The sequence below is a fragment of the Alkalilimnicola ehrlichii genome, from assembly GCF_003399765.1.
GTDB lineage: Bacteria > Pseudomonadota > Gammaproteobacteria > Nitrococcales > AK92 > AK92.
Genome location: NZ_NFZV01000025.1, coordinates 1 through 57,671, shown reverse-complemented (window position 1 = coordinate 57,671; position 57,671 = coordinate 1). Strand labels below are relative to the sequence as shown.

Below are 57,671 nucleotides of genomic sequence, written 5' to 3'. Positions count from 1 at the left end.
GTCGTCGAGCGAGAGGTTACGCAGGTTCCAGTAGCGCTGGTAACGAGTCTCGCCGGCCGCTTCCTGCGCGGCCTTCTCCTGCTCCAGCGAGGCTTGCGCCGCGTCGCCGGTAAGGCCCATTTCTTCCCATAGGCGCTCTAGCTCGGCGAGGCGGCGTTCGTCGCGACGCGCTTCGGTGTTGGCGTCGATCAGGTCGCCGTCGTCGACCGTGATCGAAACATCGGCGCGTCCGGCGTCGATCTGCACCACCCGCAGGCTGCCGTTGACCTCGCGCACGTGCACACCTTGCGCGGCGGAGGCGTTGAACAAGCCGTTATCGTTATCCGCCGTGTCAATCCGTACGGCACGGTTGGCCGTGCCGATACGGCCCGTTCGCGCATCGAGGCTAATGGCCTCGCCACGAATCACGGCGTTACCGATGGTGCCGATGTCGCGCTGCGCCGACAGCCGCACATCGCCGTCCTGAGCATCCAATTGCCTCAGGGTCAAATCGCCGTTGAAGGCATCGAGGGCAATATCGCCCGACGTGCTGGTTGCACTGACGCTATCGGCAGCAAGGCGCAGCTCGCGCCGCGTGCCGATACCTTCCTCGGCCTTAAGGTCGATGGTACGGCCGGTAATCGAGGTCGACTCGCCGCGCTGCTCGATGCGGTTACCGATTATGTCGACGTGGCCGCTAACGTTACGGATGTTATCCGTCACCGTCACATCGCCGACGGAGTCGATGTTAATCACACCCTCGTCGAAACCGATGAAGCCGATATCGATCTTGTAATCGGCGCGGATGGTATTGCGAGTGTAGGTACGCTCGCCCCATTGGTAGATATCTTCTTGCCACTGCCGGGTTTCCACGCACCAGATAATGCGGGTTTCGCAGCTGGTCCAGTTACGCCGGCTGGTGAGTTCAGGGTCTTCCGTCTCGATGTTATCGACAACTTCGTGCCCCTGCCCCGGCGCTAACTCGTCGCGCGGCGGGAGGAAAACGATATCGTCGCCGGTAATCGGGTTAGTAAAGACGATCCCGCCTTCCGGCAAGCGGCCGATATAGACATACTCGGCGCCATCGATCGGCGCACTGCTCAGTTGCCATTCCTCGTCGTAATGGACTGTGCCGGAACCGCTGGGTATAAACCCAATCGCAGTATCGCTATAGCGAATGACCTGGCGCCGATGCTCGCTGGTGGTACCGACTACCCAGACGTAGTCCTGCCCCGAGCGCGGGCTGTAGGTCGTCTCCCGCCCTTCGGTGGTGCGCAACAAGAACTCATCAGTCTCCCGAATCCGGCTATACGCGCCTTGATAGACCTTGATCTCGCCGCCGTCCATGACGTAGATCGTGCTACGCAGGGTGTCGTCGTTACTGAAGGCGGAATCGTTAAGCCGGATGCGGCCTTGAATGCCCTCGCCGGCATTCAGGTTTTGGGTCAACAACTCGTAGTTGGTGTTGTTCGCGATGTTAATCTTGCCGTAACCGTCGATGGCCTTGAGCTGGCCGCCGCCGGTGTTCATGATTTGGCCGGTCAACTCCATGTAGCCGCCGTCGACCTCGATCGGGTGGACGATGATCTGGTTATTATCGAAATCGAACGACCAACCGATCTGGCCGGTAACCGGATCGGTGGCAGCCATCCGGTGCACGCCGCGCGGCCGGCCGAGGCCCAACAGCTCGAAAATAGCGATCCTGGAATCGATCAGCTCGTCGCTGACATCCAGATTCCACTCGGCAACACCGGTCTGCATCAAGCCGTTGATGTTCAAATAGCGCGCGCTGGCGACGATATTGCCGCCGGCGACCCGCGGCGCACCGCCCGTGCCGGTCCTAGGATCGTTGCCGATATGCCGGAAGCCGTCCTGATAGGTCAGGATGAAGTCGCGGCCGGCACCAATCTCGGAGTTGTACGCGCGAATATTGCCGTCGACATAGATGCTGCCAGCGGCATTCGATACCACCACGTTGCCGCGCAGATTCCGCACGTCGCCACGCAGGTAGATATCCGGCGCCAGGAATTGACCCGTCTCGCCCCCACTGTCAAAGGCGAAGGTTCGTACGGGGTGCGAATATTAATTTGCGGCAGCGGGCCGCTCTCCGCCGTGATGACCTCACCGAAGTTGGCATTACCCAAACCGCTCCGATTCAGGTGGCGAATGGACTGATTAAGCTCGGCAGTGGTATCGCCCTCCATCACGGTCCGGTTAAAGATTAATTGCCCGCCTTCCGCGGTGGGGATTTTTAGATCGCCGACGGCGAGAAAACCCGGCGTGTCGTTAACGATATCGATCAAGGAATCGCCGGGCGCCTCCAGCGTTCCGGAACCGACCAAGGCGTCGCCGAACACGTGGATATTACCGGACTGAGCGATAATCGGCTCTACGGTAATCATCTTGATCGGAATCTCGTCCGGCACGTTAGGCCGGCCGTCGATATACTCGATTTCCAACCCGGCCTGCTCGGCAAGCTCGACCAACCGCATTTCCAGCAAATTGATCTCGGCCTGGAAGGCTGCCTCTTCCAACTGAGAGCCGGAATAATCGACCAGGTAGGTATAGAGTTCGTCCAGCCGCTCCATGATTTGCTGGGTCAGCGAGGTATCGCTAACCTCGAACTCCACGCCTTCGCTTTGCGAGCTGGCAAAAATGATCAGTTCGCCATCCTCGATGCGGTAATCGAGATGCAGCAACTGCTCGTTGCGAATACTGGTGCGCACATCGCCGTCGACAGTAACGACATGGGTACCGCCAAAGTGGGTGTTGCCGGTCTCGATGGCGAAGGACACCTCGCCGCCGCCGACGAGGCCGGAGATAACGTTACCCAACCCTTCCGCGCCTTCGCGATAGAGATCCTTACCCGTTCCGCGGCCGCTCAGACGACGAATGCCTTCATCCGCCACCAGGTAGACATCGCCAACGCTAGCCACGACCGAGTTGTTGGCCGTGCGGACACGATTGTCCTGCATCAGCTCGATTTCTGCCCGTGGATTGGTTCTGATGGGGGCCGCTGTGTTGTTCCACAGATCGGTGCGCGCATTGAGATCGAAGCGGCTGCGGCTGTCGTGATGATCCCGACCGGCCCGCAGATGCATCTCGCCCAAAGCTTCCAGATCCGCTCCGGTGCCGATCGTTACCCGCTGGCCGACATCCAGATCGATTAGGGTAGTGCCGCGCGCGCCCCGGCGCCGCCGTAAGTCTTCGCGTCCACCGAGTTATTGATATCGGCTTCCGTATAGGCAGCGAGAATCATATCGCCCGGTGCCCGCAGCGTTGCTCCGTTGCCGATGCTGACCGAAGCCTCCAAGCCGTCCGGCGTCTCGAAAATGGATTCCGCCAAGGCCACGGCAACCGCGCCGCCGGCGTCGAGTTTGACCGAGTCTTCGATATCCAACACGTTGCCGGCCCGAATCACTAGGTCGCTGCCGTCGGTCCAGTCGCCGACCACCTGCACATCGGCCCGATTACCGACATTCGCCGCCGTATCGAGACTAACCGCCGTATAGCTGCGCGCCGCGGCCGCATCGAACACGCCGCCGGAACCGGAGCGCACGCTGCGCTCGCCGTCGTTCTGCTTACGTACCGTCGCCCGCGCCTGAATATCCATGTCGCGGGCATGGACGGTGGCGTTATTGCCGATGTCCACCTGCGTCTCGGCATTAACGCGGTTATCGGCCCAGGCGCCGCTCATACCGACCACGGCGGCCTGCGTGCTATCGACCTGCGCGTTGAAACGGCCGAGGTAGGTCGCATCGAGCGTCAGATTGTCCGCAAACAGTAAGCCTTGGTTGGCCAGGATGACCTCGGTCGAGGAGTTGTCGCGGGTGTTGGCCAAGGCCGCCGCACCGGCGACTACGCCCCCGCGCCCGGACACCGAGCCGGCAAAGTTGTTGGTTTCGGTATGGCCGCGCAACACCATGTCGGCACGCCCGTCGAGTTCGGCGCGACCGCGGAACACGGCCGACGTCACCCCGTTCGAACGGGCATTCGCCACATGGCCGCCAAGCGCCAATCCGCCGACTGTTACGCCGTTGGACTCGGCACGCACGGAGGAAGCATTGATTGCTTCCAGTGTCAGCGAGTCGCTGGCCGTCACCACGGCACCGTTGTGCACTCGGGCTCGGACTTCGGCATGGTGCTCGGCGTCGGCCACCGCCGCGTTGATACCCGCGAACTGGCCGCCGACTACGCCCTGGGCCTTGGCGGTGGCGGTAGTCCAGCTCGCACGACCGTCGCGATCGTCCGAACGGGCCTGCAAATGTAGCGCCCGCCCGCTCAGCCTGGCGCCGTTACGTACATCCAGGTTGGTGTTGGACGTCGTGCGCGCAGTCACCACGCTGGCGCCGGCGGACACCCCGCCCGATAAGGCTACACTCAAACTTTCCGCATACAGCTCCGGCAGATTCACCGCCAGCAGAGAAATATCGCGCCCAGCATCGATGCGCGTGTCCTGGCCGACATCGAGCGTCACCTCGGCGTCGTCCGATGCCACCACAACTGCTGCATTACCGGCGCCGACGAAGCCTCCCGAGGCGGCCTGCCCCACGACACGAGTGCTGCCGGCACTCTCCGCGCTCAGTACAACATCGCGCGTCGCGGTCAAATTGCGGTCTTGGAAGAGGTAGGTTCCGACGCTGCTGTTGCGCTCGCCGTAAGCCACCACGGCACCTGCCGCCCCGGCACCGATGTAGGCGCCGAGCGCCTTCACATCGATATCCATGGATTCTTCGGCTTGCGCGTTGATATCGCGAGCGCGGGTAATATCGCCGTTCAAGATAACGTTCACATCTTGATCGAGCGTCGCCACACTCACTGCCGCACCTAACCCTGCTCCCAGACCCGCCGCACCGGCAACCGTCCAGAGCTCAATAGCTGGGTCGCTGCCTAGTTGTTGCGAAACGGCCCGAATATCGACGTTGCCGTTGGCATGGACGCTAGCGCCGTTGTCGAGCCCGGCACTCACATTAGAGTACGAGAAAATCATACCCGCCGAGGCACCGACGCCGGCCGAGCCGCCGATACCGCCCGCACCGTTCGCCTGCAAAGCGCGCAAGGATTCGGTCGCCTTGACGTTAACGTTCCCCGCGCGCACGCTGCCGCCGTCGATCACGGCGATCGTCTCGTGATCCCGCGCGTTAGCACCGAACACGCCGGTGACATCGTAGCTGGCGCTCTCGTTTAAGGAAGCCTGCTCGTCATTGCCGAGAACGCCGCCGTCGAGCGCATCGCGGGTAACGATCTCGCCGGTCACCGGATCTTCGTACTCGATCAAGGTGTAACCGAGCTTATCGTTGCTACCGTAATCTTCGAACTGCGCCAGCGTGCCGTTGCCGTCTTTGTTCAGCTCATCGAGAATGTCTCTGCCGTCATGGCTGGTCGAGCCGTTGCCGAGCAACATGAGCGCGGCGCTGCCGCCGATACCGAAATGCGAACCGGCGGCACCGGCCACCGTGATCTGCTGCGCTTGCAGGCTGCGGTCGGCTTCGACATCGACATTACCCGACGTGCGAACGTCGCTATCGCGCAACGCGGCCTGCACCCGGCCCTGCGCCACCAGCACATTGGCGCTGGCACCCACGGCCAGATCGTTGAGGCTCAAGGCACCACCGCCGGCGAAGTTATCCACCCGGACGCTTTCCGTGGCATTGATGCGCAAGGATTGCGCCGCGCCGTTGCTGCCGTTATGCAAACGGGTGTTGTCAACTTCCGCCAACGTATCGTTGGTAATGATGTTGACCGCCGCCGAGCCGGCGACAGTGCCCGAGGCCCCGGCGCCTAACGCTGCGGTGTTGTTAAAGATCCGGCTATCGGTATCGGCATCGACCGTAACCGCGCCGGCGGTGCGAATCTCCGCCTGCTCCGACGCGCCGCGAATATAGGCAGCGGTAGTGCCGTCGATAAGGCCAACCGATGCCGCACCGGCACCGGCCACACCGCCCACCGCAATCCCGCCCGAATGGAGGTTAATAATGCGTTGGCTGGCCGCATCCACCGTGACCCCACCGGCTTCCACGGTGCTGTCTTCAATGCCGGCGACGGTATCGCCGCTTAGACTGACGGCACCCACCGTACCGGCGGCGGCAACCCCACCGCCGGCGACCGACAACAAAACGGCCGTCCCCTGCTGGGTGCTATTAGCGAGCACCTCGGTCTGGCCCAAGGTCGTTACGTCGGCATTCGACAGGCGGGCTTCGGTGGTACGGTCGATCACCGAGGTGTCGACCGCACCGCCGGCCGCCACCAACGAACCGGCGCCGGCCAGTAGATAATCCACCGTCAAAGCATGGCTGGAGGCGCCGATGCTCAGCGCCTGCGCCGCATCCGCCTCGCTCAGGTCACCGCCGTTAATGGTGGCGCCTTCGACGATGGCGCGGGTTGCACCGGAGACAACATTGACCGTGCCGGCCGCGCCGACAGCGCCAGAGCCCTTCGGATTTACGGAAACTGCCCCGGTGGCCGACACCGTACCCACCTGCTGCACCGACGTCGCTCGCACGGCAACCCCGTTGACCTCTTCCTGCGTCTCGCGCAAATCGGCGTACGGGTTGAACTCAAGCTCGGCGGCGAAGCCGTCGCCGTCCTCGCTCACCATGCCGTCGACGGCGTCGGCATCGTCGCCGGGGCCGGGGTTGGCGTTGCTGCGATTGAGCTCGCCGCTGTTGACCAGCATCGCATCGCCCTGCGCCAAGGCAGTGATTTCGGTGTCGTCGCCGTCGATCAAGGCGTCGGTCGTGCTATTGAGATAATTGACGATCGCACCGCCCGCACCGGCGAAGTACAAACCAAACGACGCGGTACCGCCAAGCGTCCGCACGACGTCGCGGTTCTCGGCGGTGATGCCGACATTATTAAGCGCGAACACGTCGGCATCGCCGCTGCCACCGGTGGCGTCGCGGCCGATATGGGCACGCGTTGCGGTGGTCACGACATTGACCGCCGTCGCTCCGGCAACGCCCGCTTTGCCGCCGACCGCACCGCTAGCCGAAGCGGTGTGAATATCCGCCTCGGACAGCGCATCGACACGGACGTCGTAGGCGTTGAACGTATTGCCGTCGTTACCGACGAGATACGCATTAATCGAATTGCCGACGTTATTGACGGCCGCGGAGGCCCCTATCCCGACACTGCCGCCTCCCTGTGCGGCACCGGCGATGGAGCGAATCGCCGAACTATCCACGGCTTGCACTAAGGTGGTTTGGCTGTCGTGCTCGGAGCTACTGCCGCGAATCCCGGCTTCCACGCTCGATTGGATGACATTGGTCGTCACACTACCGCCGACACCGGCGGTACCGCCCACGCCGCCGGACGCGGCAATGCTGTCGATACTGCCGACAAGCTCCGCCCGCACCGTAATGCTGTCGTCCACACTCAGGCGGCTGTGCTCGATCACCGCCCGTCGGCTGTTTAACAAGGTGTTGACCGTCGTCGCCGCGCCCACCGCTGCGGTGCCGGCGCCCTGCACATTGCCGGCCAGGCTGGCGATTGTGTGTTCGCCGGAATCGGCTTTGACATTGAGGGAATCGGCAATCACCGTGCTGTTCAGCAACAGCGCGGACTCGGTGCCTTCGATAGTGTTGACCGAGGCCGAGCCGCCCACCGCTGCCGTGCCGGCCCCGCCGCCGGAGGCGGCCGCGGTACGAATGGTCTGATTGCCGCCGCTTAAGATATCGACCGTGTCGCCTGCCTCAATATGCGCCCCATCGACGCGGGCAATGCGGTCCATGGACATGGTATTAACCGAGGAAGCCAACCCCAAAGCCGTGGTACCGGCACCCTGCACGTTACCCGCCAGGGTGTTAATCGTGAGGTTATCGCCGCTAACGTCGACGGATACAGAATCCGCCTTCAGCGAACCGCCGTCGATTGCCGCCAAGCTATGACCGGCGATGGTGCCGGTCACCACCGAGGCTCCGGCCGCCACTTTACCGCCACCGCCCCCGGCGACGGCGACACTGGAGATCTCGCCGTTGTAACGCGCCGCGACCGTAGCATCCCCGCTTAGCTCAACCGTGCTGTCGGCCAGTACGGCTTCGCGCTCGCTACTGATAGTGTTAACCGAGAACGCCGCGCCGATTGCCGTACCTTTGCTGAAACTGACATTACCGGCGCCGCCGAAAATTTGCCCTTCGTCCAGATCGGCATCGCCGACCTCGATATTCATGTGGCGGGCTTCGACGGTGCTGTCGCTGACGCGCGCGTAGGTCCGGTCGACCAGGGTCGTCACGTTAAGCGAGCCGCCGATTCCGGCCGCCCCGGTACCGACCACGCCGCCGGCCGCGGCGGACAGCACTTGTGCCTGACGGGCGGCACGCACGTCGAGGTCGCCTTCAAGCTCAAGCGTCGCGCCGTCTATCTCGGCCACTGTTTGCGCCGCCAGGGAAGAGTCCACTTGCTCCTCGTCGCCCAAACCGCCGGTGAGATTGAACGAGACGGCCGCCCCAGCCGCGGTTTTGGTGGAAAACGCAACATTACCGGCGAAAGATAGAATCGAGCCGCTGGTGATGGCCGCAACGTCCAAATCGCGCGCTTGGATAAAGCTGTTATCCCCGTGAATCCGGGCCTCGGTAATCCCCTGCAGGACGTTGGCGCTCACCGAACCCATGCCGGCAAACTTGCCGGAGGTAACGCCGCCGCCTACCGCCAGCCCCAGAATGGCGCTGGTATCGCGCGCCGCCACCTCGACATCGCCCCCTGTCATGACGCTGGAGCCGTCGATCTCGGCGGTGTAACGGTTGGCGATACGATTAAAGACCATCGACAGCCCGACGTTATCGGCCTTCCCGGCCTGAATCGCGCCGGCCACACCGATGATCGCACTACCGCTGCCGGCGATATCGGCAAAATCTTCCGGCAACTCGGGATTGCTGGCAGTGAAATCGACATCGCTATCGCCGATGTCGGAAGTCAAGGCATCGAGCTCGGGCGCCGACTCGGCATCGCTGGCGACGACGGTCACATCGCCGGCGGCCTCGATACGGCTACCGTTACCGGCTTCGTCCGTACCGATCGAGGCTTCCAACGTGTTGCCGATGAGGTTGAACACCAAGCTGCCGGCCAGGCTTGCGCTGTCGTCCTCGGTGCTTATGCCAAGCACGGCACCGCCGCCGATAATACGATTTTGTGCCAATGCTTGTACGCTGAGCGCATCGATGTGGGTAATCTCGCTGCCTTCGATGCGTGCGGAAGTCGTATTACCGATGTTGGAGAGGCTGAGCGCGGCGCCGAAACCGCCTTTGCCGCCGGCGAACAGCGCACCGCCGCCGGTGGCGATACGGGTGCGGTCGTAAGCGGTAACATCGACATCGGTTGCCGCCTCGTCGGCACCGGTAATGGTGCTGCCGGCGACCAAGGCAGTCGTCTGATTCGCCGTCCAGTTCACCGAGCCGGAACCGGCCGCGGTCATGCTTTTATCGCCGGAATTCGAACCGGACGCTTCGACCGCCAGCCCCAACCCCACAGCGACCTGATCGCCCGCGCTCATGGCCTGTACGCGAACGGCGCCGGCATCCTCCAACGTGCTGTCGAGCACGGCGGCTTCGGTGTCGTTCTGCAACACGTTAATCGCCACCGAGCCGGCGAGCGCGGCCTTGAAATCGTCCTGATCGGACGGGTTGCCGGCCTTCACTAGAGAACCGGCGCCGGCGGTGCTGAGCATTAAGGTTTCGTTGAGCGCGCGGACCGTCGTATCGACCGCGACGTCCTCGTCGCGCGAGCGCACCGTCACCCCCTCCAGGGTGCTACGGGTTTCCTGACGAGCGAGATTAATGCCGACACTGCCGGTCGCCGCCAGATCGACATCCGGACCTTTGCTTTGGGCATTGTCACCCGAGGAGGCATCCGGCGTGCCGCCGTTATCCGCTTTCTTACCGCGAATATCGTCCACCGCCAAATCGAGCAGCGGGATGTTCTCGGCCAGATCGGCGGCTTTGTTACGGATGCCTTCGACCTTGCCGTTGAGTTTTTCTTTGCTCCGGTCGACGAAGCCTTTCTTGTTGGGGTCGCTGTTGGTAACCGCCGCACCGGCCACCGCAAAGGTGCCGGCTTGCCCTTCGGTCAGGGCGCCGACCTCGAGCGTATTCACGGCGATCACGCCCGGCTCGGCGCTCGTTACCGGGTTATCCGGATCGTGGAAGGGGCTGTCGGCGCGGTTGTCGCCGATTTGGGCACGGGTCACCGTCACCAGATCGTTGACCGCGATGCTGGCCCCGGCGCCAATGTTCTCGCTCACACCCAAAGCGCCGGCTGTCGTCCACACGGCCAGGGTCTCATGGGCGTTCAATCCCAAACGCTCGGCCTGCAAATCGACCGTGTTGGAAATCGTCGCCGCCGTTTCGGCATTAACGCGCGAAATAGCAAAGGTGCCGTTACCGGCCAAGCCGTCGGCATTACCGGCACTGGGGCTAATGGCGACGAACTGATGGAAGGATTCCGCCTCGACATCGACGGCTTCGGCGCGAATCGTCACACCTTCGCCGATACCGGCCACCGCGCGGCTGTCGTATTGATTCCAAAGGAAAGAGCCGCCGAGCGCGGCGGAGTTGCCATCGCCCGCACCGCCGGTACCGAAGACCTTGAGCCAGTCAAAATTACCGGCAACGTTGATGCTCGCGGCGCGGTTGGTTGCGCTCACCGCCAGGGGCGCACTCCAGGCCCAATCCCGCTCTTCGGCCAGCGCGGTCGTCCAGCCGCTATCGTCCGGCGCCCGTGTCTCGATCACCGCGCCGTCGCCGATCCAGGCTTGGCTATTCTGATCGACATTAAAGAAGTTGACGGAGCCGGCCACCGCCAGGTTCTCGGCATTGCCGGTGCTATTCGCCGTGCTGGTGAATACCTCGTCGGGCAAATCGCCCATCAACTCCTTGGCGTTACCAAGCCAGGAGAAAATATCCTGCACATCCGCCCAGGGCGTGAAGGCGGAGAAGATATCGCCAAGTTCGCCGCCCAACTCCTCGGCCGGGGCGGCGTTCAACGGCAGCAAGGTTTCCGCGCCGACACCGACTCGCTGGGCGTTAATGTTAACGCCGTTGCCGATCGTCGCTACCGCGTTGTGACGGTGGTTAGCGACGTTGATCGCAAGGCTCGTGGTGACATTGGTATTGCCCGCTTCGCCGTCGCCGTCTTTCGTCTTAGCCGCCACCGAACTCAGCGCGGAGTTACGCACGCCGCTGTCTTCGACCCGCGCCACCACGGCGACATCGCCGTCGGCCTCGATCGTGGTACCATCGAGAATCTGCGCCCGGCTGGTTTGCGAACTGTCGGCAATCGCCAACGAACCGGCCAGCTTGAAGTAATCGCCGATGCCCGAACCGTCGCTGCCCTCGCTCCCTTCGCCGCCGTCGTCGCCACCGCCGAGGTTAACGCCCTCGCCGATGCCGGCGATTTTCTCTAACAAGGCTTGGCCTTGCTCGGCGGCAAATTCCTGGATGGCCTCCTGCGCGCCTTCGCTACTCTCGCCGTCGGCGGATTCGTTCGGCTCTTCCTGCTGGGCGATTTTGCTCACGGCTTGGGTGACGTTGGCGTCGGTCAACGTCTCCGCTACGACCGTTACATCATTCACTCCGATCAAGTCGGCGCCTAATAACGCCTCGGTTTCGCTGCCAACCCACGACAATGCAAAGCTCACGCCTGCCACACCGTTGTCGGCATCCACGCCTACCGTCGACTGGGTGGTAAAGCTATTCTCCGTATCGGCACGCACCGCCACATCATGGGCGCTAATCTGCGCCCCCCGGTCGACCAATGCCTGTGTACGCGTATCGACATAGGTCACGCTGATCGCGTTCAGCGCCTCGCCTTCGGCGTTATCCGTCGGCTTGGCTTGGTTGACGACGCTATTGCGGCTACTGGCCTGCACCTCAAAATCGCCGCCGCGTCGACGCCGGCGCCCTCATGCGCCTGCACACGGGTGTCGCCGCCAAGGTAAGCGGCACTGACGGACAAACCAATGCCTTCGAGCTCGTTCCACTGCCCGACCAGGTTGATCTCGCGAGTCGCCTCGGCACTTAGCCGAACATCGCCGCTCGCCTCAAGGCTGGCGCCGTTCAGAATATCGACCTCGGCATCGGCGGTTACGAAGGCGCCGGACTTCCAGATATCGCTGGCATCGCCCAATAACAACTCGGCGGCTTCCTCGCCCAACTCGGCGAGAAAGCTATCGCCCATCCCGAGCAAATCCGCCAACGACGCTTCGTCGACATCGGGCAACTCCATATCGACCCGCGCCCGCGTCTCGGCGCGCACGTCGATATCGCGCCCTTTGAGACTGCCGGCGATGCTCACCCGCGCATTCGCATCGGCAATACCGAACGGCGTTTCCTGCTCGGCACGGGCCACTAACCGAATATCGCCCTGCTCGCCCCGGCTGTTAGCCACCGAATGCAGCTCGGCATTTTCGTCGACGGTAATCGAATGGCGCGCACCGATCACGATGGAACCTTCCTCCACCGCAGCAAAATCGGCGTGCTCCAAGCCCTCGGTATTAACGCTGGCTTCGAATAAGGTGCCCTGGGTTTCGGGCGTGGCGGCGTGCAGTTGACCGGCGATTCGCACATCGACACTGCTCAGGCGAATCGCGCCGAGCGCGTTGATATTGCCGTCCACCCGCACTTCCGCACCTTCGGCAAGCGGGGCCGCGCCCAACAAGAGCTGCTCGAACGGGGCCTCGTCGGTCACTTGGCCGCCCTGGAAGCGGTCCAACATCTGGTCCATGAAGTCGTGACTGGGCGTTGTTAGCATCAAACTGCCGACATTCAGCACGCCCGACTGGCCGACCACAATACCGTGCGGGTTGGCGAATATCACGTCGCCGCCGATCTGGCCGCCTTTCAAGCTGTTGACGACACCGTAAATCTCGGACTGCGAACCATGAACCAGATTAATCAGGCGTAAGGTATGCTCCGGCAGGTGCAAATCGACCGTGTCGCCCGCCGCGACGCGGAACGCCTCGAAGGAGTTAAACCCGCTACTGCCTCTAACGGTACCGGTTTCGACCCGGAAACGGTTGCCGTTTTGATCGACAGAGGTATTGGTGCGGCCGTCCGTAACCAACTCCGTCTGTCCGGGCCCGGCCCAAACGCCGACCGGGGCGGTCGTCGCTGCGATGGCAGAGAGAATGGCGGCTTTGGTTGGATGCAACCGAAACCGTGCTCCCCCCGTGTGGTGAAAACGCCCGTGGATACGCTGTTGACTGCTGCCGATTTGCTTATTGTTCATTGTCCGCCTTGACCGCCGGTTCCTATTACTGAAGTGTCGAACTGTGACCGGCTCGACACCTCCAAGCAGTCAATAAGGTTATGCTGAAAAGCAATCCTATCCAATAGACGGGGGTTCACGTACATGTGAACGCCTGTTCACATGTCTCTTGTATTCTCTACAGCCGCAGACATAAGCATAGCGGCGACACCCGACATGCCGTCAGATATCGCCGCTACACAATGGTTTGCACTCGGCTCAGTCCGCCGCTAACCGATACCCCACCCCATGCACCGTCTGAATCAGCGCAGGCCTGGCGGGGTTCGCTTCGATTTTACGTCGCAAGCGACGCACCAATGTATCGACCGAGCGTTCGTCGACATCGTGTACGTCCCGCTTACTGATAATGCTCAGCAAACGTTCGCGACTCATCGGGCGGCCTTTACTGGCCAATAACGCAGCCAGTAACGCCATCTCGCCGCCGGTCAAGGGAACCGGCTCGCCGCGATTATCGGATAACCGGCGGTGGATGAGATCCAAGGTATAGCCACAAAAGCTATAAACCGGCGTACCCCCACTGCTACGCGCCGTATCTCGACGCCGCAGGACACTCCGGACTCTTGCTAAGATCTCCCGTAACTCAACCGGTTTACAGATATAGTCGTCGGCGCATAACTCCAGAGCCGCAACTCTGTCGAAAGGCGAGGTACGTTGTGTGACAAACATGATCGACGTACCGTAGTTCTCGCTAGCTTCCAACGCCAGACTCAGACCGTCGGCGTCAGGCAAGTCCACTTCGAGAATCGCCAAAGACGGTACGGCTTGCTCTAAATGTTTTTGAAAATCGGCCCCCGACTTCACCTCCTGAACGTGATAACCCTCTCGATACAAATACCCCGCTACGGACAAACGAAACTCGTCCGCAGGGTCGACAAGAACAATGTCGACCTCATTTTCACATCGATTTCCCCCTGGTACTTCCGGTGCGTCCGTACAGTGAGGGCGCCCCAACCCGACGCCACATCACGTCACTACTATATGCCAGGGTTGAGGAAGATGTGAATCGACTTGTCTCCGATCAACGACAGAAGAGCAGGTATTGCTGTAGGGGAAAGGCTGCGGCAGCAGGCCGAAAAACCGCTTCCGAAATCGCTGCGCGAGACGTTTTTCACTTTTAAAATCAGGCCGATAAACGTTCCAAGACAGAATTCGAGTCGCCCGCCACGCCCCACTCGCCTAAGCGCGTTTCTCCCGGCCGGTGAATACGGCGGTCAAGCCGTACCCGGGTGGGCCGTTCGGCGCCACCTTCCGTTTGCAGAATAACCGCAAGCAAGCGCTCGCCGTCGGCCGGTCGCTTAACGATAACGACGCCTCGACCAATCACAACCTGCACGTCGTTAGTATTTCTTCGGGCCATACCAGCCTCCATCGCCTTCGTACTTCGCTGCTGTGTGCAGTCTTTTTCTTTTGGTTATATATCCCTGCCCCTGCGATCAAGCAGGATTAAGAATCTTCTTATAAAGATTATCGGTAAGGCACCGAAAAACCTGACAGCCTGTCACGAACACCCCCTTGCGAGGCTCCGCCAATCGCCGCACATCGACTACAAGCCCTCACTGCGCAGATCAGGATATCGCCATGAAATCGAAACCGATTCTGAAGCCGCTACATGAACAAACCGTGGTCATTACCGGCGCTAGCAGCGGCATCGGTTTAGTGACGGCACGGCGACTCGCCCAGCACGGCGCTAAAGTCGTTCTCGCCGCACGGAACGAGACGGCGCTAAAAGACTTAACCGAGGAGTTGCAGCACAAAGGTTGCCAAGCCATTTACGTCGTGACCGACGTCGGCAACGAGAAGGACGTACAACAGTTAGCCAAAACCGCCATCAAACACTTCGGCGGCTTCGATACCTGGATCAACAACGCGGCGGTATCGATCTACGGCAAAGTCGAGCAGGTTTCCATTGAAGACCAACGTCGTTTGTGGGACACCAATTACTGGGGAGTTGTCTACGGCTCGCGAATAGCCTGCGAACACTTGCGCGTCCATGGCGGCAAATTAATCAATATTGGCAGCGCCTTATCCGAACGCGCCATTCCGATCCAAGGCATCTACAGCGCATCCAAAGCCGCCGTCATGGGCATTACCGACGCCCTTCGTATGGAATTGGAGCAGGAACGTGCCCCGATCTCCGTAACCCTGATAAAACCCGGAGCGATCGACACCCCTTACAAAGAACACGCCGCCAACTACCTCGATACCGAAGGGCAAAATCCGCCGCCGGTGTACGCACCCGATACGGTCGCCGACGCGATCCTACACGCCTGCACCACCGACGTACGCGATGTGGTAGTCGGTGCCGGCGGCAAAGCGCTCACAACCTTAGGCAACGTCGCGCCTCGACTCATGGACCTTACCATGTCGCGTTTAATGCCTTACCTACAGCGCACGAATAAACCCTCGCTCGGCGTCAGCAAAGGCAGCCTTTACGAGCCCCAGCAGGACGGCCAGGAGCGCAGCGACTACCCGTTTGTGTTGGAACGCAGCCTCTATACCGACCTCGTTCACCATAAAGCCGCCACTGCGGCCATGACGGTACTCACCACGGCAGCCTTGATCTATGGCACCGGCAAAGCGCTGGAAAACCGAACCCGCCGTCTCTCTAAGCGTTTGCCCCTACCGACGCGCAGTCGCCAACCCTAAGCGATTCGCTAGCTAAATCGGCTATAATGCGCGCCAGCGGCAACCACTAGAAATCGCCGCCCAAGTATCGTTATGTTATAACGATTTCCAACAACATACAGATGACATAGCTCCGTTACGAGGTTGATCAAAATCAAAGCACGGGGCAAGCGCACATCCCACACTAAGCGTATTGACGGCAGTCTGCCGTTCGCTATACATCGAGAGAAACGTGCATTGGGTAGATAGAAAACGGCGAAGATTCAGCCTCTGGCTCCTGCCGGCCGCCATCGCCATGCTGTTTCTACCGCTCTTGCACGCGGCGCACGCAACACACCCGCCACCCCAGACCGACCCAAGCTGCTCTCATTCGGCAGCGCATACGGGCCATGCGGCCACTGTAAGCGCAACCATCGACCACCATGACAGCGGCTTACACGAGTACTTAAGCTGCGAATGCTTAGTCTGCAAGCTGCTGCAACTTCCCGTCGTCGCGACTGAGTTACCTCGCCCTGCCGATCTAAGCTCAGCCACGACTCAACACATTGCCAACCTCGCAGGCACTGGCTACCGAACCCGAGCTTTCCTTCACCCTCCTGGCCGTGCCCCGCCCAGCGCATAACCCACCACGTCTTTAACCAAAATGCGTTCGTCGCCTCCGCGGCCTGCCACCAACGTGACCGGCAAGGCCCAAGTGTGGCTAACAAGAATGATCTGTTGGCGCAAAAGCATCGCGCTGCGCCATCGCAGGCGCCCCTGCGCGCCTGAAATAGAAAAAGAGGACGATGCTCATGATGAGCCCTTATCGTTTCGTAGTACCCCCCGTAGTGGGCCTATTGACGACAGGCGCCTTCACAAGCGCCTTGGCTGAGGAGCACGCTCGGCTAGCACCGGTCGTTATTACCGCCCCCGGCATGATCGATGCCGGCCGCATAGAGACCGACCCCAAACAACCGCGCCTACCCTTACCGGCTCACGACGGCGGCTCTTACCTAAAATCCATTCCCGGTTTCACGACTAGCCGCAAAGGCGGCACCAGCGGCGATCCGGAGCTGCGAGGCTTGGGCGGCTCCAGGCTGCGGCTGCAACTCGATGGAAGCGAAATTCTTGGCGGCTGCGCCGGCCGAATGGACCCGCCCACCGCGTACGTCTATCCGGAATCTTACGACCGCATCGAGATCATCAAAGGCCCGCAAAGCGTACGCTATGGGAGCAGCGCCGCCGGTGTGGTGAGATTCGAGCGAGACACGCCTCGCTTCGACGAGCCCGATGTGCGCGGGCAGATCAGCACTACCGTCGGCAGTTTCGACCGTAACGATCTGATGGCCGACATAAGCGCCGGCGACCAAACCGGCTACACGCGCCTGATCGGCACTGTCTCCCGGCAAGACAACTACGAAGACGGCGACGGCCAAACGGTCCATTCCGAATACCAACGCTGGAGCACGACCGCCATCCTCGGCTGGACGCCTTCCGAACGCACCAGCATCGAATTCAGCTACGATCGCAGCGACGGCCAAGCCGCTTATGCCGACCGGGGCATGGACGGCACCCTATTCGACCGCACCGGCTATCAACTGGTCGCTCGCCATTACGATCTAACGCCTTGGCTGGCAGAGGTCGAAGCACGTGCTTACTACAACCACATCGACCACGTAATGGATGAGTTCCGGCTACGCGAGGGTATGCGGCGGGCCATGAACCCGGACCGCCGCCTGCGTGGCGGCCGCTTAAATGTCGCCTTAATCCCGACCGAGAACACTTGGCTTACGGTCGGTGCCGATTATCTCGACGATAGGCACCGCACCCGTATGGCGATGCAGGAGCAAGCCTCTAGTTTTGCCGGCATCCCGCGCCAAGACACGGCGGAATTCGAACAGTACGGCGTTTTTGCCGAGCTAGAGCATACGCTCACGTCGCAGGATCGTTTCACCTACGGGCTGCGAGCCGACCGTAACGAAGTCACCGAACTCCGGACGCCGGCCCAGGCAAGCGACAGCAACACGCTATGGAGCGGCTTTGCCCGTTATCAACGCGATCTGCGGCTAATGCCGTTATCGACGTATATCGGAATCGGCCGAGCCGAGCGCGCCCCCGATTTCTGGGAACGCAATAGACGTTTCGATATCGACAGCGAAGTATTGAACCAAGTGGATGTCGGCGCCGGTTTTCGCAGCGGTAGCTTTCAAGCCAATGCGAGCTTGTTCTACGGTGTCTTCGACGATTACATCCTGATCGACTACCGTGACGGCGGCGAAGGCGCTATCAATATCGACGCCACCCAATACGGGGCGGAATTCGACGCCACTCTCCAACTCACCGCCACGTTGAGTACGACGGCAACCCTCAGCTGGGTTCGTGCCACCAACGACACCCACAACCGGCCATTGGCACAAACTCCGCCGCTTGAGGGCTCGCTAAGCCTCGACTACAACGGCAGTCGCTACTTTGCCGGTGCGGTAGCTCGGGGCGTCACCCGGCAAGATCGTATCCATCCGGGATTCGGCACCATCTACAGCGTAGACGGCGACGAAACCCCAGGCTTCGGCACGATGTCGTTCTACGGCGGCTATCGCCTCACGCCACAGATAACCGCCACCGCAGGCGTCGACAATCTATATGACCGCGCCTATGCCGAACACATCCAACGCAGCGGCGGCGGCTACCTAACCCCGGCAGACACCCCGATTAACGAACCGGGTCGCACCCTGTGGGCAAGGATATCGGCAACGTTCTAGCAGCAGGCTGCTATGGCAATCCGGGGTTTGTTTAAACCCGCATTAACCCGCAACCAGCGCCGGCGGCTTTTCCCGCCGCCGGCACTGCCCTGACAGCCGCCACGGGTGGTGAAACAGCTGCCTAACCCCCAGCTTTAGTTATCGATTATCAACATCTGTGAACTATAAGCGAGGGCGGTCCGGCATGTCGGGAGCGGTGGGTGTGCAAGCGCGCCAAGTCTTCCCCGTAGGTGCCCATAATGGCCGAATCCGAGCCATCGACTGGGCACGCGGAGCGGCCGTCAGCCTGATGATCGTCAGTCACGGCGTTAACGGCCTGCTTTCTTTCGACCAGATACCGATCTGGCACATGGTGCCGGTGCACCTGGTCACCAAAATATCGTCATCCCTCTTCATTCTGGTATTCGGGGTCGCATTAGCAGTGGCTTTTTGCCTCACGTCGGCACCGCAGACTGGCCGCGCCGACGGCTCAAGCTACTGCTGACCGGCGTGATCATACTATTCTGGTACAAACTGCTCACCGTGGTCGAAATGTCGCACCTGTTCGAGCCGGAAGACATCGTCAATGCCCTGCTCTACCAGAGTTTCCCCTCCTATGTGGAGATCCTCGGTTTCTACGCCATCGCCTTGTTGTGGGTGCCGTTTTTCCTACCGCTATGGAAGCGCATGGCTTTACCATTGCGCATCGCCAGCCCCGTCGTCATGGTAGGGCTATGGTATTACCTCTATCACCACTTCCATTTCTGGAATAACGAACCGCTGCAAGCCCTACTCGTCGAACACGAGGATCACTACACCTGGGGGCAGCTCGCCCGCGGCCCCTTGATCCTCGTCGGGCTTTTGCTCGGTGAACTGATCGCCCGCTACTACCGCAAGCCGCTCGCCCGCCGCGTACTCGCAGGCAGCATCGCGGCGGCATCCGCTGTGCTGATCGTGATTTTTCTCGGCCTTGCCGGCACCGATCTACCACAGGAATTGATGGCCATCGCCCGCAACCAGGGCAAACATCCGCCGGAGCTTATGTTCATGTTATTCAGCGTTGGCGGTGCGCTGTTCGTACTCGCACTGGCTGTGCTTGGAGCTGAGAAATTGGCCACAGCATTAAAACCGATAACCGTAATAGGCTCGGATGCACTAAAGGCCTTTTACTTTCACATCATCGTCATCTTCGTAGGCTTTCGTTATCTGCTCGATTACTTTCATTCGGTCTCCTACGCCTACGCTATGACGCTGACCCTACTCCTGTTACTCGCAACCGCCTTATGGATACAACTCACCGCATGGATTCGAGCCAAAACCTAAGCCGCCCGTTACGCCTTCTGGTTATTGCCCTACTGTTTAGCGTCTTCGCCAGTAACGCAGCGGCCACCGCGCCCGACTGGAAACAGCGCCTGGAACAACGGCTAATAGAAATCGACACCGATTATCCCGGCGAGCTGGGCGTTTATGTACAAGACCTCACCACCGGCGACGCCGTCTCCTTCCGGGGCGAGCAATCGTGGTACTTGGCCTCCGGCATCAAAGTGCCCGTAGCGATCGAAGTCATGCGCCGCATCGAGCAAGGCGAGTTTTCGCTGGACACGACGCTGCGCCTGCTCTCCAGCGACTACGTCGACGGCGCCGGCGAAACCAACTGGCACCCGCCCGGCACGGAACTTAGCGTGCGCTTTCTCTTGGAGCAGATGCTCGTCCGCAGCGACAACACCGCCACCGACGTGTTGATCCGCCAAGTCGGCTTGGACGCCGTCAATAACGCCGCGCGCCAACTCGCACCCGAAGGCCTGGGCGAAATAACCACCCTGGCCGACGTCCGGCGTCATGCCTACAGCGCGTTCCACGAAAGCGCCTTTACCCTGCAAGCGAAAGACTTTCTGGCCCTACGGCAAGCCAACCAAGAGCAGGAACGAATCGCACTGCTGGCCACCATCTTGGACGTGGAGCCGACCGACTTTGCCGTCGCCGATTTACGCACCGCCTTCGAACGTTACTACGCCACCAATCTCAACGGTGGCCAGCTCACCGCCTTTAGCACGCTGCTCGCCGCCCTGGCCCAAGGCCAAGCGCTAGGAGCCGACGGCACCGCTTACCTCATGGACGTGCTAAGCCGGATCCAAACCGGCGATCGCCGCATCAAGGCCGGCCTACCGGAATCCGTGCGTTTCGCGCATAAAACCGGCACCCAATACGCACGTACCTGCGACATGGGCGTGGCGACAGTGGCCGCCAACGGCCGGCGCATCGTCATCGCCGCCTGCACTCGCGGCGAACTCTCGCGTGCCCGCTCGGAAGCAGCGTTACGCGCCGTGGGCAAAGCAGTCACCGAATCCGGTGTATTCCAAATAACCGCTGCCACCTGAGCAAACTCAGCGCAAGGACGCGCTAATGCCAAGGAGGGAATCTTATGCTGCCGTATGCCTTAGCTCTGACCCTTTTCGGCGCCGCGCTAGCGGCAGATCCTCAACCGGCTAAAGGCTGGCAGGAGGATCTAAAAGAAGCAATCGCACGCATCGATCGCAACACGGCTGGCGAACTCGGCGTCTACCTCAAACGGCGCGGCGACCAAAACGGCCTAAGTCACCGCGCCGAGCAAATGTGGTACCTCTCCTCCACCACCAAAGTCCCGGTTGCTATTGCCGTTCTGCAAGCCGTCGAAGCCGACGAACTCTCATTGGACGAAGAGCTCACCCTGCGCGAATCGGATTACGTCGACGGTGCCGGCGACCTACTGTGGGAGCAACCCGGCAGCCGTCATAGCATTGCCGATCTGCTTGAGAGAATGCTGGTCGATAGCGACAGCACCGCCACCGACATGCTCATTCGCCACCTCGGCGAGGACGAGCTCAACCGACACATCCGTACCGAGATCGCCCCCGAAGGGTTCTCCGCTATCACCACCATCCTGCAAGTGCGCTACGACGCCTATGCCGAACTACACCCGGACAGCGCGCAGCTATCGAACATGGATATCGTGCATCTGCACTCCAGCGCCCAAGGCGAAGAGCGCCTAGACGGTTTACTAGAACAACTCTCGGTAACGCCCGAGCATCTACAAGCCACCAGCATCGACGAAGCCTTCGAGCGCTACTACCAACGGGGTTTAAATTCCGGCACGCTGGAAGCCTTCGGCGAGCTATTGGAGCGCTTGATCGACGGCGACTTACTCACACCCGAACACACAGCCCGAATGCTTGAGCATATGCAGAATGTCACCACGGGAGAGGACCGCATCCAGGCCGGCCTACCGCCGGGCACCCCTTTCGCGCAAAAACCGGCACCCAAATCAGGCGCGCCTGCAACGTCGGCGTGATTCGCCCAAGCTCGCCCGAGGCCGTGATCGTCGCGGCCTGCGTTCAGCACTACGACGAGGTCGAAGACGCCGAGCAGGCGTTGAAAGAGCTTGGCGAGGCAATAGAGGAAGCGGGGCTAGCTCGCGCAGATTGACGCCACATTCCCTACATCGGAATCCGGGTCGTCGCTAATTCCCAGCAGCGACAACCGTCCACGGCCCGCACTACCGTCTTTCGTCAAAGCACGCGAGCGCAACGCAAGTCACTACCAGAAGCGACAGAATGCCGATAGCCAGTGGCTGGGTAAACTGCCAATAAAGGTAGTAGTACGCCCCTTCGGCAATAGCCCAGACGCCAACCGCACCGATGAGAGAAAAAATAACGAGCGTCTTATCGACGGACCGAAAGAGCCAGAACGCCAACCATAAGAAAAACAGAGTAAACACCGCCCGCAGGGCAAGTAGCAGCAGCACATGCAGTATCAGATAAACATCCGAGACCCCCGCATCGCGCACCCAGGAAAAAACGTAATCCTCGTGTAGCGAGAAAAACGCATCCAGCAAATGCAGCAAAAAGCCAGGAGCCAGCATAGCTCCCAGCAGGCTCAACGCCACAGCGCCCAGGGTTGCCCCCTGCGCTCGCTGCTTAATTCCGCTCATAGTCCCTCGCAGACAACGCCGTCGGAGAGCGTTTACTCCGGCAAGACGAATGCCTCGGCATTCATCGCCCGGCAACGCTCGACAAGGCCCTGATTAAGCCGGGCCCGCTCCGGATCAGGATCTGCCACTGCCGGCACAGAATCAAGCATACTCCGATACCCTCCCGGTAAGCACAAATACCGCGCACCTTCCGCCACCAAGTCGCGGTACCAGGTATAAGGCGGAAGATCGCCGTTTTGATAGGCCGGCGCGGCAATATAGGTAAACACCCGATAGCGCTGTGTCTCGCCCTCGACATCCAGCGTATGCTGCAAGTAACGAACGCCGAGACCTTCCGCTTTATCCAGATGATGTTTTTCCGACAAATCCAGCGTATAAACCGCACCATACACCCGCTGCTCGCCGCAGGCGGTAATCGTACACTTCCCGGAGCCATCCCCACCCAGCTTATCGAAGCTCAATCGATAGCCCGGCAAACGCGCCACCCCCACTAAACGCGCCGACGGCACCCGCGCCTGCAAACGCACCGGATGCAGATTGGAACCATAGGCAAAGTAATACTGCATGCCGTTCCCTTATAGACAAAGATGGAATAGAAAAAGAAGAACGACAGTGTAACGGGGCCGGACGGCACTAGGCTGCGACAACGGTAGCACTGAGCGCCGTTCGCCCGCCGCCGCTAAGCCGACTTACGCATCTCGCGGCGGTCGATGCCGTATAGCCACAGCACAGCCACCGCTAGCGCCGGCAATATGTAGGAAGCATCCAACAGAATGATTTCAAAGCTGATTTCGCTGTAAAGCAGCATGTTCGACAGCGGCTGACCGACAAACAAGGCGATGACGAAGGCAGTCAACACCCGCCTTCGATCACAAGGGCGAAACACCGCCAACACGGCCCAGAGCAATACGCCGGCCACTATCCCCAACGCCAGCCAAGTAGATATCAGGTGCCCCCAGTAGGCCCATTCGCCAGAAACAGAAGCGTGCCCCGACAAAGGAATAAGCAGTTGCTGTTGCAAAGGCGAATGCCAATAAACCCACCCCGGCACCACCATATGCAAGCCCCAGTACACCGCAATAGCGACCACGGCCGCCCAAACCGTACGAGCTCGTCCAGCGCTTGCCGCCGACGCCCCGGTTTCACTACCCCCCATAGTTCAACCCCTACGCTATTGTTAAGAAACTCACGCAGCTCCTTTGCCCCCGCACAGCTTACGCAGCCGCCAGCGGCCTGCCAAGGCCCAGCCGCGCTCGAACGTTCCTTATCGTTGCGCAGCGGCAAACGCCAGTAACGCAAGCACCGCGCAAGCCCCCATCACGATCACCATCGGCCACGCCGACGCCGCCAGCAACGCCCCAACCAAGGGTGCCACCAATGCGCCAAAGCCCATTTGCACGCTACCGGACAAGCCCGAAGCCGCACCGGCGATCTGCGGCTTGACGCTCACGGCACCGGCCACCCCGCTTGGAATCACCAAACCGTTGCCGATACCCACCACGAACATAGGCCCGAACAAAGCCGCCGGATGCAACCAGCCCAGCGCAAGCATGACCATCATCGCCGCCACTCCGGCAGCGATCACCAGACACCCCCTTAATACGAGCCGATCGGCCCCGTAGCGATGAGCAAAGCGGCCGGAGAGGAAGTTACCGACCATGTAACCCGCCGGTACCAAGGCAAAGTACAAGCCGTACTCCAGCGGGCTACGCCCCATTTGCTCGATAGTCACGAACGACGCCCCGGCGACGAAACAAAAGAATACCGCCGTGCTGAAACCGGTCGTCAACGCATACCCCCAGAACACCCGCGAGCGCGCCAGCTCGCCGTACTCGCGCAGCATCTGCGCCACGGAACGCTCCGCCCCGCGCTGTGGATTGGTCTCGTACAACAAGCGGAAAGCCGCCAGCAACGCTACGCCGCCGAACAGGAGCAAGAACACAAACGAGGCGCGCCAACCGTAAATCGCCTCTAAGCCGCCGCCGATCGACGGCGCCAGCATCGGCGCAACAGCCATTCCCATTGTGACGTAGCCGATCATGCTCGCGGCCTGATCGCGCCCGTACAGATCCCGCACTGCCGCTCGGCTCAATACGATCCCGGCACAACCGCCCAACGCCTGAACCACCCGGCCGAACAGCAATACCCCAATGTTCGGCGCCAATAAACAGATCACCGTGCCGACGATAAAAGCGCTCAACCCCGCCAATAACACCGGCCGCCGCCCGAAATAGTCCGACAAGGGGCCGAGCACCAACTGCCCGACCGCAACCGCCGCCAGATACAAAGACAAAGTGAGCTGAATGGTCGCGAAATCGACCTCAAAGGCCTGCGCCATACCCGGCATGGAAGGCAGGTAGACATTGATCCCCAACGGGCTGGTGGCCGCCACGGCGATCAGCATCGCCACGAACGTCCAGCGCGGCGGCTCGAATACCTCCTGTGAGGCCTCTTCCTCGCGCTCCACCGTGTCCGCTGCACCGCTCATAGAATCACCACCATTCCAACCATCTCCTAGGCTGAGCCGCATGGCCCAGCAACCGCCCTGTTGCAAACAGGGGCCGCAGTATAACGTGCCCAGCCGATAGTCACGCCGACCCAATTCCGGTATGGTCCGCCCCAACGATCATCCGCAACGGAGACGACACGAACCCTATGCGAATCATTATCCGTTTATTCTTCCGCGCCATCCGGCTAATCCTCACGCCAATCGTGCTGATAGCGGAAAAACTCACCACGCCCAAACCCAAACCACGCACCGAAGCCGAGCAAACCGCACTCGACCGGGCGGCAAAGAAACTAGCCCTTTACCAATTCCGCGCCTGCCCGTTCTGCATCAAGGTTCGGAAAGAAATCGTCCGGCTGGGTCTGCCGATAGAAATGCGCGACGCACAGCACGATGCCACCCACCGCGCCGCACTCGAAACGGGCGGCGGTCGCGTTAAAGTCCCCTGTTTACGTATCGAACATGAGGACGGTCGGCACGAATGGCTCTACGAATCCGACGCCATTAAGGCTTGGCTACAGGAACGCTACGAAGACGTCGCCGCGTAATAAGCTGTTGGGCCGCAAGGCCCAACAAACCCCGCCCGACTCTCTAACGCCTCCGAAAACATTCCCAGCGGCACCGACGCAAAACCTTCCCATGGCGCAAGTCACCACGGCGTGCGAAACTGGATAACAAATAAAAACGCAACAGCGACATCTTGAGGAGACCCGAACCCGATGTACACCGTTGACGATATCGCCCTTCAGCACCACACCATCACTGGGCTTCGCACTCGTATCGCCGAACTCGGCGAAGGCCCGACAGTGCTATTCGTTCATGGTTGGCCCGAGTGCTGGTATTCCTGGCGGCATCAGATGGTGGCACTGGCCAACGCCGGGTACCGCACGCTGGCCCCCGACATGCCCGGTTTCGCCGGCACCGACCCGCTACCCGCCATGGAAGACTACAACATCGAGCGAATCAGCGCCTTTCTATTGGAGCTGATCGACACCAGGGCCGACGCTCCCATAATTCTCGTCGGGCACGACTGGGGCGCCTCCAATTGCTGGAACTTCACACTGCGCCACCCGGAAGCGGTATCCAAACTCGTCACCATGAGCGTACCGCTAGCCGCCCGCGCCGACCGTCCGCCGATGGAGCGGATGCGCGAGCTGTTCGGCGAAAACTTCTTCTATCAGCTGTATTTCCAAAAGCCTGGCATCGCCGACGCCGAGTTCGACGCCGACCCTCACGGCATCCTCAGCAGACTCTACTGCTCGCCGGACACCCCGCGGGAACCTCCCGTGCTTGGGCCATTAGCCTCCGAAGGCGGCGGTTGGATCGACCGCCTAGGCAAACCGAAGGAAATGCCGGCTTGGCTGTCGGAACAAGACCTCGCCTACTATATCGACACCTACCGCAGCAGCGGCTTCACCGGCGGCCTCAACTACTACCGCAACCTCGATCGCAACTGGGAGCTAATGCGCCCCTACGATGACCGCATAATCACCTGCCCCGTGCTGTTCCTCTCCGGCAGCGACGACAGTGCGACCCGCAAAGCTCCGCGGGAGAAACTGGAGAAATTAATGGCCAACCGCGTGCCTAGCCTCCGCATACGTGTCCTGCCCAACATCGGTCACTGGATACAACAGGAAGCCGCCGATGACGTGAATCAGGAATTGCTGGATTTCGTAAGGAAGCGCTGAAGGAGCCTTACGGTTTTGAGGCGCGCAGCATAAAGCATGAACTTTGCGACGATTAGCGCTCGGCTAAGCCCCAATGCCAGCCTATCGCTGGTCGGCCGGCACACGCTCCGGCCGACCGTTGCCTAGTACGCCTTCATTTCTTCTAAACCCGCCCACATCTACCACCGCATCCGCAAAAATTCGGCCCTGTTTACGATGTAGTGCACTACATCGTGGCTTGACGTTTTTTGTGCTTGTGCGGCCGCCACATCAGCGTGTAGATTTCACGCTCCGATAGTAACTTACAGCACTGTCGCCGCTTGTTTGGCCCTTGCGGAGCGACCCTCTATCGGCAACCCCTTTGGAGCTGTTTCGCCCATGAGCCGCACGTCCCACGCTTCCGTGGCCGATAAGCCGTTATTCAGGCTGACCTGGCCTATTTTTATCGAACTGGCGCTGGTCTTTATGATCGGCATCGTCGATATATGGTTTCTGAGCCAGGTGTCGACCACCGCCGCGGCCGGCGTGGGGGCGATACTGGGCGTGACCGCGCTGGCGATCATGTTTTTCACCAGCCTGGCTCAAGCAGGTACCAGCGTGGCCTCACAGCGGCTCGGCGCGGGCGATTTCACAATGCTCGGCCCGACCTACGCGGCCCTGGTTATCCTGGCACTCCTAATCGGCCTGATCGCAGGAGGCGTGCTTTATCTGGCCGCACCCGCAATAGCGGCTATTTTAGGCTTGCAAGGCGAGATGGCCGCGCTTGCCGTTGCCTATCTACGCGTGCTCTCCCCCGCTCTGTTTCTGCTTTCGCTACGCTTTGCCTTTAGCGCCATCATCGCCTCCCAGGGCCAAACGCAGTGGAATATGCGGATTGCGTTGGTCATGAATGTGGTCAACCTCACGCTCAATTATTTCTTGGTCTTCGGCCATTGGGGCGTTCCGGCGCTAGGGGTTCAGGGCGTGGCGCTGGCGAGCGCGGTGAGCTGGGCGGTGTCGTTCGGCATTGCGGCTTGGGTCTGCCGCTCAAAACTCCAGGCTAAGTTGTCGTTCCGAGATCTGCAAGGGCGCTTCGCTCAGTTGACGCGTCCTATTCTGCGCATCGCAGTCCCCGCATCGCTGGAGCCGATTTCTTTCCAATCCTGCCAACTGGTGATCACAGGGCTTGTGATCGCGCTCGGGGAGACGGCGCTTACAACGCGGATATACGTACTCAATCTCTTAACGGTGAGCATACTGTGGTGCGTTTCTTTAGGGTTGGGCAATCAAATTAAGATCGCACACCTGATTGGCGCCCGCCGTTTTGAGGATGCCCATAGGCAATTGATCGCGACCACGCGCGTTGCCGTTGGCGGCGCCTTACTCATTACTTTCGCCCTGTTCCTGGCCTCCAGCCCGCTACTTACGCTGTTTACGGAAGACCCGAGCGTTTTGGCTCTCGGCAGCACGGTTTTGATGGTGGCCTTGCTGGCAGAAGTGGGCCGTGCGTTAAATATCGTCGTCGGCTCCTGCCTGCGTGCCTCGGGGGATGCATTCTTCAACTCTGCGATGGGCATCGTCGTTATGTGGCTAGGCGCTCTGCCGCTAGCCTATGCGTTCGGCATTACATTCGCCTGGGGCTTAGTAGGTATCTGGTTCGCGATGGCGCTCGATGAACTTCTGCGTGGCATCATCGCCTATTGGCGGTGGCGCAGCGGGCGGTGGCGCAAGAAAGGCGTGTATGCCGAAGCCGATGCTCGCAGCCAAAAGGAAGCCCGGGATCAACAACCGGAGATACCTTAAACGCCTCCTCTACGCTAGGCGCTGTAGCGACGCTGCTCGCGCTGGATTTGCGCTTGGAAAGAGGCCGGCACGTCGGCCTCTTCGGCAAAGCGCGGCCACTGAGCAATCGCAGCATCAACCTCCCGCACGATCCTTCGAGCTCGGGGCAGGGTAATACGGAAACGCTCGGCAACCGTCAGAAAATCCGCCAGCTCGATATCGCGGCGTTTGCCGTTAACGCTCATTTGATGCTGATTGGTCCACTGCCCCAAAGGGTTATAAGCATAGGTAACATCGTAGGCAGGCGATAACGACCACGCACCGGACTTGTCCATCAGGAAGGCAATGTTCTTGGTGTGGTCGTCCTGATTACGGGCGGCAACGTTAAACACCATTCGGCGAAACTGCTCTTCTAACGCATCCTTACCCAAGCCGAGCCGATCGATTACCTCCAGCGCCTGCTCGTATCCATAGGCGCCGGCTTGGTTAAAATCGTAATGGGCTATAGCGCAAAGCGTTTGCATGTGCAGTCGGCCGCCGCCGTCGGTACGGTCGAAACGCTTAGTCATAAAATGATAGCGACCGTTCTCCCGCAACAGACGACACGGCGCCATCGCAATACCGGCTGCCGTTGCCATCCGATAGTAGGCATACTCAATCAAGCCGAACCCTTGCGGGTCGGCCAAGGCTTCTTTATCGCGATTCTCGCGGACGCCATCGAATTTAAGTAACCAATGTTGGAAACCCGCCGGCGCTTTCACTTGGCCGGAGCGCACTTCGTTGGTAGCGGGGTTCCAGGCAATCACAGCCTTGGCTCTCGCACCGCCGGCGGATACCCCGACCTGAAGAATGTCGTTCATCGCCTCGCGGCGGCCATCGCCGTCGGCATCGCCAAGACGAATGTGCATGGACGCTCGGTTAGAGAGCACCTCATTGGCTAGCAATACAAGCTCGGCCACGTCTAAGGGCTCCGATTTCCGTTTGCGCGAGCCGATGGCCGGCCGAAATTCCAAGGCTCCCATACCGCGCGTGCCGATATAGCAAAGCCTCTCCACCGGCGTGAAGGAATCGACCGAACGCCCTTCCCGCACCAACCAGGCATCGATCAAACGATTACCGAACTTATCGGGCAAGGAATCGGCCAGCAAGCCGGGCAGCCCGTGGAAGGACTCGCGGTTGAGTTGCGGAAAGGTATAGATGCGATCGGACAAGGGCATGGTCAGCGGCGCTAACTCGATGCCGCTGTGGCGAAACTGCGGATCGTACTCAAACGCTGCCAGCCGGCGCTCGTCATCCCAACTAACGGCACCGATGCGGGCACCCCAGAGAATAACCTCCGCTACGAGTCCTCGTCCGGCCATGTCCACGCTCCCTTATTGCCCTCGCCGGCATCCCCTTCGCGGTCATAGCCCCGGGCTCGCTCGCGTACCCGCCCCCGCGCTTCGACCAAAGCTAGCGGACTCACCGGCGATTCCGGCACTAATAGATCAAGCCGGTCCAGCAACCCTAAAGCCCGCAGTAAACGCACCAAGCAGCGGCTGTCGATCACGTGGCCGTTCTCGACTTTAGATACCGTGCGCCGAGCAAGCCCAGCCTCGTGCGCAAGGTTTGCCTGGGTTTGGTTTCGATTAAGCCGATACCGCGCAAGCCGCTCCCCCAGCAACTGAAGAACGGCTTCGTCACTCATCGAATCGATGTCGTTAACGCTCATGTATACGCACCCAAATGGCGGCTTTTATCAAGAAGGTGCGCGATCACACGCGCAAAGTCAACACCACTCGACTAGTGCGCGCATTTAATCACACTAACCGCGAAAACACCCAATAACGAGCGTGATCGATCCCATTAACCTGGATAGTTCTCCGAATGGCGCCCCACTGAATTTACCGACTCGCCGCCGTCGACAAACAAAGTCTGGCCGCAGACAAAGGGGTTGTCGAGTAGGTAAAGCAAGGCCTGCCCCAAGTGCTCCGGCCGGCCTTGCCGGGCAGCTGGAATCCCCTCGACACGCCAATCCAAATAGTCTGAGCTACGCGTTTCTGCCGGTAACACCACCCCCGGCGCGATGGCGTTAACCCGAATCTTAGGTGCAAACTCCAACGCTGCCATACGCGTTAGCTCATCCAGGGATTTCTTCGCCAACAAATAAGCCGCATAAGGGTATTGATTGCGAACTACTTTGTTATCGATGATGTTGACGACGCAACCCTCTTCCACACTCTCGGCAAACCCGCGGATCAGCATAAACGGCGCAAACAAATTGACCCGAAACTGCTGCTCCAGCAAAGCCATATCCGTCTTGGCAATAGGCGCTGGGGCATAAGCCGAAGCGCTGTTCAGCAACACTGCCAAACCCGGAAAACGCTCCCGCGCCTCGGCAATTAAGGCGCTCGGGTCGTCACGTTCGAAATCGCATTGGAAAGTCTCGCAGTCCCGGCCCTGGGCACGGACTTTAACCGCCACCTCCTCCGCCGGCGCCTCGGAGCTGTTGTAATGAAGAGCGATATCGTAGCCGGCCACGGCCAGCGTCTCGACGAAAAAACGACCGAGCCGGGTCGCACCGCCAGTGACCAAAGCAGCGGGAGCAGTCATTAAGGTTCCTCGTAGCGAATAAATAATTGCACAGCCAGAACAAACCCATCAGGCTACCCGATTACCGCCGCGGAGCAAGCCTGATCAGCCTACGCCTGCTGTTACACCGACGTTCAGGGCTGTCGTCGGCCACGCCACCCAGCCCTATAAGGCCCTACTCGGCGGCTGCCTGCGTACGGCGGTCTTTGCGTAGCAAATCAAACAGTTCATTAGCCGACGGACGCGTTTCGTAAGGCATTTCCAGCCGGCCAAACTCGCACGCCACCGATGGGGACATATCCGTCGTCGTCCACGCAACAACGGTAGTCGTAATCATACGCAGCAAACCTTCATCGAACTCCACGCCTTGCCTGGAAAGGCTCTGCGTATAACGCTCGGCGTAAAGTTCCAGCACTTCCTGGTCAAGAAGACCGCCTAGCGGGAGACTAAGCAAATCCGCCGCAAAGTCCCGATACGGCTGCTCTAAGGTCAGGGGGTGGCGATGAAACGTCGTCTCGCAAGCTTTTGGATCAAGCTGCCCCTCGATGGACAATAAGCCATCGCGCTCGGCGTCCCGCAGCAAATTGTATAAACAGCATGACCAAGCAATGTAGGGACTGATATCCGCGCTCATAAAGGCCCTCCTCTCACATCAAGAACTGGAAATAAACGGACAAGTCCCTTGTCTATTCAGTTCTACTCAGCGCTTCGAGCGGCCACTGGCACATCCACCCGATAAGCGCCTATGCTGAACATAGCATCACAACGCAAAACAAAGGGTGAGCCATGGCTACAACATTAAGAAAATTGCTAGACGGCGGAACATTCTTCGAAGGCCCGCGCTGGCGCGACGGCCGCTGGTGGATATCGGACTTCTACAGCCATGCCGTCTTTACCGTCACCCCCGAGGGTGAAGCCACCCAAATCGCCGAAGTCCCGACACAACCTTCCGGCCTCGGTTGGCTACCGGACAACAGCTTGCTCATCGTCTCAATGCTGGATTGCCGCCTCCTCCGGCAAGGCACAGACGGCAAACTCGAGCCTTACGCGGATCTCTCCGCCTACGCCGGCGGTCACGCCAACGATATGGTGGTAGACGAACAAGGCCGCGCCTGGGTCGGCAACTTTGGCTTCGATCTGATGGAGCAAGAAGACCCGCGCCCCACCCAGCTTGTCCGCGTCGACCCCGACGGCAGCGTCACCCCCGTCGCCGACGACTTACGCTTCCCCAACGGCTCCGTCATCACGCCCGACGGTCGCACCCTCATCGTCGGCGAGACGTTCGCCAACCGCATGACCGCCTTCACCATCAACGCCGACGGCAGCCTCGGCGAACGACGCACCTGGGCGCAATTTGGCCCCACGCCGGAGCTCGGCCCGCAAGCGGAAATGCGCCAACAAATAAAAGTCGCGCCGGACGGCTGCTGCCTCGACGCCGAGGGCCATATCTGGGTTGCGGATGCGCTAAACGGCCGCTGCTTACGTGTCGCCGAAGGCGGCGAGATCGTCGAAGAAGTTGCCGCTCCCGAAGGCTTGGGCGTCTTCGCCTGCATGCTTGGCGGCCACGACGGCCGCAGCCTACTCCTTTGCTGCGCCCCCGACTCCTTGGCCAAACACCGAGCCGCTGCCCGGGAAGCCAGCCTTTGGGTCTGCGAAGTGGACGTGCCGCATGCGGGGCTACCGTAATCCGGCGTGGTACCGGCATCGTCAGAACACTTTGACGCAATGACCGACACCATCACCGAACCGCGGGCGAAGTTCGCCCGCCCCTTTTTAAGCGCGGAGCGCCACTTAAGCCGCTCCCGCTTGATCCAACGTGCCTGCCACAACGGTAGTCTGGTAAACGCTCGAACGCGGAGACCTTAATCCGGCCGGTTTGCGCACCTGCCGATCGGCTGTGGAGCATCGGCCCCGAGTAAGCGGTTCATCAAGACTACGGGCAGGTGGCCGCGCCGCTATCGGGTCGGCGCTCGTAGATGAGTTTGTCCCGCAGGAAGGCGTAGCCCTCATGGGCCGCCGTCAACGGCTTCCAGGCAAGCTGCGACACCGGCGGATTACGCCCGGCCAAAACCAGCCGCTCGCACAGCGCCGCATCCTGGCGGCAGGCATAACGCTGGCCGCGGCGCGCATGCAGACTGTCGGAAACCAACAACACACGCTCGGCTTCCGCCACATAAGGCCCGGCACAGGCGATGTTCTCCCAAGTCGAACGGGCTCGGCCCTCGACCACGATCCGCGCCTCGGCAACGCCAGCGGCCCGCGCCAGCGCCGCCATCGCCTCCGCTTCCGGATGCGCGTTCCGCACCGCCGCGCCGGAGAACACAATCCGCTCGCAATCAAAGCGCTCCACCAACTCAACGCCAACCCGGGTGCGAAAGCGCTGCACACGATGCGCCTGCCCATCGGCCCGGCTCGGGTAGCCCAGTACCAGCACCGCGCACGAGCCCACCTCGGCCAGCCCCGCAACCGAGCGCTCCGCCCAGCGATAGGCCGCTTCCGCCGCTATCAGCACAGCGACGGCGATAATAAGTACAACGGTGAACAGTTTTTCATTCTTCTCATTGCGAACAAAGAACATGGGAAGATGTTGGGCTTCGGCTGCGCCTCAGCGCCAACCTACGCGCGCCTTACACTGCAGTATAGGCTGAAGTTGCCGCGGCAGGTTCTTTTAGCAAGATAAAGTGCTCGATCAGACGGATCATCAACGTTTTCTGCTCCGGCAGGCTTTCCGCCACCAAAAGCGCCAGCGCCACCAGCGTATTGTCATTGATCAACTGCTCCACCGGCCGCGCCAGTAAATCCTGATTGCGGCGCAAGTACCAAAGGAACAAAAAAGACCCGCAGCGTTTGTTGCCGTCGGCCAGCGGGTGATTTTTGATCACGAAGTACAAAAGATGAGCGGCGCGGCTGGCCACGTTGGGGTAAAACAGCTCGTCGCCGAAGCCTTGCTCGATGGTGGCCAAAGCGGAAGCCAGGCCGTCACCGCGAAGTTGACCAAACAGCGCTGTCGCTTCGCCCTTGGCGATCAGGGTCTGTTTCAGTTCGCTGAGGGCGCTCAACGCCTCGTCCAGCTCGACCGGGCGCATACCCAGCTGTTTGACCCCGACCTCGTCCAGCGCCTGCTCGTCGTAGCCCTGCAGCAGGCTCCAAGAGCGGGCGTAGTCGCTGATAACACGCGCCACCGCTCCGCCTTCGGCCGACACCAGCCCCTGGTTGGCCAGCGTACGGCTGAGTAAATTCACCGCCTGCTCGAGCTCAACCCCGCGCTCGGCGAGGCGGCGCTGGTTTAGGGTGTAGCCCTGCACCAAGTAGTCTTTGAGCACGCGAGTAGCCCATTGCCGGAACTGAGTAGCACGCTTAGAACTTACCCGGTAACCAACGGATATGATGGCATCCAAATTGTAATGCTTGATGCGCCGGCGCACCTGTCGCCTTCCCTCTTGGCGAACAACTAAGAATTCCTTAGTAGTTGCCTGCTCGGCCAGCTCCTCATCCTTGAAGATGTTTTTCAGGTGCATCAGAACGTTTTCAGGCGTAGTAGCGAATAGTTCACCCATCTGCGCCTGACTCAGCCAAACGGTATCCTGATCCAGCGCCACCTCAAGCTGCGCCGTACCGTCCTGGCTGGTGAATATCCGGATCTGCTGCTCGGCCATGACGCTTTCCCTTAGCAACGATTAATCCCGTAGGCTGGGCCGTCAGGCCCAGCAGCCACCGGCTCTCAACCCATTATCCCGCCCATCTACTCCCGACATTCCGGGCTATCCTGGCAGCACTCCGCCAGCACGAACGTCAAGGCCTGCTGCAAGCGCGCAAAGTCCACTCGGCTGAATACCTCACGGCCTGCTCTCTCCTGTATCAACACGCCTGCCTGCACCATGGTGTTGAGGTGATGGGCGAGCGTGGAGCGAGGGATACCGATCCGCTCATGCAACTGGCCGAAGTTAAGCCCCGCCGGGCCACTGCGCACCAAGGCACGGAACACTTTCAAACGCACCGGATTCCCCAGCGCTTCCAGACAAGTAGCAACGTCGTTCAATTCCATGTGGCAAAGAATAGCCCGACGCTCTACACTGAGCAACGATAAAACTAGAATTCTAGTTTTATCGTTATATTTAATACGCACATACCATCTCAAGGAGAATCCGGCATGAGAAAGTCAGCCCTGCGCTTTGTCGGCGGCAACGGTCTGCTAGACCGTCGCACGTTTCTTAAAAGCGGCTTTGGCTTCAGCGTGGCGGCAGCGCTCGGTATGCTGCCCGGGGAGCGGGTGTTGGCAGGAGACGAACTGCGCAAGCCTACTTGGATGACAACCCTGGGCGGCGCCGACATTGCCTATGGCAGCCCATCGCCGCACGAGACCGCCGTCCAACGGCGACAACAGCCGGTCACGCCACAGACAGCAGGCTTTAGCATCTGGCACTCTCCCCTACAGCACCAACGCGGCATCATCACCCCCAGCGGCTTGCACTTTGCCGTGCATCACAACGGGATTCCGGATATCGGGCCCGAGCGCCATCAACTCCTGATCCACGGGCTGGTAGAACGGCCGCTCAAGTTCGACCTCGAACGGCTCGCACGCTACCCCATGGTCTCTCGCATTCACTTTCTGGAATGTGCCGGCAACACGGCGCCGAATGCGCTCTCCCCAACCGCCATGAAGGCCGACTGCCAGGAGTTGTTCGGCCAACTCTCCGGCTCGGAATGGACAGGCGTCCCCTTGTCGTACCTGCTCCGCGAAGCAGGCGTTAAGCCGGCGGCGAAATGGGTGATCTGCGAAGGCGCCGACGGCGGCTCGCACAGCCGCAGCCTACCGCTAGCGAAGTTACTGGACGATGCGATGGTCGCGCTCTACCAAAACGGCGAACGGCTGCGAAAGCGCTGCACACGATGCGCCTGCCCATCGGCCCGGCTCGGGTAGCCCAGTACCAGCACCGCGCACGAGCCCACCTCGGCCAGCCCCGCAACCGAGCGCTCCGCCCAGCGATAGACCGCTTCCGCCACAAGCAGCACGACGACACCAACAATCAGCATAGCGATTAGGAGCTTTCTCATTCTTCTCGCAGCAAAAGCGGCAAAAATGATAATTTAACAGCAAAACAGCGTGGATGCGGCAGCCCTCACCTGCCGCATCCACGCAGAGCCACTACGCCGGAAGCAAAGAGCCGAGCGTGCTGGAGACTTTGTCCACCACATCGTTAACCGCGCCGGCCACCGCGTCAAAAGCCTCCTCGATTTTCTCCTTGGCGTTCTCGAGCGCGGAGAGAATCGCATCACGAGCCACCCCCAGCGCATCCCCTAAGCTCTCTAAGGCGTCCGTGATAATGCGTTGAAACTCATCGCCCCAAGCCGTGATCACATTCACGCCATTCTCAAGGTTCGCAATCGCCGCCTCCAGAGCGGCCCGCGCTGGACCCGAGACGGAATCCAGCATGCCCCGCAGCGTATCAATCAGCGCGTTGACTACACCCTGCAGATGCCCACGCACCGCCTCACCAACCGCCTCGACAATCTCGATGCTGGTACGGATCAGCTGTTCGACCTCCTCAGCCATACGCTCCACCAGCGCCGCACCTATCCCTAAGGCGCGTTGCAGTAGCTCCCGCACCTCGTTGGCGCTAAGAATAGGACACATCATCTTGACTACGACGTCTTGGTGAGTCATGAGCGGGCGCGCCAGCGCAATGTTCAAAGGATTGAGTACTTGGTTGAAATGCTCGTCAACACCTCCGGAACCGAGCAAGGCCGGCACATTTAACACACCTGCCCCCATTCGCTGCGTGTCCCAACCCAGCGGTACACGGGCGCTCGCTTTGAGATGCGCGCGAAAAACGTCGATCAACCGCTCGCCGACGCGTAACCGTGCAATCAGTTCATCCCGACCGTGGTGCTGAAGCCAAAGCGCAGCGGCACCGGCGGTCAGGGCCGTCGCGTACGAGGTACCATCGCTGGCGCCGGTAACAGGCGTTTCCTCATCGTCCCAGTAGGCGCGGTTCACACAGGCACCCGGCGCTGCGATATCCACGCCACACCCCGAAGCGCTGATAAAGCGCGCATTACCGGTGTCCATTTTGGCATCCTGGCGGCTGATCGCTGCCACGCCGATGGTTTCGTTGTATATCGCCGGGCAGACGACCAACGGAAAGCCGTTGCCGGCTGCGGCAACCGGGATAATATTGCGAGCTACTGCAAACTTGAGTACCGACTGCAGATAACGCGAACCAAACCCGCCTAAACTCATCGAAATCACATGAGCGTTCGCGAGCACCGCTCGCAGAACCGCCTTGGAGAGAGCTACCCCGCCTACCAGCACTACGTGAGATGCGCAACGAATCGGTATCAGCTTGGCTCCCGGCGCCACCCCCAACACATCGCTGACGCCAGCAACGTCCGCTCGGTGGCGACTCATAATTAGACTGCCTGTCGCCGTACCATGATGCGGCGAAAGCGTCTTCACATCGCCCTCGCTCATCGGGCTGTCCAGGGGTTCGCGCGCGCTTCTAAACGGGTTGATCACGTTGAACTGGTTATTCAAGTCAAGGTTGACCACGTCCAACTCGGGATGCATCGTCCAACCCGTGTCCGGATGGGCAATAGTAATGCCGGAGCCATCCAAATGGGCCGGCAAATCGGGGGTAGCGACTCCAGGCCCTTCTCTCGTAGCACCAATCGATTGCAGATGCCAACCGGCATGCTCGTCTGCCAAAGGCTGGGTAGAACCGCCAACAAAGGAGCCAAACAAGCCGTCAAAAGGCAAATCCAGCGCGACGCTCTCCAACTCCGTGCCGTCCTGCAACTTGTACTTGAGTTCATTAAGACGCCCCTGAGTTCCATCCCCAAGCGCCGCTTTCAGGTCGTTGAATTCATGCTCGAGTTCGAGCACAAAAAACCGATGCAGCCCATACTCGCGGAACTGCCCGATCATAGAGCCGCCAACATTCGCCGGCAGCGAGAACAGCTCCGAAATCTCGAAAGATACGTCTTCCTGCGCCGAGTCTTGACCACCCCCGTTTCGGGACGGAAAACCTTGCACGCCATCCAAAATTCGCTCAATCCAATTGAGGGAGGGAGCACGCTCAGCCACGCTCACCGTCACCTTCTTGAAGGACGGCATACTTACCGCCCCCTGCGAAAGCATTGAGCCCGCTTCAACCGGCCCGGTGATACGAATGTCATCCAACGGAAAAAACGCTTTCCCTGAGAAGGACGAATCAAAGGTACGTCGGGAAACGGTCTTAGGTTCGGATCATCGGGGTGAAGTACCGGCGGCAGCCGGATGTCGTCACGAATACGGATGTTGGAAGGAACGCGCGGAGTGAGTTGCGGCGTGGTCTCAGTTTCCGCATCAAGCAGGTGGCACCACCGCCCGAGCGCTTGTGCAATCGCATCGAGATGCGGCTCTATGCCTCTATCGTCCGGCGTCTCCAGCACGAAGCGTACATAGGATTTTTCGTCGTCTAACGTCGGATCAGGCAACTGCCCGGTAGGAATCCCGCCGCCAACGGGGACGTCGTCGAAGGGGCTGCCAATCGTTGGGGAACCCATAAATCTCTCCCTTGTTCTTTATTGTCCTGATAAGAGTCACGCCAAGCGCGTCTACACCCTCCACACCAAGTATAGGAAAACATTAAAGTAATGAAAGACAACCGCAGAATGGATGCATAATTACCAGGCCCGCGAGTTCGAGGAAACTCATACCTCAGGCCCCGCAAGAACCTTAGAAAATTAACCAGCGTTTTGCTAACAAACGGACAGAAAGCAACGTTTTTCTAACACAAGCTGTTATAGTGCCCCCTTACACCAGCGCACCATAGGCCCAGGTCGCGTTGCCAACCCGCTGAACCAAAGCAAAGCGGGAAGGCGTACTCGTGCACATCTCTGCACCCACTCATACTCGGGACGCTCCCGCCGCAGCACGCCCTCTCTCATCAACCGCCCACGAGGTGAAAAATATGGCAAAACCGAATTTCTCCTACCAAAAGCGTCAGCGCGAGATTGAGAAACAAAAGAAGAAAGAGCAGAAATTACAGCGTAAAATCGATAAGAAGAACCAAACCGCGACCGACGACGAATCGCCAGCGGAGGAATCCACCGAGTAGGCTCCCTTTCGCTGTCAGGCTTCGGCATCCGCGTTGCCAGGGATATACTTGTATTAACGGTGCCGCGTTCACATTTCGCGGCTGTTCTCCACTTCCAGCCAGAGTTTCATGAAACCTCCCAAGCGTATCCAACCCCTAATCGACGACGGTCTTGTCGATGAAGTCTTGTACCAACTTAAAAGCGGCAAAGAAGCCTCGGTTTACGTCGTTCGCTGCGGCGATGACATTCGCTGCGCCAAAGTCTACAAAGAAGCGAATAAACGCGGCTTCCGTACCCTGACTCAATACCAGGAAGGCCGCACCGTCCGTAACAGCCGCCGCGCGCGCGCCATGGCAAAAGGCACCCGTTACGGACGCGACGAGCAAGAGGCCGTCTGGCAAAGCGCCGAGGTAGACGCGCTCTATCGCCTTGCCGACGCCGGCGTCCGTGTCCCACAGCCGCACTTATTCCTCGACGGCGTGTTGGTCATGGCGCTGATAAAAGGCCCCGACGGTGACACCGCACCGCGGCTTGGCGACGTCGTGCATAGCGCTGCGCAGGCACGGAGCTATTACCGATTTCTGATCGCGCAAGTCGTGCGCATGTTATGCGCAGGGCTCATCCACGGCGACCTTTCCGAATACAACGTACTCGTCGATAGCGAAGGCCCCGTCATCATCGATCTGCCGCAAGCGGTCAATGCGGCCGGCAACAACAACGCAAGCCGGATGCTAACGCGCGATATCGACAATCTCACCGCCTACTTCAGCCGCTTCGTGCCCGAACTCGCAAGCACCGATTATGCTCATGAGATCTGGGCGCTCTACGAAAACGGAGAGCTGACCCCGGACACTGAGCTAACCGGACACTTTCAGCGCGAGGAACGACCAACCGATCTTACCGAGCTACTACGTGAAATTGGCGATGCGCGTGAAGAAGCAATGCAAAGGCAGCGCGACGAATACGAGGAAGAATACTAAGCACCGCGCCTTCAGCGGGTTGATCGCAGAGGCTGCACCGGAGCGAAGCGACTGAGCAGTCGCTCGCTCCCGCATGGGCAAGCTTGCGTTAGCACGGCCTTTTCGGCAGCAAAATGCTGCCTGCCGAAACCCTCGGCTAACTTTGCCAACCGAAGCCCCTGCAAGCGAATGGGCATCTAGTCGCCATACAGGCGATATCCGCGCCAAGGCACTCACGGCGTACTCAAGCTCGCCATCCAGCGGGCCGCTCTCAGTGCTGATGGTGTCCGGATGCTCCTGCGCGCACCTCTCCGGCAATTGACGGCGTAAATCTATAACCGACTGAGGATGCGTTTCATTATTTTTCTCTATACTAAAAAGAGACGGTATGACATCTATAGCCATCGGCATCTGCAAATACAAAAACAACGCGGCGATCCAGCAGATATTAGGTTGACGCAACCCTCAGCCGTAGACTTCTTACAGCAACGATTCACAGCCCAGACTGAAGCGGCACCAGCCTGACCTCGAACACTTCAAAACCGCGACTGATCACTTCTCGCTCGTAGCCGCGCACTCCAATCGCGCTAACTCTTCACGGCAGATCGACACCGCAACCTCCAGCAGACGTTTAACGCGCGGGGCCAGGTAGTCCAGATCCTCCTGCGTCACCTTGAAGCGAATATGGTAGCGGGCGCCAATATAGGCAGCATCTAACAGCTTGAAACGCTGCGCCGCCGCTTCCGGCTGGCGAGGAAAAATCTCGCGAAATACCGGCCCGAACTCGGAGGCTTCAAAAGCGAGAATTTTGAGATAATGCTCGTGCGGGCAATACAGCGTGTGGACCAGCAGAATCGTTTTATAGGCAGATTCTGTGGCTTGATTTAGATAGAACACGGCTTTCTGAAGGTCATCTCGTGCCAGAGCATTTGTATAATCAATATAGAAGCCTTCGCCGCTTCTGAACCATCGGTCGAAGTACTCCCGGGCCAAACTCAAGCGCTCCTTCGGCCCCAACTCCTCGGGCTCAGCTAACTGATAGCGACCGGAGTCGTACAACAGCCGCCCTTCTGCCCGCACATCGCGGTAGAAGTAGCGCCCTTCGGCGATCTCCGAATTGACTTCGTTCACGTCAGCACTGATCGGCCGTACGCTGGCAGAGAAGCGTGCCCGGTCCAGCGCGCCCGACACGCGCTCCCAGAGCAGCACGTCCTCCGCCACCGCCTGCTCGGCCACGACGATGAGGATATCGTAATCCGACGGATGCCCCGACCACCGCTCGGGGTCGAGGTCCTTCTCCTCCTTCCAATCGCCCCGCGCATAGCTGCCGTAGAGAATAATCATCTCCACCTCGACGCTGCCGCGGATAATATCGACGATTTGCCCAAGCTCTTGCCGCTTGCGCTCGGGGAGATGGGAAAGATCCGTTTTCATACACTGCCCGTTTCTTATTTAATAAGGCAACTATTTTTGCAGATTTGCGGGTGGAGAGAAATGTTAGAGGCTAGACCTGGGATGCCCCCGTATATCTTCATGAACGAACACCCTATACTTCCAACGCTCACAATCTCCAACAGGCTTAGCGGCACCGGCTTACCCGCGTTTCGTAGCTTAGGCCGCAAAGCCCAACACAATCCAAGCCCAAGGCGGTTCGACCGGATTAACTTAAACACGCCACGTCACCTCCAGCAGCGGAACATACCAGCGATCGCATCGGTGCCGGTCTCGATAGCTTTCTTCGGCATCATCGCTATAGCGAGTATGCATCGCCACAACGCGCACCACATCCACCTGCGAAAGCCGCTCGAGCCAGCGCTCCGCCGCCGTCCGCGCCAGTTGCGCTACAGCTACGCCATCCATGGTTTCCACCATGAGCCGGACGGCACCGTCACGCCCCTCGCGCCTCTGTAAGCGCACCTCCTCGCCTGCACACATAGTTTTCAATGCGGAGTGCATAGCCGCGCCAGCCGGAAGTGCCGCGGCATAGTCGAGAAATAGATCCGCCAGGCCAAGAAACTCGTACCGCACGCCAAGGCAGGTCGAAGGCGGCTGGACGGCTGCCGTCCGCTGCAACAGATAGTCGCCGTGCAGCAAACGTACAAATGGGTTTTCGCAATCGGCGCGCCGACACAGGGTTAGCGTCTCCTCCGCCCGCGTCATCCCGACATAATAAACGCGGCGTTCTTCTTCCTGTTCGGCCGTGCTTCCGCCGGGGCGCCATTGGCCATCCAACACGAACACATGCGGAAACTCCATGCCCTTGGCGGCATGTACGGTGCTGAGAAACACTCCCTGCCCCAGCCGCTGTTCACGCCGCTGCTCCGCTAACGTCTCAAACAGGAACTCGACCAACGCCTCCGGAGGTTGGAGCGCATCGGCGGTTTCCTCGCGCCAGGCGTCGAGCGTATCGAGCAGTAAGCTGCCCCACGGGCCCTGTGCCCCTTGAAGCGAGGACTCGGCCAACTCTAAGGCGCAAGTGGCCGAGATCAGCTCGCGACGCTCACGCAGGGAGTCGATGAACAACGCAAACTCCCGAACGCGATGCACCGGAAACCCCTTACTCTGCCCGCCCCTTCTCTCAATGGGCCAAGAGACAGGTACCCCTCGCGCCTCAAGCAGCGCACGGCAAGTAGTCAGTTCCTCATGCCCGGTGCCGGTGCGTGCCAAGATCGCGAAATCCCCCCAATCGACTTCAGGCTGCAGCCGCCGCAAACGCTCGATTTCGCCAACCACCGCCGCGGCCTGCGCCCCAAGGTCGGGAACCCCGAGTATCTGTACCTTGCCTTGAGTGAGTTCGTCGCGCCGCTGCCATACACCTCCCAAGGCTTGGTTGTGTCGCCCCTTGTCGATACGGATCGGATGCTCCAACTTCATGCGATCACGATTCTGGGCGATCAATTGATTCGCCGCCGCGATGATATTCGCGGTGGAGCGATAGTTCTCCACCAGGTGATGCACCTCGGCGTCGTAGTCCTCCCGAAACTGGCGAATAAAGCCGACATTGGCATTCCTGAAGCCGTAGATACTCTGGTCGTCGTCGCCTACGGCTAAAAGGCTCAGTTTCCTATCCGGATCTTCCAGAGTCCGCCCGGCGAGAGCAGATATCAGGTCGTACTGCTCAGGGTCGATATCCTGATACTCGTCCACCAGGATGTGCTGATAACCTGCTAGAAGCCGGTCCCGCAGCTCATCGTCTTCCAGGCCCGGAACCTCCTTGTCACCGCGCAACAGCGCGATGGCATCGGCTACAACACCCTCGAACCGAAGCTCGGTACGATCCTGTCCTGCGCGTGCCGCAAACGAAGCGCCGGTCAGCCGCATGGCCAGACCATGGTAGGTGAGCACGGTCACGCCGACAGCATCACGCCCAACCAACTCCCATAACCGCTTGCGCAGCGTCAGCTTGGCGTTGTGGTTGAAGCACAGAATGAGAATCCCACGCGCGGGCACGCGCTCGACCCGAAGCAGATAGGCGCAGCGGTGCACCACCGTACGCGTCTTGCCGGCTCCCGGCCCGGCCAGAATCAGTGCATTGCTGTCCAGGGGCGCCGTCACGATGGCCTCCTGCGCGGGATTGCCCAGCGACTCCACCACCGCCCGATAAGACTCCTCGCTGGTCGCCCGCTGCAGAATGCTTTCACGGCCCGGGAAGTAACGGCGCACGAAGTCCTTCTTTTCCTGCGAAAAATAATCCGCCACCAAGCGCATCGCCTGCGAGATCTTCTCTAGGCCAAGACGCGCGTACTCGTTCATGACGTGGACCTGAAACGTGCGCTCGCGGTAATGGTACTCCAGCGGCTCGAAGTCACCCTTGGTATACCGCCGGCCTTTGCTTCCGGGAAGCAGGCTAATCGTCATGGCCTGGCGAAACACCGCCAGACCCCGCTGCAGAATAATGGCCTTCTGCTCATGCAGAAACAGCAATCCGCGGTCGATAGCTGCCAACGGATCCCGAATCTGGGCAGCCAGCGCCATGTCCTGCTTGATGGCCTCAAGCAGATCGTCGCTCGTAAACTCCACCAGGAGTACAGCCGTGCTAGAGGCTTGCGCCTCCGGCACTCGTGCATAGATTGCGGCAAGCACGGCCTGCGCGACCGCACGCCGTCGCTGCGCCGTTTCCTTCACCGCAGCCCAGTTGCGCTGAAGCTTGACGCGATAGCTGTCGTTGCCCGTGTGTTTGAGATCGATGCTGCCGCGCCTGCCGGCCATACCCTTGCCATCCTGGCTTAGGCTGTTCAAAAGCTGGCGCAGGATCTCCGGGTTAGCGTCGTCGAAACCCTGATCTTTCAACCGTTGATTCAACTGCCGTAACGACAACTGCTGCCACTGTCCGGCCTCGGCATCCGGCGCTGCCTCCTCCAGCGCCTTCAGCATACCGTCCTCAATGGCGCACACCCGCTCGAGCACGGCCCGAGCATTGCCTTTCCCGCGCGGTCTGAGATAGGCCGTCATCTGCAAACCCTTGCTGATCAACCCCGCTTCGGTCATTTGATGCAATACCTGGATGACCCGCTGGGTATCGCTTAGCGCTCGCCCCTCATCCTCCTCGCGGGCCTCCGGCGGCAGCACGCCCGCATACCCTGCAAGATCATCCGCAGTGATACCTTCATCCGGGTCGGCATTGATCAGAACCGTGAGGATTTCCAGCCACTGGCGGCGCTTCCAGTCCGGCAGGTTCAGCCGCTGCAAGCGCTCCTCAGCCTCATCCAGCGATTGCACCACCGGCTTGCCTTGGAAGACTCGAGTGTGGTTTTCATTACGCTCAAGAAACCCTGCCCGCTCCAACCAGGCGACCGCGGTCTTGACCTTTGTATCCGCCATGTTATCGCCAGCATCGAAACTCGTACTGACGGTTTCCTCTCGCAGCAGCTCGCCCGAAGTCACGACGATTTCCTCACCCTCCCCGCGCCGCACCCGGCGTAAGCCGCGTAGGATCTGGGAAATATCGCGTTTATTGAGCTCCGATATCGCACCCAGCTTGAACTGGGTTTCGACATCGGCGGTGTCGTACAGCAGAATGCACTCCGCCTCCTGCTCGTCGCGCCCCGCCCGCCCCGCTTCCTGCAGGTAGTTCTCCAAAGAGCCGGGGATATCGAGATGAATGACAAGACGCACGTCATCCTTATCGATCCCCATCCCAAACGCATTCGTTGCGCAAATCACCGGGATCTCGCCAGCAACGAAACGCTCCTGTATAGCGCGCTTTTCCGGGGCAGGGAGACCGGCATGAAACGCCTCCACGTTCCACCGCAGTTTCTGCAGATATTCGGCCACCTCTTCGGTATTCCTCCGCGTGGCGCAGTAGATCACCGCCCCACCGACAGGCGGCTCACCCAACCGCTCGCGCAACAGCACTTCAGCTCGGGCAAACTTTTCCTGACGGCTTACCTCATGAACCTCAAAGCGAAGATTCTCCCGCTCCGCGCCGCCGTCAAGCAGCGAGAGTTCCTGCCCGAGCTCCCGCTTGAAGTGGCCGAGAATATCGGCAACCACCTCCGTTTTCGCCGTTGCGGTAAAACAGGCCACCGGCGGCAACGGGACACGCTGCTCCTCGGTCAACTCGCGAATGAAGCGGGCCGCATACAGATAATCCGGCCGAAAGTCATGCCCCCACTTTGACAGGCAGTGCGCCTCGTCGAACACCCAACAGCCGACCTCGCGCCCCAACAGGGCCTGGCGCAGCGAGCGGTTTCGCAACTGTTCTGGGGAGACATAGAGCAGCGCTACATCACCAAGCTTAATACCCTCCAGCACGCTGGCTCGTTCCGGCGGGGTGAGCATTCCGTACAAAGCCGCAGCCGCGTTGGTCCCAGTCTTCTGCTTGAGGTTGTCCACCTGATCTTTCATCAGTGCCTGCAACGGGGAAACGACTACCGTGAGCACACCACGCCGCTGATATCGCACCAACGCCGGTATCTGGTAGCAGATGGATTTTCCCCCACCCGTCGGGAGAATGGCGAGCAGCGGTCGGTCGCACATACCTTCGGCAACGATCTCGCGCTGCAACTCACGCCCGTCAGCAGCGGGGCGGTAAGAGGGATACCCAAACAGTGCTTTGAGGGGCACTACCGGATCGTGATTGCGAGCACAATAGGGGCAATCGCTAGCGCCGCACGGGGAATCACGAAGCGCTTTGATCAAGTCGCTAACCACGGGAAACCGATGCCGCACCCACGGCGGTAAGACGGAGTTTCCGCCCGCCACGAACAACCACGCCAACACGTAAGCCAGAGCAGGCAATCGTTGCGGCTCACGCACGCCCTGTGCCGCGATGCGCCGTGCTGCCACGGGGCAGGCGCGCCCCTCGGTCAGCCGCAGCCAGATCGCCTGCATCTCAGCCCCATCGCAAGACTTGGCGCCCAGCCCGGCAAAAACGGCAGCTAACCCCTGAGAACCATTCTCGCCTTCCAGATCCCCGTGCTGAAAACAGAAGCGATAAAACTCGAGTATCCCGGGCGTGAATTCGCCGAATTTACGAAAACTCGCCCACTGATCGCGAAAGATACTGCCCGCCAGCCGTGCGTCGGCCACCGGATCGCTGACGCTGTCCCGCACCAGCTTGTAGTCCTTCACCAGGCGATGGTAAGGGTTCTCCGGAAAGGCAAGAGCGGAAAGATATAGTGTGTCGACAACTGGTTTTTGCAGAAGCTCGAGTTCGGGAGAGAGTGTTCGAACGTAGGGCAGATCATGAGCAAGAACGTTGTGCCCGAATACGAACCGGGCAGATCGGCCAAAAGCGTCGAGCTCCGCTAAAGCCCGCCGCTCGTCCCGAACATCACGACGGGCGAAAACATCCGCCCCATGAATCGCTCCAATCTCGTATAGTTTCCCCCGCCGTCCGGTTTCCAAATCGACGAGCAGGCACTCCCCGAGAAATGCATCGACAGCTACATCAACATCTGCGGTGGGTTCTGAGAGAAGCGAACTCATAGCAAGAAAGCTACCACTAACCGCTAAAGGCGGCACCAAAAAGCGACGCCGAATAAGCCGGCTAACCGGCGGCCATCCTCCAGAGACGAAACAACTCGTCTATATAACTCCGCACCATCTTCTTGCGCGCATCCGAATCGACCAGCGTATCCAGGGCCTCAGCGGTTGGCTCCCTGAAGTTGAAGTCCGGCAACGGATATCGATACAACGGCCACCAAGCATCGTAGAGGTAATCGTCATCCAACTCGCTCAGAAGGGTTTGGCAACGGCGATAGTTGTCCGGCTGCGTCTCCTCGTCGCAGCTTATGCCGGTGTAGATCCGCTCATCGATACCAATGCCGACGGTAACGCCCTCCATACCCGGTACCCGGAAGAAAATCCCGTAGTGCTTATTTTTCCTCTGGCCGTTGTAGTACCGATCACAGCTCGTCCGCACTGAGTCCGCCTTCACCGACTCCGGATCGAGCGATGCAAACATCTCCGGATATTCCGCCTGTGCGATCATCAGCGCCTCACGCCAGAACTGCTCCTGCAGCTGGATGAGCGCCTCGACATAAGCGACTCTGATGTCGCGAGCAAGCTTCATGTTATGCCCTTGCAGCAGAGCCTTGACCAGCTCTCCCATATACTCTTCCCCCTGATCCAGCCCCGTAAGCCTCTCCACAATCTCCTGATACTGAATGATGCTCTCGCGAACAGCGTTATCCCGCACGACATAGCCAAGCGAGCGCTCCAACCAGCGCAGTACGTCGCTACCGTAGCTGATATTCGCCAGCAACGGCTCATCCAGCTCAGCATCCAGCCGGCCAGGCTTTCCTCCGAAGGAGCGCTCCCGTCGAGGGTCAAATACCTGATGTAAATGGGGCTATAGCCCTTCTGCTTGAGAGCGTCGTGATACCGGCGCAGCTGCGATTCCTGATCATCGGCATATATCTTGTTCTCGATAATTACCGCTTGCCTATCACCGTTGGTGATCAAAATATCGATCTTGTGCCGCTCAACTTCGACCTTGATACCTCGGGTAGAGAAACCATCTTCGCCGACCGGAACGCCCACCTCATCCAGCAGCACCTCGAGCAGCTTTTTCCCTTGGCATGCACCGCTGGATTAATCAGCGCAGCGATAAACCTCGAATGCAGCCGAACTTCATCCGACTCACTGCGAAGCACACTGAACAGGTTGAAGCTCTTCCTGCGCGCAAACTGGCGCCGCAGCAAGTCAACGATCTGGAACAGCCCCTGCGCGGCAGCCACATCAACGGCCGACTTTCCTCCGTCTACCACCCCTGCCCCCTTTGATCATTGACGCATATCCCGCTTGTTCGCAACAGGTATGTGTGACCCAACACCGTTTCCACCCAACCGACTACCGCACCCTATCGTCCGCCCCTTTAATAGGCGTCTCACGCCTACCCGCCAGCAACTGGAGGATCAACAGCGCAAACTCCCGGCCCCGCTCTTCGTTATCAAGCACCTGCATCGACAGCTTCTCGTTGTCGTTCATCGCATCCAGCACCGTGTCGATGACGCGCTTCGGGAACAGGCCGTGCATGACCTGCTCGGCGCTGTGACTGTTCACCTGTGCCATGACCGCATCGTCGCGCTCGATTCGGTCAGCCACGCCGTTAGCGAAGTGCAATTTGTCGTCGTCGCTCACCTCCGCGCCGAACAGGTCGTTCAGCCGCTCGATGATTTCGGACAGCCGTTTCTTCTCCGGGTCGTGCGGCTTGCCCGAACCAAGCTCGGTGATGGGCTTGAGGCTGTGATCGTCATCGCTTTCCCCCAACCGCAGACGATGCTCGGCGCGCTTGGCCAAACGGTAGTGCGTGAGCGCCAGCTCGCTGACGTCGATATCGTCCTCGTCGAGTCGATCAATACGCAGCAGCGGATGAAGGTGCTTGGCGTAAACGCACAGCTGCTCGAGCTCCGGGTCGTCGTACTCGACGATCTGCGACAAGAACTCGTAGGCCCGCACGAAGCTCTGCAGGTTCTTCTTGAAAAGATCCAGTCCGTCGAGCACGGTGCCGTAGTCCTTCAACTCCTGCTCAGCGCGCGTCAACCCGGCCTTGTCGCCGTTCGCCTCAGCGCGCTGTTTCGCCTCTTTCCACTCCTGCACCTTCTCAGCGGCCGTCTTGTAGCGGGAGACAAAGCGCTCGCGCGCCGGCTGCGTGTAGCTGCTCATACGCGCGGCCGGCACTTTCGGATCAAAAAAGGCGCGCGCAAAGCCTGAAACCTCGTCCCACTGATAAATCCGGGCCTCGTCCAGCGTGTACTGAAGATCGAACACCACCATCTGGTCCGACACGTCGGCCAGCTCCGCAGTGCTGTAGTAGGGCTCAAAGGCCGCGAGAATATCCTGCGGGTCGTTGAAGAAATCGAGAACGAAGGTCTCCTTGCCGGGGAAGGTGCGGTTCAGGCGGGAGAGGGTCTGCACGCAGTCGACGCTCTGCAGTTTCTTGTCCACATACATCGCACACAGCTTAGGCTGATCGAAGCCGGTCTGGAACTTATTAGCGGCGATCATCACGTTGTAATCGGCGGTGTCGAAGGCGTCCCGCAGATCGCGCCCTTTCAGCCCCGGGTTGAGCAGCGCGCTGGTCTCGCTCACCTCTTCCGGAATCACATCATCGGGCGGCACCGTGCCGGAGAAAGCCACCAGCGGATGCACGTCGCGGTAGCGTCGCTCTTCGCAGTAGGCCTTCATCGCCAGCGTGTAGCGTACCGCCTCCTGGCGGCTGGCCGTCACCACCATGGCCTTAGCCTGGCCGTCGAGCAGGTGGCGCACATTGGTACGGAAGTGCTCAACGATGATCTCGACCTTCTGGCTGATATTGTAAGGGTGCAGCCGCACCCAACGGGCCAATTTGCGCGACGCCTTGCTCGATTCCACCTCGCGATCGTCGGCCTCCGGGTGGGCGAGCTTCCAGGCGGTGTTGTAGGTTACGTAGCGTTTGAGCACGTCGAGGATGAAGCCCTCCTCAATGGCCTGCCGCATCGAGTAAACGTGAAACGCCTCCGGCTTGTTGTCCGGGCCGCGCGGTGCGCTCGGGTCCGGTGCCCGGCCGAACAGCTCCAGCGTCTTGCCCTTGGGCGTGGCCGTGAAGGCGTAGTAGCTAATGCGCTCGCTCGGCTTGCGAACGCTCACGGCAGCACTTAGCAGATCCTCGGCGCTCAGCTCCTCGCCCTCCGGCCGATCCGCGCCGAGAATGGCCTTTAACTTGCTCGCCGACGAGCCGGTCTGCGACGAATGCGCCTCATCGGCGATCACCGCGTAGCGGCCGTCGGCGAGCTGCGGATGCTTGTCGAGCGCCTCGAACAAGGCCGGGAAGGTCTGAATGGTGACGATAATGATTCGGGTCTGGCTTGATAGCGCCTCGGCCAGTTGTTCCGACTTGCTCTGGCTACCCACCTCGCGCGTGATGGGCCGCACCACGCCCTCGGCGTGTTCGAACTGGTAGATCGTTTCCTGTAGCTGGCTGTCGAGCACCGTGCGGTCGGTGACGACGATGACCGAGCTAAACAGCTTCTGGCCCGCCTCGTCGTAGAGCGAGGCCAGCTGATGCGCGGTCCAGGCGATCGAGTTCGACTTGCCCGAGCCCGCGCTATGCTGAATCAGATAACGCTGGCCGGCGCCTTCCCGGCGCGTCGTGTCGATCAGTTGGTTGACCACGTCCCACTGGTGGAAGCGCGGGAAGATCATCGTCTCCTTGGTAATGCGCTTGCCGTGGAAGTCTTCGCTGGTCTTTTGCTCCAGGTGGAGAAAGCGCGCCAGGATCTTCAGCCAGGCATCCGGCTGCAGTACCCGCCGCCAGAGATAATCGGTAGCGTAGTCGTCCTCATGAGCCGGCAGCGGATTCCCGGCCCCGCCATCCTCGGTTCCGAGGTTGAACGGCAGAAAGAACGTATCGCGCCCGGCGAGCTTGGTAGTCATCGCCACCTCGAACTGGCTCACCGCAAAGTGCACCAGCGCACCGCGCTTGAAGGCCAGCAGCGGCTCCGGCTTGCGCGTTAGCGGGTCTTTCACCGGCCGGTCGCGGCAGTATTGCCGCTTGGCCTGCTCCACCGACTGTTTGAACTCGCTTTTGAGCTCCAGCGTAGCCGTAGGAATGCCGTTGACGAACAGCACCAGATCGAGCCGCGGGTCGTATTCGCCCTTGCGCGCATGCGGCGAATAAGAAACCTCCGGCACCACGCGCAGTCGGTTGGCGCGGTAACGGGCCAGCGAGTCCTGGTTCATGTCGTGGTCCGGTTTGAAGCTGCACAGCTCCACCCGCGCACCCGGCACCTTGAAGCCGTGGCGCAGCACGTCCAGCGTGCCGCGCTTGTCGAGCTCGCGAGTCACGTGGCGCGTCAGACTGGCTTCGGGGTTCTGACCATGGTGTTTGCAGAAGCGCTCCCACTGCTGCGGGTGTGCCTCGCGGTAGTAGGCGATCACGTCCTCGGTGTAGAGGGCCGAGGCGCGGTCGTAGCCGCCGGCGGTGCCGACCAGCCAGCCGTTCTCCGTTAGCGCGTCGATAATGTCTTGCTGGAATCGCGCCTCTCTGCTGCTGGCCATGGTTGATTCCTCGTTCTTATTTAGTCGGGCAACGCCCGCAACATGCAATCAGTGCTTGAGACGCACTCGCGTATGCCCCATACTAAGAGCTGTGGATTGGGAACGCCCGATCGGCAATAGGCCTCGGCGAATGCGTCGGGGTCTTTTGCTATCTAGGGGTAGCATTTCAGCCCCCATCCTTCGATTCGACCAAGCCCATCGCGCCTGAATTTTGATTCCAACGTTTCGTAAGCGCGGTTCTGCTGATCCGGGCGCAGCAGGCGCCGGCCAATGGGCCGTGCGACCATATCGGCGAGCTGAAGACCCGCCGAGTTGACCTTCTTGTCCGCAAGCACCAGCTCTAGAGTGTCGGCCATCCCCGCCATGCGGCTGCGATCCATGATCCGGCGAAATTCGAGCTCCAGCGCCCGATCCTCCTGCAACCCCCGCTGCTCGAACACCACGTGCGTCCGCCTCCCTCGTTGGCCGCGGCTTTGCAGCTCCAGGTAAATCCGCTCGAGGCCGAACTCCATCGCGACATGGTAGGGGTTGCCGTCCGCTCCGTGTCGCTGCTTAAAGGACTCCTTCATGATGCAGCTTGCTACAAGTGTGAACGGGGCCGACTCGACCAGCCCGGTAAGATCAGCAAGAAACGGTTCACGCACGGTAGGATTAAGCAGAATGTCGAAAGGCGGGCGCGACCGCCGGATGTCCGCCTCGTGAAACACCACCATATCGTGCCCGAAGTAACGAAACTTCAACGCCTGGATCCGCGGCACGATCTGCTCGACGTAAACGCGCTTCTCGAAAAGACAAAACGCGAGCACGAACACCGGGTAGTCGGGGTTGATCGAGGTAAGCCCGTGGTCGCCGCTTTCGTCTACGTAGACGATGTAATCACCGAAATTCAGCATCGTGATGGTAACGTCATATCTGGAGTGGCGGGAAGGCGGTGTCGTCACTGCCCTTGAGACAGATCCCGGTGCGGCCACACTCGGGGCGCTGCACCAGCTCGGTGAGCTTGCTGCGCGGCCCGGTGAGGACGTGGCCGGTCCAGTTCATGATCTCGGCGGTCAGCAGGCCGTTCGACGTGCCATCGACCAGGAACAGGCGGATGCTGCGGCCGGGGGTCATGCGGTCACCTGTGCGGCGGTGTCGTCCGTGGCCACACTGCTTGCGGGCTTCCAGCCGCGGACGTCGATCTTGCCGGTAACGGCGGCAGAGATCAGGGCGGAGCGGCGTTCTTGAAGAAGCTCGACTGCCTTTTCTGCCTCTGCGACCAACTTGTCAGACCTCACGAGCTGGTTGTCGATGAAAGTGACTATACCGTGCTGCTCATCGACTGGGGGCACAGGAAAGACAAGATCGCGCACTGTGGCTTGGCCGATGTTCAGCATAGAGCTACTCGCCCCCGTCGCCTCTAGCTCAAGCCGTCCCCGAGCCATACGGGTGCCCAGGTAGCAGGAAAGGAAGCGCGGAAGGCATCGCGAGTCGTCGAGCCGCAGTCTGTATAGTTTGTCGCACAGGAGCAGGTTCGAGTAGTCAGCCAGCGCCACAGCCGCGCTACCTACCAAATCACGCGTGTTAGCGCGCGATATCATTAGGTCGCCGGTTCTAATGCTTAGATTAGGATCTGGCGCCAAGTCGCTCGGCAGAGCCTTGTTCTCCTCGGGCTTGAACTGCCCTCCATTCACGCACCCGACTTTAAGGACCCCGAACTCGTCATTACCAGCGACTCGATTCTCGCACTGGGGGCTCCATCCTTGTCCCATCGATTTGATGACATACTTGATAGGCAGCACCACCCAATGCGCTGGCACCTCGCCCAGCCACTCGACGCCCGAGTCTTTCATCGGCACGTTCGGGTCCAGGCCCTTGGTGACGGCGTGCGAGATCACGGCCTGCCGCTTCTCCTTCAGAAACTCGATCAGGCGCTTCTGCTCGTCCACCAGCGCGTCGATCTTCGCGGTCTCGTGGTCGAGGAAGGCGGCAAGCAGGTTTTGCTCATCCTTTGGGGGGAGGGCGACTTTGATTCCCTTCAGGTCATCCCAGCCTATGGCGGCCCGATGGGCCAAGATTCCGTTGCCAAACGATTGAGCGAGACTCTGAAAGGCTCTGTTCTCGAAGATACGCAGTGCATACCTAGGCAACACCTCCGGCTCTACCGCCCGCAGGACGATGTAAACGGGGCTGCACACGCCGTCCAGGCCAGACAGGCCATACGACCCGATGCCATAGTTCATACTGTTTATGACCAAGTCGCCCCTTTTGACGATCTTGCACTTGCTCAAGTCATCAGGCTTTTTGTTCCCTACATCACCCTTTTCCTCATATGGAATGACTCCGACGTTCGCCATCAATGACAGGTAAGCATCAACGGCCGCGTCGGAGTTCTTGTCCTTTCGCTCTTCGACGAACGTTCGACACGGCACCACCCGCCAGTGCGCCGGCACCTCTCCAAGCCACTCAACTCCGGAGTCCTTGTATTCCGGATACCGCGGGAAGCTCATGTCGACAGCTCCTCGATCATCGCCTTGATCCGGTCAGTGCAGGCTTTCAGGTCGGCGTCGATCTCCTCCAGCGGCCGCGGCGGCTGGAACACGTAGAAGTGCCGGTTGAAGGGGATCTCGAAACCGACGATGCCGATCTCACCGTCCTGCGGATCGCGCTTGCTCTCGTCGATCCAGGCGTCCGGCACGTGGGGTTTGACCTCACGCTCGAAATAGTCGAACACCGACTCACCCAGCGGGACGTTTTCAAAGTCGCGCAGGTTGCTGTCAGGCTCGGGGTTGCCTTGTTTGTCGGTGCAGATATCCGCTTCCGGGTCGGGCTCGGACAAGGCGCTCATTACGCTTTTCATTTGCGGCGCGGCAAGCTTGACGTCGCGCGCCTTGAGTGCCTGTTTCAAGTCGCGGTTAAAGGCGTCGCGGTTGCGGTAGAGCCGGTCGCCGTCGAGATCCTCGCAGGCAGCCAACAGCGTGGCGCGCGTGATGTCGTCCAGCTTCTGGATGGGTTTTTCGTCGAGGATGCGGCGGATACGCTCGGGGCTGGCCTGGAAGTTCAGCCGCAGCGGGCGCTCGACGGTGATGCGGCGGTAGCCAAAGGCGTCGAGCGGGAAGATTTTGCTCTCCTCGTTCTCCTCAAAGGCGCCGTAGAGCCTAACGATAGCGTTGATCTGCGCCTCGTCGAGGAAGTTACGCTTGCTGCCGAGCGACTTGCGCATCTTGCTGAAACGACCGCCGGCGTTGATGAGCTGCACCTTTCTCTGGCGCCCCACCGGCTTGTTGTTGGAAAGCACCCAGACGTAGGTGGCGATGCCGGTGTTGTAGAACATGTCCGTGGGCAGGGCGATGATCGCCTCGACTAGATCCTGCTGCAGCAGGTAACGCCGGATCTCGGACTCGCCGCTGCCGGCGCCGCCGGTGAACAGCGGCGAGCCGTTAAGGATAATGCCGATGCGGGAGCCGCCCTCACGCGGGTCGCGCATCTTGCTGACCAGGTGCAGCAGGAACAGCAGCGAGCCATCCGACACCCGCGGCAGCCCCGGTCCGAAGCGGCCGTCGTGCCCCTTGAACTTGTGCTCGTCGCTGACCTGCTTCTGCACCTTCTTCCAGTCCACCCCGAACGGCGGATTGGAGAGCATGAAGTCGAAGCGGGCGCCGGCGTGGTGGTCGTCGGAGAGCGTGTTGCCAAGTTTGATGTTGGCAATGTCCTGGCCCTTGATGAGCATGTCCGCCTTGCAGATGGCGTAGGACTCGGGGTTGAGCTCCTGACCGTGCAGCGCGACGCTGACGTTGTCGCTCACCTGCTGGATGTATTCATCGCCCTCGGACAGGAATCCGCCGGTGCCGGCAGTCGGGTCATAGATCGTGACGATGCCGTTCGGCTTGAGCTTTTCGTCCTGCCCTGTGAGCACGAGCGAAGTAGTAAGGTGCACGATGTCGCGCGGGGTGAAGTGCTCGCCCGCCGTCTCGTTGGACGACTCGGCGAACTTGCGGATCAGCTCTTCAAAATGATGCCCATGCCGAAGTTGCTGATCGCCTTCGGGCTCAGGTCTATGCCCGCGAACCGCTGCACTACTTGGTAGAGCAGATTGTTGGCGTTGAGCTGCTCGACAAAGTCCTCGAAGTGGAAGTGCTCGAAGATCTCCCGCGCCTCCTTGCTGAACGACTGCACATAGCTGGTGAGGTCGTCCATGGTCTGCGTGTCGGAGAGCGTGGCGAGCGACAGCGGCGAGACGTTGAAGAACTGCTGCCCCGCCTCGCGCAGCAGCAGCATCTCCCGCACCGCCTCAGGTTTATCGACATGCGCCTGCGCCGCCGCGGTCACGCGCTCCTTGGTCGATTCGAGCACGCACTCCATACGCCGCAGCAGGGTGAACGGCAGGATGATTCGACCGTACTGGGACTGTTTGAAATCGCCGCGCAGGAGGTCAGCCACCGACCAGATAAAGGCGGCGGTCTGCGAGTGGTTCTCGTTAGTCACGTATTTCCCCGGTGCTACAAGAGGCAAAGCAATGAGTTCTTATAGAATAAACTTTATCAGATATTGAACGCAGTCCCGAATCTTGAAACGAAATCTCCAGGTGATACCCAGGAATGGTATCCTGTCCTGCGAATAATAAACTGTACACGCTTATGTTGAGAGTTCGGGGGTAAAACCCGGCGAAGATAACTCCTAGGGGAATGGAGATCTAGTCTTCGTTGATCCGGACCGACGGACGACGCCAGATTGCAGAAATCAACGAGAACATACTGGTCTAACGGCGTCATGTTCACTTAGCTGGTGCCTGGGAAGCACAGCCGGCACCAGAACAACTTTTCTTAACGGTTACATTGGGGGAACATGAAAAACTAGCAGTCTCTGCGCTTCTATTCTTAGCTCTTGCTTCCGGGCATGCAGCCGCATCAGTCATCGAGACCGGAGCGGACCTTGTACGCACCTGCCTGCAGACCGAGGCCATCTGGTCTGGTCAAGACGGAGACAGGGTACAAAGTCTATCTTGCTTCCACTTCCTGATGGGGTTTGATTCCGGCGCCTCCGTCGCAGCAGCCGTTAATGAGACACCAGACCTTTATTGTCAGCCTGAAGAAGCCCGTCTGATCAACATGGTCACTGCCGTACTGGATACAGTCGACGGCAACGCGAGGTTAGAAAACGCCCCGGCGGCGATCGCGACGTGGCAGGCATTGGCCATCACCTACCCGTGCGACTGAAGCAGCTACACCCTCTGGGGTAGAGCCGCCATGCAGCGAAGATTAGGCAACAGCCGCATTACGGCGGCCAATAACCACTGGCGGCAATGAGGGACCAAATGCAGAGGTTGGGAGGGCCGCCGTCTTAATCGGTGCCTCACTCCCTATTCCTGTAGATGAGCAGATCGACATTTTCCCGATGGTGAGGCACATGTCTTCCGAGACAGAGGTCTGCATCGACGGCCTTTGCGTTAAGGGTGATTGCAGCGGCATGGACTTCGGCGTAGACCTTCGCGTACCTGCCAGACACTTTCGAGATCATGCTTGGTTAGAGCGACTCCACAGGCGATGATAGCGAATCAATGGTGAGGCTGGCTGGCGGCTATTATTGGTGGGGCGAAGGAAGAAACCACAGCACGCGGCTAAACTTCATCTCTCAGGATTCAGGCCACACGGTGAGCGCTGGCTACCGCTACAGTTGGTAGCCAGCGCTCACCCATCAGCAGCTTGCACAAGTGCGAAGGGGTGGGAGTATGCGCTAGAAGCCTATGACCAGGCTTTCGCCGCAGCTCCTGTTGAGTTGTGGCGGGCAAGTGAAGGCGTATAAACCGATTTTGACAGGAGCGAAATAAGGCAGACTCTGGAGGATTAGTCGAAACTTGATCAACCGCAGGGAAATACGGAATGCCCCTCGCCCTTCTTCGCCGCCAGAGGGGGCAAGGGAGATTCCGTATTTCCTTAAGAAACCTCAATTGACAACCAGAAGTGCCGTATTCCAGAAATGAAAAAGGCCGGTCCTTTCGGAACCGGCCTTTTTCATCGCTTAATTTGGTCGGGGTGAGAGGATTTGAACCTCCGACCACCTGCACCCCATGAATACGCACAATTCGGCGTAAGCATCTGATGCAAAAGTAAAAACGTCTAT

The 57,671-nt window shown here is 60.0% G+C and carries 43 protein-coding genes and 2 pseudogenes (1 of these 45 running past the window's edge); 16 read left to right on the top strand and 29 right to left on the bottom strand.

Annotation, left to right across the window (positions count from 1 at the left end; all coding sequences use genetic code 11):
• The 6 genes from CAI21_RS18480 to CAI21_RS18455 form a co-directional block, all read right to left on the bottom strand.
• A protein-coding gene (locus CAI21_RS18480) for a DUF4097 domain-containing protein (protein ID WP_147305171.1) crosses the window boundary here: on the bottom strand, positions 1–1,974 show its 5' portion. 1,002 nt of this gene lie to the left of the window's left edge; the window shows 1,974 of its 2,976 coding nt (coding positions 1–1,974); the start codon lies at positions 1,972–1,974; its stop codon lies off the left edge, out of view.
• Positions 1,860–3,089 (bottom strand): hypothetical protein, encoded by a 1,230-nt coding sequence (locus CAI21_RS18475; RefSeq protein WP_147305170.1) that lies wholly within the window; start codon positions 3,087–3,089, stop codon positions 1,860–1,862. Before CAI21_RS18475 ends, CAI21_RS18480 begins: the two co-directional genes overlap by 115 nt.
• 56 nt (positions 3,090–3,145) lie before the next feature.
• Entirely contained in the window at positions 3,146–11,839 is an 8,694-nt protein-coding gene (locus CAI21_RS18470; RefSeq protein WP_116303649.1) for a beta strand repeat-containing protein, read from the bottom strand.
• The gene (locus CAI21_RS18465; protein ID WP_116303648.1) at positions 11,767–13,197 is read right to left on the bottom strand and encodes a leukotoxin LktA family filamentous adhesin; all 1,431 of its coding nucleotides are present in this window, start codon (positions 13,195–13,197) and stop codon (positions 11,767–11,769) included. Before CAI21_RS18465 ends, CAI21_RS18470 begins: the two co-directional genes overlap by 73 nt.
• Positions 13,198–13,434: 237 nt before the next feature.
• Positions 13,435–14,187 (bottom strand): response regulator transcription factor, encoded by a 753-nt coding sequence (locus tag CAI21_RS18460; RefSeq protein WP_116303647.1) that lies wholly within the window; start codon positions 14,185–14,187, stop codon positions 13,435–13,437.
• Positions 14,188–14,356: 169 nt separating this feature from the next.
• Positions 14,357–14,593 carry a hypothetical protein gene (locus tag CAI21_RS18455; protein WP_116303646.1) on the bottom strand — a complete coding sequence of 79 codons (237 nt, stop codon included), beginning with the start codon at positions 14,591–14,593 and terminating at the stop codon, positions 14,357–14,359.
• Between the two features lie 221 nt (positions 14,594–14,814).
• Here CAI21_RS18455 and CAI21_RS18450 point away from each other — a divergent pair, with 221 nt between their 5' ends.
• Positions 14,815–15,882, top strand: a complete 1,068-nt coding sequence (locus tag CAI21_RS18450; protein ID WP_116303645.1) for an SDR family oxidoreductase — start codon at positions 14,815–14,817, stop codon at positions 15,880–15,882.
• A gap of 567 nt (positions 15,883–16,449) precedes the next feature.
• On the opposite strand, the gene CAI21_RS24215 is transcribed toward CAI21_RS18450, so the two are convergent.
• On the bottom strand, positions 16,450–16,593 hold the full coding sequence (locus tag CAI21_RS24215) for a hypothetical protein (protein ID WP_220348821.1): 144 nt from the start codon (positions 16,591–16,593) through the stop codon (positions 16,450–16,452).
• A 59-nt stretch (positions 16,594–16,652) separates the two neighbouring features.
• On the opposite strand from CAI21_RS24215, the gene CAI21_RS18445 reads away from it, so the two are divergent.
• From CAI21_RS18445 to CAI21_RS23355, 6 genes are all read left to right on the top strand, one after another.
• On the top strand, positions 16,653–18,599 hold the full coding sequence (locus tag CAI21_RS18445; protein ID WP_258868104.1) for a TonB-dependent copper receptor: 1,947 nt from the start codon (positions 16,653–16,655) through the stop codon (positions 18,597–18,599).
• A 184-nt stretch (positions 18,600–18,783) separates the two neighbouring features.
• Positions 18,784–19,083, top strand: coding sequence for a heparan-alpha-glucosaminide N-acetyltransferase domain-containing protein (locus tag CAI21_RS24210; protein WP_220348819.1), 300 nt, complete (start codon positions 18,784–18,786; stop codon positions 19,081–19,083).
• On the top strand, positions 19,029–19,901 hold the full coding sequence (locus tag CAI21_RS18440) for an OpgC domain-containing protein (protein WP_220348816.1): 873 nt from the start codon (positions 19,029–19,031) through the stop codon (positions 19,899–19,901). The genes CAI21_RS24210 and CAI21_RS18440 overlap by 55 nt, the downstream gene beginning before the upstream one ends.
• Positions 19,880–20,956 carry a serine hydrolase gene (locus tag CAI21_RS18435; protein ID WP_116303644.1) on the top strand — a complete coding sequence of 359 codons (1,077 nt, stop codon included), beginning with the start codon at positions 19,880–19,882 and terminating at the stop codon, positions 20,954–20,956. Before CAI21_RS18440 ends, CAI21_RS18435 begins: the two co-directional genes overlap by 22 nt.
• A gap of 44 nt (positions 20,957–21,000) precedes the next feature.
• A complete protein-coding gene (locus CAI21_RS18430; RefSeq protein WP_116303643.1) occupies positions 21,001–21,906 on the top strand; it encodes a serine hydrolase in 906 nt (301 codons plus the stop codon).
• Positions 21,903–22,040, top strand: coding sequence for a hypothetical protein (locus CAI21_RS23355; protein ID WP_181919527.1), 138 nt, complete (start codon positions 21,903–21,905; stop codon positions 22,038–22,040). The genes CAI21_RS18430 and CAI21_RS23355 overlap by 4 nt, the downstream gene beginning before the upstream one ends.
• A 70-nt stretch (positions 22,041–22,110) precedes the next feature.
• On the opposite strand, the gene CAI21_RS18425 is transcribed toward CAI21_RS23355, so the two are convergent.
• The 4 genes from CAI21_RS18425 to CAI21_RS18410 form a co-directional block, all read right to left on the bottom strand.
• The gene (locus CAI21_RS18425) at positions 22,111–22,545 is read right to left on the bottom strand and encodes a hypothetical protein (RefSeq protein ID WP_116303642.1); all 435 of its coding nucleotides are present in this window, start codon (positions 22,543–22,545) and stop codon (positions 22,111–22,113) included.
• 32 nt (positions 22,546–22,577) lie between these two features.
• Positions 22,578–23,111 (bottom strand): gamma-glutamylcyclotransferase family protein, encoded by a 534-nt coding sequence (locus tag CAI21_RS18420; RefSeq protein ID WP_116303641.1) that lies wholly within the window; start codon positions 23,109–23,111, stop codon positions 22,578–22,580.
• A 113-nt stretch (positions 23,112–23,224) separates the two neighbouring features.
• Positions 23,225–23,701: a hypothetical protein gene (locus CAI21_RS18415; RefSeq protein ID WP_116303640.1), complete on the bottom strand. Its 477-nt coding sequence runs from the start codon at positions 23,699–23,701 to the stop codon at positions 23,225–23,227.
• Positions 23,702–23,809: 108 nt separating this feature from the next.
• Positions 23,810–25,033, bottom strand: coding sequence for a multidrug effflux MFS transporter (locus CAI21_RS18410; RefSeq protein ID WP_116303639.1), 1,224 nt, complete (start codon positions 25,031–25,033; stop codon positions 23,810–23,812).
• A gap of 167 nt (positions 25,034–25,200) precedes the next feature.
• Here CAI21_RS18410 and CAI21_RS18405 point away from each other — a divergent pair, with 167 nt between their 5' ends.
• The 3 genes from CAI21_RS18405 to CAI21_RS18395 all read left to right on the top strand — a co-directional run bounded on the left by CAI21_RS18405 (position 25,201) and on the right by CAI21_RS18395 (position 28,500).
• Positions 25,201–25,599, top strand: coding sequence for a glutaredoxin family protein (locus CAI21_RS18405; protein WP_116303638.1), 399 nt, complete (start codon positions 25,201–25,203; stop codon positions 25,597–25,599).
• A 171-nt stretch (positions 25,600–25,770) separates the two neighbouring features.
• Positions 25,771–26,739, top strand: coding sequence for an alpha/beta fold hydrolase (locus CAI21_RS18400; RefSeq protein WP_116303637.1), 969 nt, complete (start codon positions 25,771–25,773; stop codon positions 26,737–26,739).
• A gap of 357 nt (positions 26,740–27,096) precedes the next feature.
• A complete protein-coding gene (locus tag CAI21_RS18395) occupies positions 27,097–28,500 on the top strand; it encodes an MATE family efflux transporter (RefSeq protein WP_116303636.1) in 1,404 nt (467 codons plus the stop codon).
• 14 nt (positions 28,501–28,514) lie between these two features.
• Here the strand turns inward: CAI21_RS18395 and CAI21_RS18390 are convergent, their stop codons facing one another.
• The 4 genes from CAI21_RS18390 to CAI21_RS18375 form a co-directional block, all read right to left on the bottom strand.
• A complete protein-coding gene (locus CAI21_RS18390) occupies positions 28,515–29,840 on the bottom strand; it encodes a type II toxin-antitoxin system HipA family toxin (RefSeq protein WP_116303635.1) in 1,326 nt (441 codons plus the stop codon).
• The gene (locus CAI21_RS18385; RefSeq protein ID WP_116303634.1) at positions 29,819–30,190 is read right to left on the bottom strand and encodes a helix-turn-helix transcriptional regulator; all 372 of its coding nucleotides are present in this window, start codon (positions 30,188–30,190) and stop codon (positions 29,819–29,821) included. The genes CAI21_RS18390 and CAI21_RS18385 overlap by 22 nt, the downstream gene beginning before the upstream one ends.
• A 134-nt stretch (positions 30,191–30,324) precedes the next feature.
• Positions 30,325–31,071 (bottom strand): SDR family oxidoreductase, encoded by a 747-nt coding sequence (locus CAI21_RS18380; RefSeq protein ID WP_116303633.1) that lies wholly within the window; start codon positions 31,069–31,071, stop codon positions 30,325–30,327.
• A 154-nt stretch (positions 31,072–31,225) separates the two neighbouring features.
• Positions 31,226–31,684 (bottom strand): hypothetical protein, encoded by a 459-nt coding sequence (locus CAI21_RS18375; protein WP_116303632.1) that lies wholly within the window; start codon positions 31,682–31,684, stop codon positions 31,226–31,228.
• 152 nt (positions 31,685–31,836) lie between these two features.
• Here CAI21_RS18375 and CAI21_RS18370 point away from each other — a divergent pair, with 152 nt between their 5' ends.
• Positions 31,837–32,736 carry an SMP-30/gluconolactonase/LRE family protein gene (locus tag CAI21_RS18370; RefSeq protein WP_116303631.1) on the top strand — a complete coding sequence of 300 codons (900 nt, stop codon included), beginning with the start codon at positions 31,837–31,839 and terminating at the stop codon, positions 32,734–32,736.
• 247 nt (positions 32,737–32,983) lie between these two features.
• On the opposite strand, the gene CAI21_RS18365 is transcribed toward CAI21_RS18370, so the two are convergent.
• The 3 genes from CAI21_RS18365 to CAI21_RS18355 form a co-directional block, all read right to left on the bottom strand.
• On the bottom strand, positions 32,984–33,628 hold the full coding sequence (locus CAI21_RS18365) for a YdcF family protein (RefSeq protein WP_116303630.1): 645 nt from the start codon (positions 33,626–33,628) through the stop codon (positions 32,984–32,986).
• Positions 33,629–33,677: 49 nt separating this feature from the next.
• Entirely contained in the window at positions 33,678–34,706 is a 1,029-nt protein-coding gene (gene rhuM / locus CAI21_RS18360; RefSeq protein WP_116303629.1) for a virulence RhuM family protein/type II toxin-antitoxin system death-on-curing family toxin, read from the bottom strand.
• An 86-nt stretch (positions 34,707–34,792) separates the two neighbouring features.
• Complete coding sequence (locus CAI21_RS18355; RefSeq protein ID WP_116303628.1) at positions 34,793–35,095, bottom strand: ArsR/SmtB family transcription factor; 303 nt, start codon at positions 35,093–35,095, stop codon at positions 34,793–34,795.
• A gap of 105 nt (positions 35,096–35,200) precedes the next feature.
• On the opposite strand from CAI21_RS18355, the gene CAI21_RS18350 reads away from it, so the two are divergent.
• On the top strand, positions 35,201–35,971 hold the full coding sequence (locus CAI21_RS18350; RefSeq protein ID WP_116303627.1) for a molybdopterin-dependent oxidoreductase: 771 nt from the start codon (positions 35,201–35,203) through the stop codon (positions 35,969–35,971).
• A gap of 225 nt (positions 35,972–36,196) precedes the next feature.
• On the opposite strand, the gene CAI21_RS18345 is transcribed toward CAI21_RS18350, so the two are convergent.
• Positions 36,197–38,164: a S8/S53 family peptidase gene (locus CAI21_RS18345; protein ID WP_181919526.1), complete on the bottom strand. Its 1,968-nt coding sequence runs from the start codon at positions 38,162–38,164 to the stop codon at positions 36,197–36,199.
• Between the two features lie 2 nt (positions 38,165–38,166).
• Positions 38,167–38,595: a hypothetical protein gene (locus CAI21_RS18340; RefSeq protein ID WP_116303625.1), complete on the bottom strand. Its 429-nt coding sequence runs from the start codon at positions 38,593–38,595 to the stop codon at positions 38,167–38,169.
• 407 nt (positions 38,596–39,002) lie between these two features.
• On the opposite strand from CAI21_RS18340, the gene CAI21_RS23350 reads away from it, so the two are divergent.
• Positions 39,003–39,149, top strand: a complete 147-nt coding sequence (locus CAI21_RS23350) for a hypothetical protein (RefSeq protein ID WP_181919525.1) — start codon at positions 39,003–39,005, stop codon at positions 39,147–39,149.
• A gap of 108 nt (positions 39,150–39,257) precedes the next feature.
• Positions 39,258–40,109, top strand: a complete 852-nt coding sequence (locus CAI21_RS18335) for a PA4780 family RIO1-like protein kinase (RefSeq protein WP_116303624.1) — start codon at positions 39,258–39,260, stop codon at positions 40,107–40,109.
• A gap of 531 nt (positions 40,110–40,640) precedes the next feature.
• Here the strand turns inward: CAI21_RS18335 and CAI21_RS18330 are convergent.
• From CAI21_RS18330 to CAI21_RS26155, 4 genes are all read right to left on the bottom strand, one after another.
• Complete coding sequence (locus tag CAI21_RS18330; RefSeq protein WP_116303623.1) at positions 40,641–41,522, bottom strand: HEPN domain-containing protein; 882 nt, start codon at positions 41,520–41,522, stop codon at positions 40,641–40,643.
• Positions 41,523–41,753: 231 nt separating this feature from the next.
• Positions 41,754–47,018 carry a RecQ family ATP-dependent DNA helicase gene (locus CAI21_RS18325; RefSeq protein WP_116303656.1) on the bottom strand — a complete coding sequence of 1,755 codons (5,265 nt, stop codon included), beginning with the start codon at positions 47,016–47,018 and terminating at the stop codon, positions 41,754–41,756.
• Between the two features lie 61 nt (positions 47,019–47,079).
• On the bottom strand, positions 47,080–47,643 hold the full coding sequence (locus CAI21_RS23345; RefSeq protein ID WP_181919524.1) for a hypothetical protein: 564 nt from the start codon (positions 47,641–47,643) through the stop codon (positions 47,080–47,082).
• Positions 47,601–47,996, bottom strand: a complete 396-nt coding sequence (locus tag CAI21_RS26155) for a PD-(D/E)XK nuclease family protein (protein ID WP_404840898.1) — start codon at positions 47,994–47,996, stop codon at positions 47,601–47,603. The genes CAI21_RS23345 and CAI21_RS26155 overlap by 43 nt, the downstream gene beginning before the upstream one ends.
• Here CAI21_RS26155 and CAI21_RS25245 point away from each other — a divergent pair.
• Positions 47,910–48,323, top strand: coding sequence for a hypothetical protein (locus tag CAI21_RS25245; RefSeq protein WP_258868108.1), 414 nt, complete (start codon positions 47,910–47,912; stop codon positions 48,321–48,323). The two genes, CAI21_RS26155 and CAI21_RS25245, sit on opposite strands and share 87 nt — an antisense overlap.
• Before the next feature lie 60 nt (positions 48,324–48,383).
• Here the strand turns inward: CAI21_RS25245 and CAI21_RS18310 are convergent, their stop codons facing one another.
• The 5 genes and pseudogenes from CAI21_RS18310 to CAI21_RS18290 form a co-directional block, all read right to left on the bottom strand.
• A complete protein-coding gene (locus CAI21_RS18310; RefSeq protein ID WP_116303620.1) occupies positions 48,384–51,572 on the bottom strand; it encodes a type I restriction endonuclease subunit R in 3,189 nt (1,062 codons plus the stop codon).
• Positions 51,573–51,724: 152 nt separating this feature from the next.
• Entirely contained in the window at positions 51,725–52,465 is a 741-nt protein-coding gene (locus tag CAI21_RS18305) for a DUF3800 domain-containing protein (RefSeq protein ID WP_116303619.1), read from the bottom strand.
• A 61-nt stretch (positions 52,466–52,526) separates the two neighbouring features.
• Positions 52,527–52,685: pseudogene (locus CAI21_RS18300) on the bottom strand (DUF4357 domain-containing protein); the annotation flags it as partial.
• A complete protein-coding gene (locus tag CAI21_RS18295) occupies positions 52,682–54,061 on the bottom strand; it encodes a restriction endonuclease subunit S (protein ID WP_116303618.1) in 1,380 nt (459 codons plus the stop codon). The gene CAI21_RS18295 and the pseudogene CAI21_RS18300, both read right to left, overlap by 4 nt.
• A pseudogene (locus tag CAI21_RS18290) lies at positions 54,058–56,036 on the bottom strand (type I restriction-modification system subunit M). The gene CAI21_RS18295 and the pseudogene CAI21_RS18290 overlap by 4 nt, the downstream one beginning before the upstream one ends.
• Positions 56,037–56,386: 350 nt before the next feature.
• Here CAI21_RS18290 and CAI21_RS26150 point away from each other — a divergent pair.
• The gene (locus CAI21_RS26150) at positions 56,387–56,767 is read left to right on the top strand and encodes a Rap1a/Tai family immunity protein (protein ID WP_116303617.1); all 381 of its coding nucleotides are present in this window, start codon (positions 56,387–56,389) and stop codon (positions 56,765–56,767) included.
• Positions 56,768–57,671 lie beyond the last annotated feature (904 nt).

What these genes read in the sequence shown, in the direction of transcription:
- CAI21_RS18380 (WP_116303633.1), bottom strand. Translation starts at nt 31,071, where the DNA reads ATGACTGCTCCCGCTGCTTTGGTCACTGGCGGTGCGACCCGGCTCGGT.
- CAI21_RS18450 (WP_116303645.1), top strand. Translation starts at nt 14,815, where the DNA reads ATGAAATCGAAACCGATTCTGAAGCCGCTACATGAACAAACCGTGGTC.
- CAI21_RS18375 (WP_116303632.1), bottom strand. Translation starts at nt 31,684, where the DNA reads ATGAGCGCGGATATCAGTCCCTACATTGCTTGGTCATGCTGTTTATAC.
- CAI21_RS24215 (WP_220348821.1), bottom strand. Translation starts at nt 16,593, where the DNA reads ATGCTTTTGCGCCAACAGATCATTCTTGTTAGCCACACTTGGGCCTTG.
- CAI21_RS18430 (WP_116303643.1), top strand. Translation starts at nt 21,001, where the DNA reads ATGCTGCCGTATGCCTTAGCTCTGACCCTTTTCGGCGCCGCGCTAGCG.
- CAI21_RS18310 (WP_116303620.1), bottom strand. Translation starts at nt 51,572, where the DNA reads ATGGCCAGCAGCAGAGAGGCGCGATTCCAGCAAGACATTATCGACGCG.
- CAI21_RS18445 (WP_258868104.1), top strand. Translation starts at nt 16,653, where the DNA reads ATGATGAGCCCTTATCGTTTCGTAGTACCCCCCGTAGTGGGCCTATTG.
- CAI21_RS18355 (WP_116303628.1), bottom strand. Translation starts at nt 35,095, where the DNA reads ATGGAATTGAACGACGTTGCTACTTGTCTGGAAGCGCTGGGGAATCCG.
- CAI21_RS23350 (WP_181919525.1), top strand. Translation starts at nt 39,003, where the DNA reads ATGGCAAAACCGAATTTCTCCTACCAAAAGCGTCAGCGCGAGATTGAG.
- CAI21_RS18350 (WP_116303627.1), top strand. Translation starts at nt 35,201, where the DNA reads ATGAGAAAGTCAGCCCTGCGCTTTGTCGGCGGCAACGGTCTGCTAGAC.
- CAI21_RS18370 (WP_116303631.1), top strand. Translation starts at nt 31,837, where the DNA reads ATGGCTACAACATTAAGAAAATTGCTAGACGGCGGAACATTCTTCGAA.
- CAI21_RS18405 (WP_116303638.1), top strand. Translation starts at nt 25,201, where the DNA reads ATGCGAATCATTATCCGTTTATTCTTCCGCGCCATCCGGCTAATCCTC.
- CAI21_RS24210 (WP_220348819.1), top strand. Translation starts at nt 18,784, where the DNA reads ATGTCGGGAGCGGTGGGTGTGCAAGCGCGCCAAGTCTTCCCCGTAGGT.
- rhuM (WP_116303629.1), bottom strand. Translation starts at nt 34,706, where the DNA reads ATGGCCGAGCAGCAGATCCGGATATTCACCAGCCAGGACGGTACGGCG.
- CAI21_RS18325 (WP_116303656.1), bottom strand. Translation starts at nt 47,018, where the DNA reads ATGAGTTCGCTTCTCTCAGAACCCACCGCAGATGTTGATGTAGCTGTC.
- CAI21_RS18345 (WP_181919526.1), bottom strand. Translation starts at nt 38,164, where the DNA reads ATGCCGTCCTTCAAGAAGGTGACGGTGAGCGTGGCTGAGCGTGCTCCC.
- CAI21_RS18385 (WP_116303634.1), bottom strand. Translation starts at nt 30,190, where the DNA reads ATGAGCGTTAACGACATCGATTCGATGAGTGACGAAGCCGTTCTTCAG.
- CAI21_RS18365 (WP_116303630.1), bottom strand. Translation starts at nt 33,628, where the DNA reads ATGTTCTTTGTTCGCAATGAGAAGAATGAAAAACTGTTCACCGTTGTA.
- CAI21_RS18295 (WP_116303618.1), bottom strand. Translation starts at nt 54,061, where the DNA reads ATGAGCTTCCCGCGGTATCCGGAATACAAGGACTCCGGAGTTGAGTGG.
- CAI21_RS18465 (WP_116303648.1), bottom strand. Translation starts at nt 13,197, where the DNA reads ATGAACAATAAGCAAATCGGCAGCAGTCAACAGCGTATCCACGGGCGT.
- CAI21_RS23345 (WP_181919524.1), bottom strand. Translation starts at nt 47,643, where the DNA reads ATGGGAGAGCTGGTCAAGGCTCTGCTGCAAGGGCATAACATGAAGCTT.
- CAI21_RS18395 (WP_116303636.1), top strand. Translation starts at nt 27,097, where the DNA reads ATGAGCCGCACGTCCCACGCTTCCGTGGCCGATAAGCCGTTATTCAGG.
- CAI21_RS18410 (WP_116303639.1), bottom strand. Translation starts at nt 25,033, where the DNA reads ATGAGCGGTGCAGCGGACACGGTGGAGCGCGAGGAAGAGGCCTCACAG.
- CAI21_RS18400 (WP_116303637.1), top strand. Translation starts at nt 25,771, where the DNA reads ATGTACACCGTTGACGATATCGCCCTTCAGCACCACACCATCACTGGG.
- CAI21_RS18390 (WP_116303635.1), bottom strand. Translation starts at nt 29,840, where the DNA reads ATGGCCGGACGAGGACTCGTAGCGGAGGTTATTCTCTGGGGTGCCCGC.
- CAI21_RS18415 (WP_116303640.1), bottom strand. Translation starts at nt 23,701, where the DNA reads ATGGGGGGTAGTGAAACCGGGGCGTCGGCGGCAAGCGCTGGACGAGCT.
- CAI21_RS18330 (WP_116303623.1), bottom strand. Translation starts at nt 41,522, where the DNA reads ATGAAAACGGATCTTTCCCATCTCCCCGAGCGCAAGCGGCAAGAGCTT.
- CAI21_RS18435 (WP_116303644.1), top strand. Translation starts at nt 19,880, where the DNA reads ATGGATTCGAGCCAAAACCTAAGCCGCCCGTTACGCCTTCTGGTTATT.
- CAI21_RS18335 (WP_116303624.1), top strand. Translation starts at nt 39,258, where the DNA reads ATGAAACCTCCCAAGCGTATCCAACCCCTAATCGACGACGGTCTTGTC.
- CAI21_RS18455 (WP_116303646.1), bottom strand. Translation starts at nt 14,593, where the DNA reads ATGGCCCGAAGAAATACTAACGACGTGCAGGTTGTGATTGGTCGAGGC.
- CAI21_RS18420 (WP_116303641.1), bottom strand. Translation starts at nt 23,111, where the DNA reads ATGCAGTATTACTTTGCCTATGGTTCCAATCTGCATCCGGTGCGTTTG.
- CAI21_RS18425 (WP_116303642.1), bottom strand. Translation starts at nt 22,545, where the DNA reads ATGAGCGGAATTAAGCAGCGAGCGCAGGGGGCAACCCTGGGCGCTGTG.
- CAI21_RS18305 (WP_116303619.1), bottom strand. Translation starts at nt 52,465, where the DNA reads ATGCTGAATTTCGGTGATTACATCGTCTACGTAGACGAAAGCGGCGAC.
- CAI21_RS18340 (WP_116303625.1), bottom strand. Translation starts at nt 38,595, where the DNA reads ATGGGTTCCCCAACGATTGGCAGCCCCTTCGACGACGTCCCCGTTGGC.